At 31.0% G+C, this 57,671-nt stretch carries 35 protein-coding genes, 1 pseudogene and 1 riboswitch (2 of these 37 cut by a window edge); of the genes and pseudogenes, 18 read left to right on the top strand and 18 right to left on the bottom strand.

The window, feature by feature from the left end; translation table 11 throughout:
- The 4 genes from BQ5344_RS08105 to BQ5344_RS08090 all read right to left on the bottom strand — a co-directional run.
- Positions 1-393: the 5' portion of a methionine ABC transporter ATP-binding protein gene (locus BQ5344_RS08105; protein WP_071124906.1), read on the bottom strand. The gene continues 681 nt to the left of window position 1, outside the view; 393 of the gene's 1,074 nt are visible here — the first part of the coding sequence; its start codon is at positions 391-393; its stop codon lies off the left edge, out of view.
- A 517-nt stretch (positions 394-910) separates the two neighbouring features.
- Positions 911-8,089, bottom strand: coding sequence for an autotransporter-associated N-terminal domain-containing protein (locus tag BQ5344_RS08100; RefSeq protein WP_071124905.1), 7,179 nt, complete (start codon positions 8,087-8,089; stop codon positions 911-913).
- A 334-nt stretch (positions 8,090-8,423) separates the two neighbouring features.
- Complete coding sequence (locus BQ5344_RS08095; RefSeq protein ID WP_071124904.1) at positions 8,424-15,593, bottom strand: autotransporter-associated N-terminal domain-containing protein; 7,170 nt, start codon at positions 15,591-15,593, stop codon at positions 8,424-8,426.
- 263 nt (positions 15,594-15,856) lie between these two features.
- Entirely contained in the window at positions 15,857-23,347 is a 7,491-nt protein-coding gene (locus BQ5344_RS08090) for an autotransporter-associated N-terminal domain-containing protein (RefSeq protein ID WP_071124903.1), read from the bottom strand.
- A gap of 824 nt (positions 23,348-24,171) precedes the next feature.
- Here BQ5344_RS08090 and BQ5344_RS08085 point away from each other — a divergent pair.
- Entirely contained in the window at positions 24,172-25,104 is a 933-nt protein-coding gene (locus tag BQ5344_RS08085) for a tRNA 2-thiocytidine biosynthesis TtcA family protein (protein WP_205407998.1), read from the top strand.
- A 16-nt stretch (positions 25,105-25,120) separates the two neighbouring features.
- Positions 25,121-25,381 carry a DUF4911 domain-containing protein gene (locus BQ5344_RS08080; RefSeq protein WP_071124902.1) on the top strand — a complete coding sequence of 87 codons (261 nt, stop codon included), beginning with the start codon at positions 25,121-25,123 and terminating at the stop codon, positions 25,379-25,381.
- A 101-nt stretch (positions 25,382-25,482) separates the two neighbouring features.
- Here the strand turns inward: BQ5344_RS08080 and rsmA are convergent, their stop codons facing one another.
- The 9 genes and pseudogenes from rsmA to BQ5344_RS08035 form a co-directional block, all read right to left on the bottom strand.
- A complete protein-coding gene (gene rsmA, locus BQ5344_RS08075) occupies positions 25,483-26,331 on the bottom strand; it encodes a 16S rRNA (adenine(1518)-N(6)/adenine(1519)-N(6))-dimethyltransferase RsmA (RefSeq protein WP_071124901.1) in 849 nt (282 codons plus the stop codon).
- A gap of 39 nt (positions 26,332-26,370) precedes the next feature.
- Positions 26,371-26,925, bottom strand: a complete 555-nt coding sequence (gene hpt / locus BQ5344_RS08070; RefSeq protein WP_071124900.1) for a hypoxanthine phosphoribosyltransferase — start codon at positions 26,923-26,925, stop codon at positions 26,371-26,373.
- Between the two features lie 562 nt (positions 26,926-27,487).
- Positions 27,488-27,832, bottom strand: coding sequence for a 50S ribosomal protein L20 (gene rplT / locus BQ5344_RS08065; protein WP_015769536.1), 345 nt, complete (start codon positions 27,830-27,832; stop codon positions 27,488-27,490).
- Positions 27,833-28,038: 206 nt separating this feature from the next.
- A complete protein-coding gene (rpmI, locus tag BQ5344_RS08060; protein ID WP_026746377.1) occupies positions 28,039-28,245 on the bottom strand; it encodes a 50S ribosomal protein L35 in 207 nt (68 codons plus the stop codon).
- A gap of 44 nt (positions 28,246-28,289) precedes the next feature.
- Complete coding sequence (infC, locus tag BQ5344_RS08055; RefSeq protein WP_021744546.1) at positions 28,290-28,823, bottom strand: translation initiation factor IF-3; 534 nt, start codon at positions 28,821-28,823, stop codon at positions 28,290-28,292.
- Positions 28,824-29,318: 495 nt separating this feature from the next.
- Positions 29,319-30,257: an Abi family protein gene (locus tag BQ5344_RS08050; RefSeq protein WP_071124899.1), complete on the bottom strand. Its 939-nt coding sequence runs from the start codon at positions 30,255-30,257 to the stop codon at positions 29,319-29,321.
- Positions 30,258-30,541: 284 nt separating this feature from the next.
- The gene (locus BQ5344_RS08045; protein ID WP_071125515.1) at positions 30,542-32,857 is read right to left on the bottom strand and encodes an AAA family ATPase; all 2,316 of its coding nucleotides are present in this window, start codon (positions 32,855-32,857) and stop codon (positions 30,542-30,544) included.
- Positions 32,858-32,990: 133 nt separating this feature from the next.
- Complete coding sequence (locus tag BQ5344_RS08040; RefSeq protein ID WP_071124898.1) at positions 32,991-34,727, bottom strand: hypothetical protein; 1,737 nt, start codon at positions 34,725-34,727, stop codon at positions 32,991-32,993.
- A pseudogene (locus BQ5344_RS08035) lies at positions 34,720-35,567 on the bottom strand (helix-turn-helix transcriptional regulator). Before BQ5344_RS08035 ends, BQ5344_RS08040 begins: the two are co-directional and overlap by 8 nt.
- Before the next feature lie 327 nt (positions 35,568-35,894).
- Here BQ5344_RS08035 and BQ5344_RS08030 point away from each other — a divergent pair.
- From BQ5344_RS08030 to BQ5344_RS07955, 16 genes are all read left to right on the top strand, one after another.
- A complete protein-coding gene (locus BQ5344_RS08030) occupies positions 35,895-36,566 on the top strand; it encodes an ATP-binding cassette domain-containing protein (RefSeq protein WP_071124897.1) in 672 nt (223 codons plus the stop codon).
- The gene (locus BQ5344_RS08025) at positions 36,563-37,219 is read left to right on the top strand and encodes a methionine ABC transporter permease (RefSeq protein WP_071124896.1); all 657 of its coding nucleotides are present in this window, start codon (positions 36,563-36,565) and stop codon (positions 37,217-37,219) included. Before BQ5344_RS08030 ends, BQ5344_RS08025 begins: the two co-directional genes overlap by 4 nt.
- Positions 37,219-38,013 (top strand): MetQ/NlpA family ABC transporter substrate-binding protein, encoded by a 795-nt coding sequence (locus BQ5344_RS08020; RefSeq protein ID WP_071124895.1) that lies wholly within the window; start codon positions 37,219-37,221, stop codon positions 38,011-38,013. Before BQ5344_RS08025 ends, BQ5344_RS08020 begins: the two co-directional genes overlap by 1 nt.
- A 205-nt stretch (positions 38,014-38,218) precedes the next feature.
- Positions 38,219-40,936, top strand: a complete 2,718-nt coding sequence (locus BQ5344_RS08015) for a PEP/pyruvate-binding domain-containing protein (RefSeq protein WP_071124894.1) — start codon at positions 38,219-38,221, stop codon at positions 40,934-40,936.
- 55 nt (positions 40,937-40,991) lie between these two features.
- On the top strand, positions 40,992-42,161 hold the full coding sequence (locus BQ5344_RS08010) for a BtaA family protein (protein ID WP_071124893.1): 1,170 nt from the start codon (positions 40,992-40,994) through the stop codon (positions 42,159-42,161).
- On the top strand, positions 42,148-43,479 hold the full coding sequence (locus BQ5344_RS08005; protein WP_071124892.1) for a diacylglycerol/polyprenol kinase family protein: 1,332 nt from the start codon (positions 42,148-42,150) through the stop codon (positions 43,477-43,479). The genes BQ5344_RS08010 and BQ5344_RS08005 overlap by 14 nt, the downstream gene beginning before the upstream one ends.
- A 26-nt stretch (positions 43,480-43,505) precedes the next feature.
- Positions 43,506-44,534: a GNAT family N-acetyltransferase gene (locus BQ5344_RS08000; RefSeq protein WP_071124891.1), complete on the top strand. Its 1,029-nt coding sequence runs from the start codon at positions 43,506-43,508 to the stop codon at positions 44,532-44,534.
- Between the two features lie 17 nt (positions 44,535-44,551).
- Complete coding sequence (locus BQ5344_RS07995) at positions 44,552-46,105, top strand: AMP-binding protein (protein ID WP_071124890.1); 1,554 nt, start codon at positions 44,552-44,554, stop codon at positions 46,103-46,105.
- Positions 46,106-46,123: 18 nt separating this feature from the next.
- Positions 46,124-46,492: a hypothetical protein gene (locus tag BQ5344_RS07990; protein WP_071124889.1), complete on the top strand. Its 369-nt coding sequence runs from the start codon at positions 46,124-46,126 to the stop codon at positions 46,490-46,492.
- A gap of 29 nt (positions 46,493-46,521) precedes the next feature.
- On the top strand, positions 46,522-47,586 hold the full coding sequence (locus BQ5344_RS07985; RefSeq protein WP_071124888.1) for a UbiA family prenyltransferase: 1,065 nt from the start codon (positions 46,522-46,524) through the stop codon (positions 47,584-47,586).
- Between the two features lie 88 nt (positions 47,587-47,674).
- A complete protein-coding gene (locus tag BQ5344_RS07980; RefSeq protein ID WP_071124887.1) occupies positions 47,675-48,568 on the top strand; it encodes a helix-turn-helix transcriptional regulator in 894 nt (297 codons plus the stop codon).
- A 144-nt stretch (positions 48,569-48,712) separates the two neighbouring features.
- The gene (locus BQ5344_RS07975) at positions 48,713-49,114 is read left to right on the top strand and encodes a VOC family protein (RefSeq protein ID WP_071124886.1); all 402 of its coding nucleotides are present in this window, start codon (positions 48,713-48,715) and stop codon (positions 49,112-49,114) included.
- A gap of 21 nt (positions 49,115-49,135) precedes the next feature.
- Positions 49,136-49,609 (top strand): GyrI-like domain-containing protein, encoded by a 474-nt coding sequence (locus tag BQ5344_RS07970; protein ID WP_071124885.1) that lies wholly within the window; start codon positions 49,136-49,138, stop codon positions 49,607-49,609.
- A 19-nt stretch (positions 49,610-49,628) separates the two neighbouring features.
- Positions 49,629-50,261: a GyrI-like domain-containing protein gene (locus tag BQ5344_RS07965; RefSeq protein ID WP_071124884.1), complete on the top strand. Its 633-nt coding sequence runs from the start codon at positions 49,629-49,631 to the stop codon at positions 50,259-50,261.
- 10 nt (positions 50,262-50,271) lie between these two features.
- Positions 50,272-50,784 carry a ClbS/DfsB family four-helix bundle protein gene (locus tag BQ5344_RS07960; protein ID WP_071124883.1) on the top strand — a complete coding sequence of 171 codons (513 nt, stop codon included), beginning with the start codon at positions 50,272-50,274 and terminating at the stop codon, positions 50,782-50,784.
- 217 nt (positions 50,785-51,001) lie between these two features.
- A complete protein-coding gene (locus BQ5344_RS07955; protein ID WP_268872988.1) occupies positions 51,002-51,532 on the top strand; it encodes a DJ-1/PfpI family protein in 531 nt (176 codons plus the stop codon).
- 40 nt (positions 51,533-51,572) lie between these two features.
- Here BQ5344_RS07955 and metK read toward each other — a convergent pair whose 3' ends face one another.
- The 5 genes from metK to BQ5344_RS07930 form a co-directional block, all read right to left on the bottom strand.
- The gene (metK, locus tag BQ5344_RS07950; protein ID WP_036071340.1) at positions 51,573-52,727 is read right to left on the bottom strand and encodes a methionine adenosyltransferase; all 1,155 of its coding nucleotides are present in this window, start codon (positions 52,725-52,727) and stop codon (positions 51,573-51,575) included.
- A 140-nt stretch (positions 52,728-52,867) separates the two neighbouring features.
- A riboswitch (SAM riboswitch) is annotated at positions 52,868-52,965 on the bottom strand.
- Positions 52,966-53,078: 113 nt separating this feature from the next.
- On the bottom strand, positions 53,079-54,284 hold the full coding sequence (locus tag BQ5344_RS07945) for a tetratricopeptide repeat protein (protein ID WP_071124882.1): 1,206 nt from the start codon (positions 54,282-54,284) through the stop codon (positions 53,079-53,081).
- Between the two features lie 81 nt (positions 54,285-54,365).
- Positions 54,366-56,015: a phospholipase D family protein gene (locus tag BQ5344_RS07940; RefSeq protein WP_071124881.1), complete on the bottom strand. Its 1,650-nt coding sequence runs from the start codon at positions 56,013-56,015 to the stop codon at positions 54,366-54,368.
- Positions 56,016-56,123: 108 nt separating this feature from the next.
- On the bottom strand, positions 56,124-57,491 hold the full coding sequence (locus tag BQ5344_RS07935; protein WP_071124880.1) for an MATE family efflux transporter: 1,368 nt from the start codon (positions 57,489-57,491) through the stop codon (positions 56,124-56,126).
- 110 nt (positions 57,492-57,601) lie between these two features.
- Positions 57,602-57,671, bottom strand: the 3' portion of a protein-coding gene (locus tag BQ5344_RS07930) for an endonuclease/exonuclease/phosphatase family protein (RefSeq protein WP_021769656.1). Its footprint extends 812 nt past the window's final position; the window shows 70 of its 882 coding nt (coding positions 813-882); the start codon falls outside the window, past its right edge; the stop codon is at positions 57,602-57,604.

Genomic DNA, 57,671 nt, shown 5'->3' with positions numbered 1-57,671 from the left:
CCATCTTGCAATCTCTAACGGAAAAGCTACATTTCCAGCGACATTTCGTGAATTTAACAAATTAAAATGTTGAAAAATCATCCCTGTCTTTTTTCTATATTCCCGTAACATTCTCACATTAAAATTCAAAATATTTTTATCTTCATATCCAAGACTTTTCTTTCCTTTTTTATCAATAACTTCATGTTTTACAAAAATTTCTCCAGAAGTAGGCTCTTCCAGTCTATTAAGAAGACGTATAAGCGTAGATTTCCCAGCTCCACTAAGACCCATAATTCCATAGATATCTCCCTGTTCAATATCAAGATTCACGTTATTTACAGCCAGCAGTTCCTGTCCATTATTAAGCTTATACTTTTTTACCAAGTTTCTTATCTTAATTAAACTATCCATATTTCACCTCTTTTTCATTAATTTTGCTTTATCTTTAAATTTGTGGTCAAAAAGATTATATTATTTCTTACTTTAAAAGTCAACTATTTTTAAAATACTTTTTCATATTATATCATTTTTATATTGTATATACAAGTTTTATTTCTCTACAAAAAATTTTTTTAAATATACTAAGTACTATAAAACTATACAATACCAAAATTTAGATACAAATTTAAATTTATAATTTTTACAATATTTTATACTAAAACTTGTTTAAAAAACAAAAACTGTATTCAAATTATTTTAGAATATTAGGCTTTAATCATTTACTAAAAAAGTTTTTAGTAAATTTATTTTTAGAATAAAAAAATAGTAGAAAACTAGAATTTAAGTAAAATATTCGCAATTTTTGTGTTTCATATGAGCACTATATTTTTATTTTATAAAAAAGAACAGCAAAACTAAAGTCTTACTGTCCTTAATTTTTTTATCTAAGTTTTTCACTCAAATATGTATTACTTCTTTTATTATTATTCTAGTAAATAGCTCTGAATCCTATTCCTGCTCTTACGTTATTTCCTTTAGTGTCATATCCTCCATTTACTGTAACTCCGAATCTTGTGTTATCCACTCCAATATTTAAGTCAAACTTACCATTCCCTCGTCTGTCCTCTTTTTCTCCTCTGATTCCAAACCAGTCTGCTGTCGTATATCTTACTCTTCCCTTATTGTTCACATCTCCAACTTTTCCTAGTTCATTTTCATAAGATGCTGTCAATCCTACTGATAAATTTGTTCTTACCGCTAGCGGCTGTACATATCTAAATTCAACTCCAACTTCTGGTTTTACTGAGAAATAATCATTTCCTTTTACTTCTAGTCTTACTTCTCCATTATCTTCCTTAATATCGTTAAATCTTCCATATTCCATTTTTAACGCTCCATAAGGACGCAAATGAGTTCTTTCACTCATTCTTATATCATATCCTAAATCTGTCTTAACAGCTGCTCCATAAGAATGATAACTAGATTTTGCTTGGAATATTTCATCTACTACCAAATATCTACGTTGCATATTGTTTAAACCTGCAAATACATCCCCGCCAGTTGTCCATTGCAATGCTCCGTTATAGTCTTTCTTAGGTGACATTTTCTTGAACACTCCAGCTTTAATCATTGTCTGATTTTCACTTGATTTTCCAATATCCTTGAACTTGAATCTGTTAGTCACAGCCCCTGCATACCATCCTGAACTGTTGCCAAGCTTGATTGCTTCATCTTCATGAACATATGCGAATCCATAAGAATTGCTTGTATAGTTAATAATTCCTGCAGTATCTGTATTATATTCATCTCTCATGCCAAATACTTTAATCTTGTTATTCTGCTTAGACGGATTTCTCCACTCTTTTTTCAGATAGTTAAATTCCTTGTCTAGCATATTTCCTGTCGAATTGATTCTTTGCTGAGTGTTTCCATATTGATGTCCCATCATTTCATCTATTGCCTGGAAGAATAGAACCTGTTCATTATTTCCTATACCGCTTATTTTATCAAATAAAGTTTTTTCTCTTGTTCCAAGTCCTTCTACACCGTACCTTTGTTCAAGTCCATCTAAGAAGTTATATGTATCTGTAACTTCTACAGGATTAGGTTCTTTTCCAGCCCAGAAAGTATAAGGAATTTTAGCCATATACGCATTTTCTATTGTTCCATCTGTTTGATTTTGTGCAACTGTTGCCATCCAAGTCAATGATCCTGAATAGATATTCCAGTCTTTTATTTGAGGATTTTGTTTTATCATTTCATTGTATGGGTCTAGTATTTTCTTATCTAGTTGAATATATTTGCTTGTAGTATTTTCTGCTGCTTCGGCACCTATAATAAGATCCGCTTTAGTTAAGCCGCTTAATGTGCTTAATCCTTGAATAGGATTAGTAAATCTCTTACTCGAAGTGTCTATATACATTCCTATTGTAGAAGTCTGCATTGCCTTATATTCTTCAGCTGATGAAGTAGCAATCGTAGGCACTACAGGATTTCCGTTTACTGTTATTGTTCCTACACTTGAACCCTTAGGTACTTCTATTGATACTCCCATCAATCCTTTTCCAAGGCTGCTTTGATTTCCATCTGCTTTTTCATCTATAGAACCTTCACCTTGTATAATCATCGTTTTATAGTTTTTGATTATTCCAAGGTTATTTCCTGCAATATCTCCTTTAGCAAGTATTCCAACTGCAGATTTTGCATCTAAAATTATGTCTCCATGATTTTCAATTGTTGAACCATTCTTAACAACCACTCCAATCACTTTTTCAAGTCCAGTTCCATTTGATCTGATTGTTCCGTAGTTGTATCCGTATGCTCCGTTATCTAAGTACATTCCTGTAGTATTACTTGCATTTAGATTTATCGTTGCTCCTGCTGCATTAATTACTTTTGTTCCTTGACCTGTTCCATACATCCCTATACTAGATGGACCTGTCACATTAATAGTCCCATTATTTATAATATTTCCTGTATAAGCTCTTTTACCTGCAGCGATTTCACTTTGTGTTGGAGTAAATCCTGCAGCCATTCCAACTGCATATCTATTATTCAATGGATTATTATCATCTATAAACGAAGCGCCTACTGTAATATTCTTTCCTGCAGCATTTGTTGCTTCTCCTCCATGAGTACTGTATATTCCAACATTTCCAAATCCGCTTCCAAAGTTTATATCTGCATTGTTTGTTACTTTTCCAGCCGAATACAATCCATAGTTATATGAACCTGTAGAAGTTAAGTTTGTATTATTAATTACTTCTGCACCTGCTCTAGCATCTGCTGAATATATGTAAACTGTTTCATTGCCAAGATTACTTATACTTGAAATATCACTTATAATTTTATTTCCTGTTCCACTTGTTTTTGATTCGTTGATAAATCCAAACGAATTATCCCCTATTGATAAATTGCTTCCAGAATGTGCTCTTACAGTTTGACCGCTTCCGTTTGTATAGACTGCCGCAGCTTTTTCAGTACCTACATTTATGCTTCCAGAATTAAGATTTACATCTCCACCTGAACTATATATACCTGTACCACCTGCACCAGTATTTATTGTTCCGTTATTATCAACTGCATGTCCGTATATTCCAACTGAATTATCTCCCACTGTTATTGTTCCGTTATTTGTTATTTTATCAGTTGCTTTTGTATAAATTCCTACACTTGGTTTCTTAGTTGCTGCATCAACAGGGTTATTCAATGTAATTATACCTGCATTTACAAGTTCTGTTCCTTCTGTAATTAATCCATAACCCCTGTCTCCTGATACGTTTCCATTATTTGTCAGAAGTCCGCCATTTCCTTTTACATATAGTCCTACAACGCCTCCTGTTGTTCCAACTGTATCGACAAGATTTACATTTGTATTATTTGTCTTAACTCCTCCAGATGTATTGTCATAAAACAATCCTACTCCTGTTTCAGTATTTGATCCGCTATATTTCAGTTCAAGTGTTCCTGCACTCACGTTACTTCCATCTTTTATAAATATTCCTGTTCCTTTATCTTTAACTTCTATTCCGTAATTTGTCAGTAAGTTAACATCTGAATTTTCAGCATATACTCCAATTCCCTCTGTACCTTGAATTACTATGTCAGAACTTCCTGTTCCATTCAATGTGACAGTATTACCTAATCCGTTAGATACAATTCCAACAGCTTTATTTCCTGTCATAATAATTTTTCCTTCGTTACTGATAAGCCCGTTTACTCTAGTTATATTTGTACTTGCATGAGCGCCTGCTATCTTATCAGTTTTACCATAAATTCCTACTGAAGTATCTCCGTTTACAGTAAGCATTCCTTTATTTAATATTTCTAATGTTTTTGCTGTACCTAATGTACCGTTAGCAATATTTTTATCTGTTCCATAATCCTGTAAAGAAGTTCCTGAAGTAAATGCCGCCATTCCTACACCTTCGCCAGTTATATTTATATTGGCATTCTGATCATTTATCAGTTTACTTCCATTTATTCCATAGGCACCAATACCTTTGTCAACATTTATCAGATTTTTATTATGAATTGTTCCATAACTTACATTTAACGCAGTTGTTGACGCTACATTTCCGCCTTTTATATCAACAGTTCCTTCATTGTTATACAAGTTGCTTGTATTATCAGTTGCACTGGTGTTTGATCCCATAACAAGCCCTTTACCTGTAAGAGAGCTTACTGTCATTCCATTTGCTATATTAAATTTTTCATTTGATAAACCAAGACTCTTGTTAAATTCATTAGTTGCATCATCTAAATCTAGGTTAGTATTTAAATTGAATATTCCATTAATATAGAATATTTTATACTTCTTTCCATTAGGATTAAAATTAGCAGGATTTATCTTCATTTCAGTCATAACCTGTGATGATCCTGCAGATGATCCAGTCCAGTTTGTTGTATTTCCATCATATGCAGCTAAAACTACATTGTCTCCAGTAAGTTTAACACTAACATTTTGCATACCGTTATATTTAGTAGCTGTTCCTGCCGCTGCAGTATAATCAGAAGTTTCTCCAGCTTTTAAAATACCATCTGACATGTTTATTGTTGTAGCGCCTGTGAAGTTTACTTTTGAGTTAGCTCCTGCAAAAAATGGTGTTGATTGTGCATGATCCCCTGCATTATCACCTTGATTACCAGTTCCAACACTGTTAGTCGTTACATTCGTTTCATGATAGATATCTCCACCACCAAAATTAACTACTCCTCCATTAAGGGCTACCAGTGCTCCACCTTTACCTGTCTGTACTTTATTTGCATTTTTATTCAAGTTTACAACTGCTCCTGTTCCATCAGCAAAACCTGCCATACCGTTAATTTTCAGATTTTCTTCAAATGTAACAGTTGAACCTGCGCCTTTAGCATATCCTCCAATATTTTCATACAGATAAGGCTTTGTTTCTTCATCCTTCTTAGCCCATTCGCTTACTGATTCAGCTTCTTTCTTTAATGTAACTTTTCCTCCTGCTTCAGCGTAAGCTAATAATCCTCCAAAACCTTTTGCTGAAGTTTTTTCATGAGCAGTAATTTCTCCGCCATTTTTAGCTACATAAGCTACTGGAGTAGACTCTGTTCCATCAGCAAACTTTTTATATCTTCCAGTAAGAACAACATTACGTCCTATATTAATTTCACTAGGCTTTCCTTCAAACCTTTTAGCTTCATTCGAAATCATTCCGTGAACGCTATTTTGCCATTTTCCATCTGAATAAGCTATTATTGTTCCAGTTGCAGCCTCATTACTAGCATCATTATATGAAATTTTTCCATTAAGATTTGCTGTCCCGTAATCTTTAATATCTCCTGTCATTATAGGTACAGTTGTTGTATCGCTACCCTCATGTTTATTAGTACTCATAGCTGCATCTAAAACAGTTCCATTTTCTGAAACCATCATAATACCATTTTTAGCATATTTACCAAAACTGATATCAATATCATTAACTTGTAAAGAATGAACTTCATCTCTATTAAAGTCTGTTCCTCTTGCAGCATCTATAGCTCCTAAATCTTGTGAAGGCTTAATTTCAGCTACCTGCCCATTAATTGTTTCTTTTCCTCTTTGACCAGATCTTGCATATATCCCTATATTATTTTCAACATAGTTAGAATCACCTGTTTTTTCTGTTTCAGTAGCACCGTTTCTTATAGTAGTTGTATTTCCAGCTGCTGTCTGAGTTCCGGAATTTGCCATATTCAATTGATTACCAATAATAGCTTTTGCTCTTATTTCTCCTTGATATATTCCAACTCCAGATTTTTCCCAATTAGCTTTTCTAACAGGTCCATTTCCATCATTTGATATATATTGATTTGAACTGTTAGTAGGAGAATCATAGAATGCTTTTCCTGCTAGACTGATTCTATTATTGAATAACATTATAACATTTCCATCACCATAAGATTCTGGTGCTTTATCAAGCTTTATTGAAGGAGTTAAACCAGTACCATATAAATCTTCAATTATTCCATTAGGAGTAGCAGTTTTGCTAATTAAATTATTAAAGTTAGGAGAATATCCTAATCCGGAATAAACTATATTGTCTGCTCCTTCTAACTCATATTTTCCTGTACTGGTAATTTCAAACGATCCCTGAGCACCAAGTACAGAGTACACTATATTTTTATTTGATGCAATTTTTGCATCAACTTTTCCGATAAATCCTCCACGTTGCTTTGGAGCTCCTGCCCAGTAGTTATGAGAAGCTATCGTATCATAAGTAGCTGGGTAAATATAGAATAAAGTGTTCTCATTTGCTTTTATCCCTTTGCTATCATCTCTTTCAATATTTATCGATACATTATTAAATTGTAATCTACCTGAATGCCAAGTCTCTATTGAAAGGAAATTTGCTCTTCCATATAGATGCCCTTTAATATTTGAAAGTGTTCCATCCCAAACTGTATGTATTCCTATTGCACCATCATGATTACCATTGGTTTTCCCTGCATTATTTCCGGCATTATCTGATACATTCCCAGCAACATATACTTCAATATTTTTTGCTTCAAATCCTACTGGATCAGGTTTAGGCTTTTTCATATTTGCAGCTGATAATCCTAGAGCTGTATTAGCTCTTGCTCTTTCATCGTAAGACTTATTAAAGTATAATGCTGCTGCAGTTCTTGGAGCCCAGTTAGTTCTACTTCCACTTGAATAGGAAAAATTTCTTATATTTCCATTTGTTCCAGAATTTGGAGTTAATAAACCTGTAACTGGATTATATCCTGTCCAAAATTTATTATTTCCTCCATCCGTCCAGTTAGGCTTTTTATCAGGATCATTTCCATCAGAACTGTTATGCTGCGCATCGTTAAAAGCCTTAGCATTATCAACTTGGTGTACTCCATTTTGAGTTCCACATGTAAAACAGAAATCCGTAAATGGATTTGTATTTGGTGTTGGTAAGTTTAGACTTATTGTCGGTGTAGCAGGTGTTGGTATATTCAATGAAGGCGGCAATAAGTTTGGCACACCAATCGCACTTAACTGCGGTACAGGTACAGATACTCTTGGTGCATCCACAGGATCTCTAGACACATCTTTTGGTCTTATTGAAGCGTCTACATTTAATGTGGATAATGGCTCCTGTCTAGGTGAAGTACTTGAAATTCCATATCCTTTGTTTGATAATCCCAATCTTGCAGTTGAAGATGCAGAATATGGATTTGTTGAAGTTGGCAGCTCTTTATATTTTGAACTTAAAGGTGAAGTATATTTTTCAAACGCATCTTCACTTCTCTGGAATATGCCTTCATAAGGATATTTCTCTTTCTTATCTCCACGTCCTTTATATGTTCCATTCCAATTATTATTAAAGTAGTTCATCCCATACTGCCATGAACTCCATGGAGATTTTACTACATGGTCTCCTTGCTCCATTAATTGAATTAATTCTAAATTCGCATCTTTTAACAATTTATCATTTTCTCTTCTTGTCTCTTTAAATTTCTGATGTATATTTTTAATTGATGTAGATATTTCTTCTTTTTGAGTTTTAATCTCTTTATTTGATGTTGTCGAAAACAAGTTATTTCTTACCATAACAAGTCCTGTCAGCAAAAACATAAACAGTGCAGAATCTGTATATTTAAAATCTTTTGTTCTTTTTGCTAATGAACATAAATCCTGCTTAACTTTTTGTAAATTATTTGTCATTTTTTTATTCCTTTCTTTTTATATTTTAATGTACCTAGTGACTAAAAAATTAATTCAAAAAATTAATATTTAGATTAAATTTATTATTTTTTTTGTACTTCTTATATGTTACAGATATAAAATAATATGCTCTTTTTTTTTATTTTATCAAAAACAATAAGATAAATCAATACAATTTTAAAAATATTTTTATTTTTTATTTCATAATCAAACATATTTCTTATAATATATTTAAAATATAGAAATACTATTGCTTATTTAAATTACAGAAATAAATTAAAATTATTTTTATAAAATTATATTTAAACTTCTTGTTTAAATTTTTTTATCAAACTTAGTAAATAGCTCTAAATCCTATTCCACCTCTTACATTATTACCTTTAGTGTCATATCCTCCATTTACCGTAACTCCAAATCTTGTATTATCTACTCCAATATTCAAGTCAAATTTACCATTCCCTCGTCTGTCATCCTTTTCTCCTCTTATGTTAAACCAGTCTGCTGTAGTGTATCTTACTCTCCCTTTATTGTTTACATCTCCAACTTTTCCTAGTTCATTTTCATAAGATGCTGTCAAGCCTACAGATAAATTTGTTCTTACCGCTAGCGGCTGTACATATTTAAATTCAACACCAACTTCCGGTTTTACTGAGAAATAGTCATTGCCTTTTACTTCTAGTCTCATTTCCCCGTTATCTTCCTTGATATTGTTGAATCTTCCATATTCCATCTTTAATGCTCCGTAAGGACGCAAATGCGTTCTCTCGCTCATTCTTATGTCATATCCTAAATCTGTCTTAACTGCCGCTCCATAAGAATGATAGTCAGATTTCGCCTGGAATATTTCATCTACTACAAGATATCTACGTTTCATTTCATTAATACCGGCAAATACATCTCCACCGATTGTCCATTGCAATGCACCATTGTAATCTTTTTTCGGTGACATTGTCTTAAATGCTCCCGCTTTAAGCATAGTCTGATTCTCTTTTGATTTTCCAATATCTTTAAACTTAAATCTATTTGTTACAGCTCCTGCATACCATCCACTTGAATTACCCATCTTAATTCTTTCATCTTCGTGAACATACGCAAATCCGTAAGAATTACTTGTATAATCTATGATTCCCGCTGTATCTGATTTATATTCATCTCTCATACCAAATACTTTAATCTTATTATTTTGTTTAGACGGATTTCTCCAATCTTTTTTAAGATGTTTAAATTCTTTGTCAAGCATACTTCCAGTTGAATTAATTCTTTGCTGAGTATTTCCATATTGATGTCCCATCATTTCATCAAAAGCTTGTGTTAACAGCGATTGTTCATTTTTACCTATGCTATTCAGTTTGTTAAATAACAATTTTTCTCTTGTTCCAATACCTTCTACACCGTATCTTTGTTCAAGTCCATCAGTAAAGTTCCAAGCATTTTCTGTTTTAAGAACAAAATCAGTATATGGAATTTTTGCCATTATCGCTTCTTCAGGATAGCCGCTTGGTCCAGCTAGTGGTTTTACATTCCAAGTAAGGGATCCAGATATTGCATTTAATATTTGTGGTGTCGGTCCTGACATTTGCATATATGGTGTTATATAAGGTCCCAATACATTTCTACCTATTTTAATTGCTTTACTTGTTGACAATTCTGCTGCTTCTGCCCCTATTATCAAATCATTTTCTAAACTAGGATTAAAACCGTCTACCCAGTTAATTGGATTTGTTCTTCCCAATGTGTCTACGTAAATTCCTACATTTGAGAATCCATAATTTCCTGTTAATGGACTTATTTCTGAAGTTAAATCATGAACAGATACAATATTTCCATTAATAGTTACCACTCCAGTAGGCGATATTCTCGTACTTCCTGCTGATGTTCCAACATTATTGTTAATATTTGGATCTTCTCTGTGTGCAGTCGCTCCATTTCCTAAATTTACTGCATTCTGTATATCTGTGGGATTCAGAGGATTACCATTTTCATCAGTTGCATTCTTATATCTTAATCCTATTGAACCTGTTCCAGAAATATTAATAGTTCCATAATTTTTTATAATACCATTTCTTATATATATTCCATAAGAATTTCTTGCGTCTATATCGATTATTCCATGATTTTCAAGTGTTGCACCATTTAATACTGCTATTCCTATCAAGTCGCTCTTATCTGTATTTGAACCATATCTTCCAGATTTTATAACTCCAAAAGGTCCAACATACCCTGTTGCATGGTTATTTATATACATTCCATAAGCACCTCTAAATTCTCCAGCAGACTCTAAATTTATTGTTCCATAATTTTCGGCTCTTGACCCTGCACCATCGGCAAACATCCCTATACCATAAGTACCTGTCACATTTATCGTACTTCCTGCATTATTTACAATTTTACCGCCATTTTTTGATGCCATACCGATTGAGTAATAATTTTGTAGAATGTCTGAGCCACCTACTGTTATTGTTCCTTCATTGTAAACTGTACCAGAACTTTCAGAATAAGCTCCTACACTTCCAACTCCGTTCGCAAAATTCACTTGTCCTCTGTTAGTTATTGTCCCACCATTTACAGCATAAAATCCTGTGCTTCTTCCAGCTCCTGCTTTTAGATTTACAGATGTTTCACTTGTCAGTGTTCCAAGAGGTCCTGCTTTGTAAAGATATACACTTTCTGTCCCAAGATTTATTGCTGATCCTGGATTTCCTATATAATTATTGACTCCATTACCTAAAATTGCAAATCCAAATGAACTGTCTCCTATGTTCATATCTGAAGAATTATTTACAATAGTTGCATTGTTATCTCCAAATACTCCTACAGCTGAATTTCCTACTTCCATTTTACCATTCAATGTTGCAGTTCCAGATTTTTTATATACCCCTAATCCTTCATTTCCTACTAATATCGGAGCAGAAGATGTTGCTGTTCCGTTCTCTGAATATAATCCTAAAGATTTATTTCCAAGAGTTATTGTTCCACCCAAATGATTAATACTTCCTGCATTTGGAGCATAGATTGCAATACTTGGATTATTTTTATCAAGAGAGTTCCCTACAGTTATATCTCCACTATTAGTTATATTTACTGGTGAATTGCCATATACATGTATTCCTATCGACTTATCTCCTAATAATTTTATAGTTTTATTTGAAGTAACAGATTCATTTGTATATATTCCTTTTCCAGTTGCTCCATTTACAGTTTCTATAATTCCACCATTAGTTGCACTTATAACAGTTCCATCTGCATAGATACCTACTCCGTTAGTTCCTATTTTAATTGTTGAACCATTATCTGTGATTAACCCAGTTTTTGTTGAACGATTTTTGATTTGAGAATATACTCCAATTCCACCTGTTCCAGAAGATACATCTATTGAAGATCCGCTATCTAATAAAATCGAATTAGGACCAAATGCTCCAACAATATTTTGACTTTCATCATCCACAGCTAATATTCCTATAGCCGCTCCATTTCCTACTGATTTTATACTTCCTTTATTTACAATATCTATTCCTCTGTTTCCGTTTGTTGGAGGTGTCCCTCTAGGTATATCTGTAACTCCAAGATAATTTATTCCTGCTATTCCAACTCCACCATTTCCAATTTCTATAGTACCAGCAGCACCATTTTGTGCCAAAGCACCATTTGAACCTATTATTGCAGTTGAATCTTGTCCAGTTGTTTTTAAGATGCTATTGTTATATATTTCTGCAAATTGCCCTACAATTCCAGCCATTCCAGTTCCAGTCAGGTTAATAGTACCATCATTCGTAAGTTTGACTTTATTTCTTAAATCTTCTGAATTTGTCTGAGCAATGGCAACTTTTGATTTTTTAACTTTTTCAGCATTGACATCAGCAGTTGTTAATGCTCCTGAACCACTTATTGTTTTTCCAGCTCTTAAAGTAACACTTGAAGATACAAATTCAGAATTTAAGTATCTGTCATTTTTGTCATCCAAGTTTGCATCCATATCCATCTGAAGATTTACTTTAGTTGATTTTGTTGTTGTGTAATCTCCAGAAGTGCCTCTTATAACAATTCCTGGTTCAATTTCATAATCTCCAGTATTATTTGCGGATACAGGCGAAACATTTGTTAGTAATAAAGGCGTTACTCCATCTCCTTCAATAACGCTCAATGTTGCTCCATCTTCCAAAGTTAAGTATATTTTACCTGTACTTCCAGTTTTTACTAGACGGTCAAGTAAATTTTCATTTTTAAAGTAAAAGGCATACCCACCGTTTTTTATAGTTACAGTATTATTTCCTACAAGTTCCAATTGAGAATAATCCGTATTATGTTTTATACCATAAAATAATAGTGCATTTTCCTCTACTTCCATATTTGTCATATTATTCAGCTTTATGTCAGAACCACCATTAGCATATAATCCAACTGAACCTTTCCCTGAAACTTTCAATGTACCGTTATTTAATGTTGTCGTAGCAAGGTTTGAATAACCAGTTATATTGCCCAAATGATCATATGTCGGAACTCCCGCTGAATACACTCCCACATTTTTCTTTCCTGAAATATTAATTTCTCCACCTGTCATTGTATAAGTTCTGCCATTGTTATAAACAGCAATAGATCCATCTCCAGTTACTTTTATAGTGCTGCTTGTACTTTCCCCTTTACTTTCTTTTTTTACTCCGCTTCTTTCAGCTTCTCCTTCTATAACCAGTCCAATTGAATTTTTTGTATTTAAAGTAATATCTGCATCATTTTCAAATTCTCCACCTTTATATGCCATCATTCCAAGCATATTGTATCCAGTATTAGCTGTGCTTCCTATTGTTATTGCAGCAGTATTTTTTACTTTTACAGGCTTATTCGCATCAAGATTATCCTCAGCGGGTGCCCCTGCAACAACACTATTTATACTTCCATTTGCTAGCATTACAATATTGTATAAATCATTGTCATTGGCATCCTTATTTCTGTTTTCCATTGCTGTTACAGTAAAATTAGTTTTTGCTAAATCAATTCCATATTTATCTGTTCTGAATAGTGCTCCACCTTTAGCATCTTTTGTAAAATCTATTGAATTAATATGTGAATCCGTTATTACAAAATCATTTTTTGATCTTGCCAGTCCTGGCATAAATCCACCAATATCATATTTACTTCCTTGCATATAATCAGATTTTCTAAGCAATCCAACATTTTCAGTACCGTTTACAACTATATTAAGATTGTATATATTTCCAATAGGGTCTGTATTTGCTCTTGCTACTAAATAAGGCTTTGCACCATCGGCTGGCGTTAATCCTGGTATTCCTCCAGATTGATATTGACGCACTCTTTCAGAGCCTGTTATTAATTTTGAAATAGAAACTCCAACGTTATGGCTTCCATTTACAACAATACCTTTTGACGTCGGACTGTTCAAAGTACCGTCAATTACTGTTTCATCATAGTAAACTTGTGAATTGTCAGCTGTTTTGAAAATATTTGGCACTCTTAATCCATAACTTCCTTGTATTCCAGAATATACTGCATTTACGGAAGCATCTGGATCTTCACTGTTCAATTCAATATTTCCAACTCTTGCATAAATATTTAATGAACCTTTGTTGTTATAAGCAGGAATATTTCCTCTAGGATTTGGAATCGGTCCAGATATATTATCTGATTTATAGCTTGTTCCTGCGATATCTGCCCTAAAAGTATATTCAGCAAAATCCATACCGATACTGTCGATTGCATCTACTTTTATTGTACCTCTATTTTCAAGAGTAGATTCCCAAGGAGCCTGTCTTCTGTATTTCCATTTTGGACTTGTAACAGGAGTTGGAGATGCGTCAGAATCTCCGTCTTTTAGATACCATCCATTAGGTATTCCAGCATTTGCATTAGGATCATCTGGGCTTAATCTATGTCCGTAATCACCATAGTCTTCGACCATTGCAGTCATACCCACAACATTACTTGCAAGTCCACCAGTTTTTGCACTTATTTTTTCTAAAGTCATAGTCCCTTTATTTATGGCTCTTGCCGCTATTGATCCATAGGCCTGATGTTCTATACCAATTGTCATATGCGGAGAATGCCCTGAATTTTTAGGATTAGGAGTAAGCATCTTATCTAAATATCCATCTCTTCCTGAAATTTTCAAGTCTGCCTCAAGATTAAATTCAACTGTCCTGTTCACGCTTCCATACGCATGGTTTACACTTATTACCCTTAACGTGTTTGTTCTTTCTAGCCTATTTGAATTATTAGTCAAAGGCTCACTAGTATGATTTTCAAATGTTAAAGTTTTTCCTGCTCCTCCTAAATTATAACCATCAGTTAAGACATTTAAAAACACTTGTTGAGATGAAGCATTCCTTCTTTCATAATGAGGGTCTGTCACAGGTCTCCAGTTTGTATTTATAGGGAATTTTCTATCTGTTCTTGTGATTGAATCATCTAGAAATCCTAATCCAGGACTCGTTGCACTTTGTGAATATTCACTTGGAACTATCGCATTTGGTGTATGTAGATAACTATATGCTGATGATGTTGTACCATGGACTCCTCCGTCAGCAGGTCTGTTGGTTCTACTTCTATTATCACTATGTCCATCCCAGCTAAACTGACCTGTTCCAGAGTATCCTGTGTCTTGTATTTTTATATTAACATCATCTATTAAATTAACTGTACTATTAGAAACAATATAATTCTGATTCGTATTTAATCCTATTTCCTGACCTTGTGCAAATCCTGTAGATACTTCATTCAAAGCTGGTGGTTCAAATACATTAGGTTCAAGTTTATTTACTTTTATTTCATCAAAGCTAATTGTTTTTACTGACGGAATTGAAAAAGTTACATTTGGCTGTATTATTGTGGGATTTATATTTAAATTAGGCAATGTTGGAGTATTTATGTTTATAACAGGTTCAATTATAAATGGTACTCCTGCATCTGGTACAGGAACTGTTCCAACTAAACCGTATTCAAGTTCATTTCTTCTATTGCTAAGTGATGAACTAGGATCTGAATGAAGTCCACTATTAGCAAGTAATCTTTTATACGAATCCCCATAAGGCGAGACATTTCTTTCCCACCATTCACCTCTTTTGTATACACCTTCATAAGGATATTTTGCCTTCTTATCTCCACGGCCTTTATAAGATCCATCCCAATTATTGTAAAAATAATTTAAACCATATTGCCAACTACTCCAAGGACTCTTTATTACATAATCTCCTTGTTCCATTAACTGAATTATTTCTAAATTTGCATCTTTTATTAATTTATCATTTTGTTTTCTTATTTCACTAAAATTCTGATGTATATTTTTAATTGATGTAGACACTTCTTCTTTTTGAATCTCGATATCTTTATTTGTCGCTGACGAAAATAGATTATTTCTTGTCATAACAAATCCTGTTAATAAAAACATAAACAATGCAGAATCTGTATATTTAAAATCTTTTGCTCTTTTTGCAAATGAACATAGGTCTTGTTTAACTTTTTGTAAATTATTTGTCATATTCTTTATTCCTTTCATTTTTAAACCTTTTAGTATACTAAACGACTAAAAAATCAACCTCAAAATTATTATGTGATTTAAATTTATAACTTACCTTGTTATTATACTTTTACTTCTAAATTTTAAAATAATCTTGCTATAAATTAAAAATATACTTTTTTCTAAAATTTATTAGATATATCATAAAATTTTATTTGTATTTTCAGATAATGTTTATATACGTAAATTAAAGAGTGGAATAATTTCCACTCTTAGAAAAATTACAATACATTTATTAACTATTAGTAAATAGCTCTAAATCCTATTCCACCTCTTACATTGTTACCCTTAGTGTCATATCCTCCATTTACCGTAACTCCAAATCTTGTATTGTCTACTCCGATATTCAAGTCAAATTTACCATTCCCACGTCTGTCATCTTTTTCCCCTCTTATCTTAAACCAGTCTGCCGTCGTATATCTTACTCTTCCTTTATTGTTTACTTCTCCAACTTTTCCTAGTTCATTCTCATAAGACGCTGTCAAGCCTACAGATAAATTTGTTCTTACCGCTAACGGCTGTACATATCTAAATTCAACTCCAACTTCTGGTCTTACTGAAAAATAATCGTTTCCTTTTACTTCTAGTCTTACTTCTCCATTATCTTCCTTAATATCGTTAAATCTTCCATATTCCATTTTTAACGCTCCATAAGGACGCAAATGAGTTCTTTCACTCATTCTTATATCATATCCTAAATCTGTCTTAACAGCTGCTCCATAAGAATGATAACTAGATTTTGCTTGGAATATTTCATCTACTACCAAATATCTACGTTGCATATTGTTTAAACCTGCAAATACATCCCCGCCAATTGTCCATTGTAATGCTCCGTTATAATCTTTTTTCGGTGACATTGTCTTAAATACTCCCGCTTTAAGCATAGTCTGATTCTCTTTTGATTTTCCAATATCTTTAAACTTAAATCTATTTGTTACAGCTCCTGCATACCATCCACTTGAATTACCCATCTTAATTCTTTCATCTTCGTGAACATACGCAAATCCGTAAGAATTACTTGTATAATCTATGATTCCCGCTGTATCTGATTTATATTCATCCCTCATACCAAATACTTTAATCTTATTATTTTGTTTAGACGGATTTCTCCAATCTTTTTTAAGATGTTTAAATTCCTTGTCAAGCATACTTCCAGTTGAATTAATTCTTTGCTGAGTATTTCCATATTGATGTCCCATCATTTCATCATAAGCCTGTGTTAGTAATACTTGTTCATTTTGACCTATGCTATTTAACTTGTCAAATAATTTTTTCTCTCTTGTTCCTACTGCTTCTACACCATATCTTTGTTCCAATCCATCAGCAAAATTCCAAGCATTTTCTGTTTTAGGTACAAAGTCTGTATATGCAAGTTTTGTCATTGTAACTGCTGTAGGCTCATCTGTATATGGATCAAGCGTAGGTGTTGCTACCCATGTCAGTGCTGCAGAACGTATATTTAATGATGTTGGAATTTGGTATCCTGATCTTAAGAATGGTGTTATTATATCACTCCCCACTCTTATTGCTTTAGCAGTTGTTAATTCTGTTACTTCCGTTCCAATTATAAGATCATTGTCTACTAAAGGATTATATCCATCTACCCAATTAATAGGCGATGTTCTTCCTAATGTATCAACATAAATACCCACATTTGAGAATGCGTAATTTCCTACATCTGGTGTAAGAGCCGTTAAATCATGAATAGGTACTTCCACGCCATTTACATACGCTTTTCTTATAATATTTCCATTTTCATCTTCATTTGCTATTATCGCAGAGTTTCCTCTTGTTACAGAAGGATCACTAGCTGATTCTGTAATAAGGTCATACGAACCTTGAGCTGCATTTACTGCATTTCCTAAATTTGTTGAATTTACTGATGTTATATTTCCTGAAGCATCTTGATATTTTCCTGTTTTACTTCTTACCCCTACAGAACCTGCTCCTGATATATTAATTGTTCCATAGTTTTTAATAATAGCATTTCTTAAATAAATTCCTGTAGAGTTTGCAAGATTTATATCAACTGTTCCATTATTTGTAAATGTTCCATTATTTAATACTGCTATTCCAATTGCAGTATTTCCTGTACCAGATGTTTTTATTAAATTATTATTTATTCCTTCTGCACCATTTCCATCTATGTACATTCCATATCCATTTTTTGATGAACTTATATCAATTATTCCATCATTTATCGCTCTTGATCCTGCTCCTTGAGCAAACATTCCTATAGAATAATCTCCCGTAACATTAATTTTGTTTACGTTTCTTATAGTTCCACCTTTAGTTGCCATACCAATTGAATATGCTTCTTCTCCTTGCTTAATCACAGAATGTCCTATTGTAATTTCTCCAAAATTATTAATAGACGCTCCTGCTTCAGCGTAAGCTCCTACATTTCCTACTCCAGCTGAATAATCTATAACTCCATAATTATTAATAACAGCTCCCGTTCCTGTTGCATAAAGAGCAGCATTATTATTTCCTGCAGTTCTTACAGTAGTGTATGTACTTGCGTTTCCTGGACCAGCCTTATATAGATAAACACTATTTGAACCCATATTTAAGTTTGAACCAGGATTACTTATATAAGTATTTGTTCCGTTACCCAAAACAGCAAATCCAAACGAACTGTTTCCTATGTTTATATTTGAAGAATTATTTTCTATATGGCTTCCATTATTTGAAACTACTCCAATTGCACCATTTCCAACAGTTATGTTACTTCCTGAAGTAAGAGTCGTACTTCCTTGCTTTTTGTAAATTCCAATTGCACCATCTCCAAATGAAATTGTACCATTATTATTTACAGCGTAAGGAGTGTCAGAAAGTATTCCAATTACATTGTTTCCACCATTTATTGTTCCTTGATGATTTATATTTCCATATTTCGTATACATTCCGATACTTGGATTATTTATGCTTGCTGAATTTCCTAATGTAATAGTTCCTCCATTAGTTATATTTACATAATTACGTCCTTGGTTTGTTGGATAAAGAGTATTCACTCCATAGTTATGAATACCTATCGAGCCATCTCCAAGTAATGTCATATTTTTAAAACTTACTATATCTGAATCAGTAAATATTCCTTGAGCTCTTGCATTATTAGCAGCTATTATATTTCCTGCAGTTGCATTTATCTCTGTTCCCTTAGCAAGTAATCCCACTCCATCAGTTCCTATTGTTATATTAGCTCCATTATCTGATATTTTAGCTACACTTCCTCTATATAAAGCATCTGAGTAAACTCCGATAGAATCTGGAGCTGCCGACATATCAATTGAAGAACCGTTTTTTAATGTTATGCTTACAGGCGATGCAGCTGTTACTGCATTTCCAGCAGCACTTGTATCTACATCTTTAGCAAGTATTCCAATTGAAGAAACTCCAGTTCCTATAGAGTTAATACTTCCATTATGAACAATTTCTATGCTTCCATTTCCTGTAGTAGGTTGTCCTGCAGTATATGTAGCATCTCCTACTCCAAGATAGTTTATTCCTGCTATTCCTACTCCATTATTTCCTACTGTAATGCTTCCATTATTTGTTGCAATTCCACCATTTGAAGTAATAATACCTGTAGAATCATCTCCTATTGTATTTAATACGCTATTATTATAGATTTCTGAATATTCTCCAACAATTCCTGCCATTCCTATACCTGTAAGGCTTATTGTTCCATTATTTGTAAGTATTACATCATTTCTTGGTGCTCCTGTTGTACTGTTTTTCTGAGCTATAGCTACTTTAGATTTTTTAGCAAGCTTTATCGGAGATGTAATTGCTCCTGATCCTGTGATACTTTTTCCTGCGTTTACTGTAATACTTGATGAACTAAATTCAGATTTTAAATATGCATCAATAGGGTTATCAAGATTTACATTTTGATCTATAGTAAGAGGTAGTCTTGTAGCTTTATACGGAATATATGAACCTCCTGCTACCCCTGTATATACTGGTATTATGTGTGTACTTCCTGTTGATGTAAGATTTGAAAGCAATTCTCCTCCTGTATTTCCACCTTTTCCTTCTGCTACTATAAGTGTTGAATTTTCTTTCAAGTTTACTGTAATATTTCCTGTAGAAGATGAGTGAACTACATCATTTAGAGGACTTGAACCTGCTCCATTTATTTTCACATAAAAGGCTGTTGCTCCAGGATTTATTGTAGCAGTTGAATTTCCACGAAGTATAAGTTGGGACTTATCTTCTGTAGGCAATCCAGTTATTGGATCTAATACTAGATTTCCAAATGAGTCTGCTTTTTTTCCTTTAGTTTCACTATAAAATAATAAAGCTTTGTTTCCTGTTATTGATAAATCCATATCTGTAAGTCCAATATCTGCTCCATCTACGGCATAAAGAGTAACTGCACCTTCTCCTTCAACTTCCACTTTTCCTGGATTTAATAGATTGGCTGCATCTTTATTTAATGATACTTCTGCATTTTTTATTATTGCACCATCTTTTTTTCTTTCTGCTATAGCATATACTCCTATAGCACTTTTACCTTCAACCTTTATAGTTCCACCATTCATTGTATATTTTCCAGCGTTATTATATACCCCTATTGATTTTTCTCCGTAAATATCAATATTCCCCTTACTTGTCGCCTCAGAATAAGTCTTGCTACCTACATACTGGCTTGTAACATCATTACCACTAGCATCTAGCTCCCAGAAAGTTTGTGCCGTATTACCTGCATTATACTTAGCTGATTTACCACTAACTACTAACCCAAATGATGTTTTAGATTCACTATTTGAAGCTTTATCTCCTATTTTCAAATTTCCTTCAATTTCTGCTTTAGCTCCTTGATATGCCATAAGTCCTATTACATTTTGTTTTCCACCATTTACTGTAATATTTCCTGTATTTTTCACCTTAGGTAATATTGTATCATTTTCATTGATTTGGAAAATCGCTGGAGCATTAGCGTTTCTTGATTGAGTGGCAATATTCGACAGCATAACAATATTATATCTATTGGCAGCAGCACTTGCATTACCAGGATTAACTGTCAAATTTCTTATTAAATTTATTCCATATCTGTCAGTCCTAAATAATGTTCCACCATCTGCTGTGTTAGAAAAATCTATACTTTCAATATGTCCATCTGTAATTCTAAAATCTTTTTCAGCCAAACTTCTTGCAGTACTTGAATATTCTCCTGCCATATAATCTGAATTTCTAAGTAATCCAACATTTTCAATTCCATCTACTGTAATATTTAAATTATATATATTTCCGATAGGGTCTTCAGTAGTAGATGTTGCAGCATCATATCTTCCAGTATTGTCTATACTTGCCGCAGAAGCTGCATCTTTGGCTTCTAACCCATCACCATCATAACCAATACCTTTCTGATAGTTATACACACTTACATGCCCTGTACCGTATTTAATAGGAGATGTAAATCCTGAACTTGCTGGCAATGTTACAGTATTTTCCTGATATGGATTTGCTATCGCATACATTCCTGAACCAGTTATATTTTTGGATATTGATACTCCAACATTATGCTTTCCTCCTACATTAACCATTCCTTGTTTTCCATCAATTATTGTTTCATCATAATAAATACCATCTTCATCATAGTGTGATGTTCCCAAATGATTTGCTGGTACTAAATTTCCTGAACCATGTACAAAATCTGCAGGTGCTACAGTTCCTGCTTGTGATATACCCTTGGCAAATACATTTGGTATTCTTATACCATAACTACCTTCTACATTTGTAGGATCTGAATTTGTGTCAACACTGCTAATATCAATCTTTCCTGTCTTAACATACATATTCAAAGAACCTTTTTCATCATAAGATTTATGTTTATATACATTATACTTATTAGCATCCTCATTGTGATTTGCTGAACTTACTCTAAAATCTTGGCTGTCTGCATATTTATTAAATCCAAATTCAGCAAAATCTATTCCTATACTGTTAACACTTTTAACATTAATTTTCCCTTGGTTTCTCATTTCCGAAGCCCAAGGTCTATATGTTATAGGTGCAGGACCACCATATCCAGGTATCATATTATTAGTAGGTGCATATTCTGTATAACCTTCCACCATTGCAGTCATTCCTATAAGATAACTTGCATTTCCATCATTTTTTGCACTTTCTTTCTCAAGATTAAGTTCTCCTTTATTAATTAGGACTGCTGCTTGACCTGCTAATGTCTGAACTTCCATTCCTATTGTTAAATGTGGACGTCCAGCTTTACCATGAGATACACCATTTACTGATGAACCAATAACGTCTCTTATATTTCTTCCGTATAAATTCAATTTCCCATCAAATTCAACTATTACAGGACCAAATGCTGTACTTCCTCCTACTCCTGCTCCAGTAGGATTTAAACTGATAAATCTTACAGTATTAGCTGTTTTTCTAGCAGTCCCAGCTTGACCTGCCCAACCATTCGCTGCTCCTTCTGTTCTTCCAAAAGGAGTTTGTGTATTATTTCTTAATGTCCACGTTCCAGTTATAGTTGTCGGAAGCGGTTGCTGTGCTCTATTAAGTGCCGAACTATTTGTAGGATTTTTAAATTGATATTGTGTAATATTAAAGACTGTTTGTGGTGATACAGCCGTTATTCCAGCTCCAGATGTATCGTCTAATTTATATCCTGGTCTATTTCCATATCCATAACCATTATCATTTAGATATTGTAAATTATTGAATATATTTGTTCCATTTGGATATGCTCCACTTGCAACTCTTGAATCCTTATTTTCCCATCTTCCATTAACAGTTCCTCTAGATTCAAGCTTTTGAGTTGCATTAATAACTCCTCTTTCACCTTCATAAGTAAAAGCTCCATTTACAGTAAAACCTCTATCATCTATTGTTATATCTGTTCCTGAAGCATTTGCTACTGCATTACTTTGATTTACTATTGCATTTGGATCCCCATAAAACCCTGGTCCTACTGAATCCTGTGAAAATCCTACTGAAAGTTCAGTAAGCCTAGGTGGCTGGAATACATTTGGTCTTATTGCAGCTACTGAAATTGGATCAAACGTTACTGTTTCTATTTCAGGTATAGTAAAATTAGGATTAGGGTTAATAGCTCTAGGATTTATATTTAGGTTAGGAATATTTGGTATTGCTACATTTATTCTTGGCTGAATAATAATAGGTACTCCTGGATCAGGTATAGGTACCGTTCCCACAAGACCATACACTTCTCCTGCATTTTTTCTTGATTTTGTAGATGTTGAAAGAGGATCTTGAGAAATTGCTACTCTATCATACATTTTGCTACTTGGAGATACATTTCTTTCCCACCATTGACCTCTATTTAATTTTGAATTTAGTATATATTTTTCTTCTTTATCTCCTAATCCTTTATATGTACCCTTCCAATCATTATAGAAAAAATTTGCCCCATATTGCCATGAGCTCCAAGGGGATTTTACAACATGATCTCCTTGCTCCATTAATTGAATTAGTTCTAGATTAACATTTTTTATTAATTTATTATTTTCTTTTCTAGTTTCACTAACTTTGCTTTTTATTTCTTTTATTGACGTTGTGATTTTATTTTCTTGAGTCTTAATTGATGTATCTTTTGTTTTTGCAAATGAATTATTTTTGACTGTAATAAGCCCTGTCAATAAAAATGCAAATAATGCAGAATCTGTATATTTGAAATTTTTATACTTTTTAGCAAAAGAACATAAATCCTTTTTCACTTTTCTTAGATTATTAGTCATTTTTCTCTCCTTTTTGTTTTTTCTTAATATTATAATTTCAATATTCCCTTACCCTTCATTAATTTAACCTAAAGTCCCTATAAATTAGTTATATGCTAGAAATTATCTTATTAAACAGCCATATCTTATTTATATTGATTACAATTTTTATATTATAATACATTTTATCAAAAAAATATAAAAAAATCAACTTTTTTTGTTTTATTCTTTGTTTTTTTTTGATATTTCTTATAACATTAATTTTATTTAATAAAAAAATTAAAAATTGTTATATAAAATAACATTTATCATATTTCAATCAATTCATAATATAACATAATATATTTAAGTTTATTTAATACTTAACTAAGCTGTATCTGAAAACTCAAAATCGATGTTATTTTTAATGGTTTTTTGATTTTATAAATTATTTAAATTGCGATAAAAACAGTGTTTATTATTTTTGATTTTGAAAAAATTTGTTAAAAATTTATTATTTAAAGAGTTTTCAGATACGCCCTAATTCAAATTACGTGTTTTTATAATTTTAAATGTATACTTTAGATTAAATTTAACTATATCCCAAACAAATAATTATTATAATTTTCTTTTAAAAATGTATAATTATAATTAGGTAATTTGAATAATTGTTTATATTTAATACAAAAGTTTTCTCCTAAATCTTCTCTCCTTGATTGTGATATCACAACCAAAGTTTTAATTTCTATTTTCTATTTTATTTGTAAAGTTTGGGTCATCTAGCGTTGTGTATTTTGTTCTTGACAATCTACTAAAAACTTGATACAGTCTATAAAGAAACAAATTTTAAAAGGAGTTATAAATTAATGAATTTAGAAAACATCGAAAACGATTTCGATAATGAAAATACAATAAATAATGAAACAAATACTGACAACATTGCTTCTACTTCTCTCGGAAGTGCAGTTTGTGAAACAATTTTACCGTCTGTTCCGCTTCAGCCGCTGGAAACTATTGAAAAAAGTATTCAGAAGAAATACCGTTCAGCACTTTGGACACCTTTTGTCAGAGCTTTAAAAGAATTTGAAATGGTAAAAGATGGTGACAGGATTGCAGTTGCTATTTCTGGAGGTAAAGACAGCCTTTTGCTTTCAAAGCTGTTTCAGGAGCTGAAAAGAGCCAGCAGAACTAATTTTGAGTTAGTGTTTATTTCAATGAATCCTGGATTTAATCCTGCCAATCTGAATAATTTGAAAAAAAATCTAGAACATCTGAATATTCCGTGTGAGATTTATAATGATAATATTTTTGAAATTGCAGAAAAGATTGCAAAAGACTATCCTTGCTATATGTGTGCTAAAATGCGTCGTGGAAGCCTTTACACAAAAGCAACTTCGCTTGAGTGCAACAAACTAGCACTTGGACATCATTTTGACGATGTTATCGAAACCACTCTAATGAGCATGTTTTATATGGGAAAATTTGAAACAATGTTACCAAAACTAAAGTCCGATAATTTTGAGATAGAATTAATTCGTCCATTATTCTACGTTGAAGAAAAAGCAATTATAAAATGGGTACGAAATAACGGTATCTTGCCAATGAACTGTGGCTGTACTGTAGCTGCCGAAAAGACTTCAAGCAAACGTCGTGAAACCAAGGACTTAATTGCACAGCTTGTAAAAAATAATCCTGATATAAAAAAACGTATAGTTCAATCAACACAAAATGTAAATTTGGAAAAAATATTAGGCTGGAAAGACTCTGACGGAAAATATTCATACTTAGACAAGTTTTAAAAGAAAGGATAAAAATATGAACAAAAATGAAAAAGAGATGAAAAGCTGGGAATACATTATTCAAACAAAAAAAGAACATATCGACTTTATCAATAAAATCATAGAAGCATACGATGGATTAGGAAATGTAAGAACTCTTGACAATCAGAGCGGTTTAATAAAAATTCTCACAAATTCTTATCTTTTAAATGATATGGATAACGCAATCGAAACATTAAAGCAAAAAAATATCGAAATAGAAATTCTAGAAAAAAGAGAATGGCTTGGAGTGTTATAATTCCAAGCCTTTTCATTTACAAATTATCGTGAATTTACTTACTAATATTCTGCTCTTGTTTTAAACTAAAATTTTATAAAATCATAAATTGCAATATTAATTTATTTTTCCAAAATCCCAATAAAATCGATAAATTCCTGAACAGAAAACTCTTCAGTCCGTGCAAGCCTTGTCTTTCCGACTTTTTCTAGTGCAGCTCCAACTACATCCTTTGAAAATCCTAATTTTGTTAAATTGTTAGCTATACTCTTTCGCTTATTGGAAAAGGCTTCTTTTAAATATTTAAAATATTTTTCTTCTGAAATCTGGCTTTCGTATCTTTTATCTTTCAAAATTTTTATTCCTAAGAATGCTGAATCAACTTTTGGAACAGGATCAAATTTTTCCTTCGGCACAGTAAACAGATATTCTGCTTCAGCATAAAATTGAACTGCATGCGTAAGCAGACTCATATTTTTGCTATGAGGCTGGGAGGCAATTCGCTCTGCCACTTCCTTTTGCACCATCAAATAAATTTCATCAATATTCTCACGATATTCCAAAAGTTTGTTAATAATCGGCGAAGTTATATAATACGGAATATTTGCCACAACTTTAACATTTTTTCTATTTTCAAAAAATTTTTCCAAATCTGCTTCCATAAAATCCTGATGAATCAATTTAAAATTTTGCTTGTTTTCAAATTTTTTAGCCAAAAACGGTATCAAATCATCATCTATCTCAAAAGCAGTCAAAAATTTAGAATTTTCAATCAATTTTTCTGTCAAAAATCCCAATCCTGGTCCTATTTCCAAAACTTCTGTTTCCTCATCAATATTTGCTATGTCTAAAATTTCATCTGACAAATTGCTGTCATTCAAAAAATTCTGTCCATATTTTTTTTTAGCCTTATGATTTTCATTTTCAAAATATTTATTTTTATTTTGATATTTTTCTTTATTTCTTTTCAATCTTTCTCCTTATTTAATGTATCCTAGAACTATTATAAATTATTCAAAAACCGATGGTTCAGCTATTCCTACATACTCAAGGTTTCTGTAAATTTCATTAAAATCAAGTCCGTATCCCACAACAAATTCATTTGGGATTTCAAAACCTATATACTGCACGTCAATTTCAACTTCTCTTCTTTCAGGTTTATCCAGCAATGTACACAATGATACTTTCTTAGGATTTCTGCTTCCTAAAAGTTGTAATATTTTTTTCAGCGTAAATCCTGAATCAATAATATCTTCTACAACTAACACATTTTTTCCGCTAATTGTACTTCTTAAATCTTTCAGAATCTTAACTTCTCTAGAAGTCTGCGTTCCTTCTCCATAGCTAGAAGCCTCAATAAAGTCGATTTCAAGTGGTAATCTTATTTCTCTGATCAAATCAGCCATAAATACGATGGATCCTCTTAAAAGCCCAACAACTATAAGCGGTTCATTTTCGTCTTTAAAATCTTCTGTAATTTGTTCTCCTAATTCTTTTAATCTTTTCTGAATTTCTTCTTTAGTGATCAGTTGCTCTTTTATTCCAAATTCAACATCTTTTGTCATAATCTTCCTCCATTATTAATTTCTTTTCCAAAATAATTGTTAAAAAAATACACAAACACTAAACAGCTTCTCTTAAACTTTATTTTACCTCGATTTTCAATAATTTCAAACATAATTTAAATTTATTTAAATTCCTTCTCAAGAATTAAAAATATATATTTTCCAAAAAATTCAAAATTTTTTTAAAAATATTTAATTTATAGTATTGACTTTTTTAACTTTCATGTTATAATAGTAATGTCAAAAGAGAGTTAATTAATAATTAACAATCATTTGGCTATATAGGGAAATTTGTTTTTTTGAATAAAAGACCATTTTATGAGATAGCCCAAAAAAACATTATTTATTTAATTTCCCTATATAAAAAGGGCTATCTCATAATCCAAACTTTATTTTTTTACAAGGTTTACAAGTATAGCCTTTCTAATCAAATCTAATTTATTTAGATTTTTTTGTTACAATTTTTTAATATCTATTTTATTATAAGTTAAAAAAATTAATACTCAAATAGTTTATTTTAAATTAAAAAATTACCATTTGAGTATTGATTTGTTATTTATTTCTATTTAACTTTTTCTACTAATTTTGCAAATTCAGCAGGGTTATTTAATGCTAAGTCTGCTAAAACTTTTCTGTCAAGTTCAATTCCAGCTTTTTTAAGTCCGTTCATTAATCTTGAGTAAGAAATTCCATTTAATCTTGCAGCAGCGTTAATTCTGATAATCCATAATTCACGCATTTTTCTTTTTTTCAATTTTCTATGTTCAGTTGCGTAAGCCATAGCTTTTTTAACTGCTTCATTAGCCTTTTTATAATTTGTTTTTATGGCTCCTCTATAACCTTTTGCTTCTTTTAAAACTTTTTTATGTCTTTTTCTTCTAACTATTCCTGTTTTTACTCTTGGCATCTTCTTTCCTCCTTGATATTTTAGCCGTTTTTTGTTCTTTATATTTAATATTCAGAACTAACTTTTGTCAATTTTTAATTTTGATTTTTTAATAAAAAGCGGTTAATTCTTATTCTAAACTGCCTTTTTTAATTTCACTTTTAAATGAAAGTAATAAATTTTATTAAATTGCTTTTTTAAAAATAATTTTAAAGCAATTACTTAAACTATCTTCCTTCTTGTCCAGCCAATGCTTTTTTGATTTTTCTTTCAGCACCTTTTGGAGCGATTGCGTCTTGTCCTAGACGTTTTTTTCTTTTATGAGTCTTTTTAGTCAAGATATGGCTTTTTCCTGAGTGTCTTATAGAAATTTTCCCACTTCCTGTAACTTTAACTCTTTTTTTTGTTCCTTTATGTGTTTTCATTTTTGGCATTTTCTTTCCTCCTAAATCACTTTTCACTTTTTTAAATTTTGCCTTTATTTTTTAGGCGATAATAAAATAAATTTTTGAACCTGTTCTTTTCCGTATTTTTTCTCAACTGTTGCAGTTTCTTCAAAATGGCTTGCAAACTCGTCTAATACTTTAATAGCAGATTCTGCATGTAATCTTTCTCTACCTGTAAGTCTTAGGCTGACTTTTACCTTATGCTCCTTGGCTATAAATTTTTCAATTTGAGAAATTTTTGTTTCTTTATCATGCTCGTCAATATGAGGTTTAATTCTAATCTCTTTAATAACGACATTTTTTTGTTTTTTCTTATTTTCCTTGTCTTTCTTCGTTTTCTCATACTTGAATTTTCCATAGTCCATAATTTTGCATACAGGCGGTGTTGCATTTGGTGAAATTTCAACTAAGTCCAATTCTTTTTCTGCTGCAAGTGCTAACGCATCTCTAGCTGACATTACTCCAAACTGTTCTCCATCATCACCAACAACTCTAATTTCTCTTGCCCTAATTCGCTCATTCATTCTTGGCTCATCAGATCGGTTATTTCCTCTTATAAAAAACACCTCCTAATTTTTTTACAATAAAAAAACAAGATATAAGAAACCTTGCTCAATAGTTATTATATAAATAAATTTCACAACAAAATTATCATAACAAAAATACTTATTTCATTATAAAATATCAAATAACTAATACCCAACTCATCTTGAAAATAGAATAAAACATTCTACTTTTATTTGGAAAATCAATCCAAAACCTAAATATATTGATGGAAAGGTGAGAAACAATGTTTCTACTTCTAATTTAATTACTAAAATAGTTTATCATATTTTATTTTATTTTGCAAGGAAATTTTGAATTTTTTTTGACTTCTTGTCCTTGACATTTTATAAAAAAAACAGGCATATTTTTTGAATATACCTTCGGTAGTCCTTAACGAATAAGGCTCTTAATCTTTTATTACCATTCTTTCCTTAAATAAATAAGGCTTTAATGTAAATAAATTATAATATATGTTAAATATTTTGTCAACTACATTCTTTATTTTTTGACAAAAGTTAATTTTTATGCCAATCATTTGGAAAATCCATTCTTGATAAAATATCGTTTATATTTACAATATTTTCTAATTTATCTTCCAAAGTTTTGATAATCAATTTTAATTTTTCTGTTAATGCATCAAATTCTTCTTTAGAAAGAAATAATTTTAATCCTTCGTAAATCGTAAAGAGTTTTTGATTTCTGTTTGATGTCATATCGCTAACTTTTTTTATATTAACAGTTTCTCTCGAAGAAAATTCGTATAACCTTTCATTATGGGCAGCAACATTTCTAAAATGAGAGCTAGCAACTAAATAAGTTCTTACAAATGAATGAGTTATATTTGGAAGATTGCCATATTCTTCTTTATACAAATTTTTAAAATGATCGCAAATTTTATCATATACATTTTTATGTAAACAAGAATATAGTTTGCTAATATCTCCAAAAGTTAAATAGTGAATTATAATCCAAAAAGGAATATTATCTTTTGTAGTATTATAATGTCTTATTATCATTTTTTCATTATCTTTTTTTATCTTTTTCAACGTATTCACTACCATTGAAATTTTAAGAATATTTGAATTTTTCTTTCCAGTATTGTAATTCTCTAAAAGAAGATACGAATTTTTTTTCAAAATTCCGTTTGTTTCAGAAAAATAATAAGAAATAGCTGTTTTGAAAAAACTTTCAAGCAATGTCAAATTATCAAAAAATAAAATTCTCAATTCCCTATCAAAATCATGAAGACTTTTTAAATATTTAAATTTAAAATTTTCAATGTATTTATCTTTTCCTCTCAAATTTTTATTTTTTTCTAAAAAAGGAGCTTTATAAAAATTTATAATAGAATAGTAATTAAATCTTTTCAAAATAGAAATTGTATCTTTATCAATGCTCATTCTGCTTGATATAATCATTTCCTGCTCTTTGAACTTTTTAAATGGCTGATCCACAAAAAATCTCCTTTCCAAAATATCAGAAAAGCCCTCCAAACAGAGAGCCTTTATATTAATTTAAATTATAATTCAGCCTATATCGACTTCTATTTAAGAAATCATTGATATAGTACGATCCACATATTATTTATAACACTTTTGTTACTTTTTGTCAACCACATTTTTAAACTTTTTTTAATAAATCCCAAAACCTGCTCAATCCCCCATTTCCGTTATTTTCTTTCCCTTTTTAGTCAAAATCCCCCCTGTTTCAAAACCTAAAAAATGAAGAATCATAAAAATTAAATTGTTCTAACAATACGGAAGCTTGTAGGACAGAGTCGAACCCATTCGCTACCACTCCATATTTTACAAATTAATTTATCTCTACTACAATTAAATACACTACAATATTCTGTATCACTATAAAAAGACCCTCCTTTTAATCTATTACCTGATACACTTTCATCATACCTGTATGGTGTTTTTTCAGGTATATATCCATCACCAGATGTATCATAACACCACTCCCAAATATTTCCGCTACAATCATAAAGTCCCAATTGATTCGGTTTCTTCATTCCTACATCATGAGTACGCTTTTCTGAATTATTTCTATTCCAAGCAACTTCATATACATTATTACTGCCTGAATACTTATAATTAAATGTCCCATCTTGTATTGCAATTTCTCCACCTCTTGCAAACCATTCCCATTCAACTTCTGTTGGCAATCTAAATCCTTCAGTTTTTCTAAAATCTGCTACATTTGGGTACTCTATTTTGCCATTTGATTGATGTATTCTTAATATGCCTTTTTCTTTTCGGCTCAAGTCATACACTGGTTTTAATCCATGTTTTTCACTCAATTTATTACAAAACTCCAAAGCGCGCCACCAAGATATATTCTCAACTGGACGTCTTCCACCTTTAAATTTTGATGGATTTTTCTTCATTACTTCCATCCACATATCTTGTGTTGTTGGATATTTACAAACTTCTAAATTGCAAACTTCTCTTTCTTCATTAAAGAATGATGGTGTATATTTTCCTCCATTTACTATAACCATATCTTTGAATGTAGATTTTCCATCTATTCTTTTACCATTTTTTATTTTTTGAGAAGCTGATTTTATTTTGAATTTTTTGTAGCTCTTTTTTAAAACATCTATTTTATCTGATAAAATATTCGATAAAGAATCTATACTTTTAGTTGCTTCTAATAAATTATTTGTTGTGATTTTCTTATCTTCTTCATTTTCAGTTTCTAGTATAAATTTATTTTCAACTGCGTTTTTAACGATTTCTTCTATGTCGGCACCACAGTAGCCTTCTGTTTCTTCTGCCAGTTCTTTTAAATTTATATCATCTGACATTTTTCCTCTTTTTTCAAGGTGAATTTCAAATATTTTTTCTCTTTCTTTCTCATTTGGGAAGTCTATGAAAAATACTTCATCAAATCGTCCTTTTCTTAGAAATTCTGGCGGAAAGGCTGTTATATCGTTGGCTGTTGCTACTACAAATACCGTGTTTTCTTTTTCCTGTAACCAAGTCAAAAATTGTCCAAATAGACGTTTTGTTATGTCGCTTGCTCCACCATTTTGATCTATTCCTGCAAAGGCTTTTTCTATTTCATCTATCCATAAAATGCACGGACTTATTGATTCTGCTGTTTTTAGTGCCACTCTCATATTGTGTTCTGATTCTCCAACGTATTTTCCCAAAAGTCTTCCTATATCCAGCCTTAATAATGGAACATTAAACAATCTTGCACTTGCTTTTGCCGCCAAACTTTTACCACAGCCCGGCATTCCCACAAGCAATACTCCTTTTGGCGTATCCACTCCAAATTTCTTGGCTTCATCCAGTCTTCTAAATACTTGTGCCTTAGAACTTAACCATTCTTTCAGCCCTTCAAGTCCACCAATTTCTTCAATTTTTTCCTTAAAATCAATAATTTCCAAAATTGAAGATTTTTTAATTATTTGTCCTTTTTCACGAATGATTATATCTCTTCCAGAAATTGAAATATTATTCTTAGATTCAATTATCATATTCAGAACGTGATCTATTTCCAGTTTTGTCAATCCTTTTAACGAAATTGCAACTTCCCCAACATCATTTTTATCCACATTCACATTATTTTCTTTAGCAAAGTTCCAAATGTATTTTTCAATCTCGTCTTTTGTCATGTTTGGAAGATCAAGTATCGAAGTAAATTTTTCCAAATCCTTCGGCACTGTTTCCACTTCTGTTACTACAATCACTGTAAAATTATAATCTGAATTTGAATATCTAGTTTCTGCTATTTTCTTTATAAGTGCAATATTTTTAGCATCTTTCATTTCTTCTTCTGCATTCTTAATTATCAAAAACACATTAGTTTTAACACCTTCAGAAAACAGAATATTTAAAAAACTATACAAATCCACAATTTCATCACTTTTAACCTTCGTTTCAAAATTCACAACTCCAAAGGCCCTGTATTCAAAAATCGCCTTATTTTCATATTCTTTAGTCGCCTCCTTCACAATTGTGTCAACTTCCTTATAATCTCCACTGTGTACCCAAATTATAGGTCTTCTTGCCCTTAAATATTTTGATAAATTTGTTTCCATTTTTCCTCCTGATTTTTTATTTATTTCAATTTTTTTATACATATGCTCTAACTCATCTAAAATTAAATTAATCTAACACTGTAGAGTTTGATTAGAATTTTTTAACTTTAATTTTAAAATAATATTATTATTTTTACCAGCCAAATAATCCTCCAATAAAACTTCCTACTGCTCCAACTGCCGAACTTAAGGCACTTCCTACTGCTTTTACACCTGAAGCTACTGCTTTCACTCCTTCCCATGCTCCTTTTGCAACGTTTTTTACTGCCTCTGTCCCTTTTTTTACTATTTCAGTTGAACCATCAATTACAGGTTTTGCAATAGTTCCCACTCCTTTTGCTATCGCTCCGCCAACTTTACTTCCCACTATTCCACATACTGCTCCTGCCGCAAGTGCCACTGCTCCACCAACAACTGCTCCTGCAACTCCCAATGCTCCCAGCCCAATTGCTCCAGCCACTGCCATTCCACCTATAAAGCCAGCATTTGAAGCAACTATCGCTCCATAAGCAGAGCCTACTGACGTTCCTACCCTTTTTGTCGCCTCTCCTAGACTTATTTCACCCGAACCTAATTTAAACGCTGTTCCTATAATATCAATTGAAGATGCCGCAATTGCTCCAACAATATTATTATTTGCTAAGACTCCTGTAAGAACTTTTGGTAGAACATTTTTTTCAACTGCAACCCTTATTCCTCCAGCAACTGCTGTTGAAAGTCCCATTGAAGTTCCAGTCTTCACTCCAGCCTCGATTACTTCAGCAACTTCCACTTCTTCTCCAGAAACAAGTTTTGTTCCAACATCCAAAGCCATTCCAATACCAACTCCCATAGTTCCATTGATTACAGCCTGTTTTCCTATCTGTTTGCTTATTGCAAGAACGTCTACATCTTTTTCAAAACTGAATTTTACTGCTTCTTTGTCGCCAGACTGGTATTTTTCCTGAATATTTTTTATTTCTTCTTTACTTATATTTTTACTTTCCACTTCTCCAAATTTCAGCTTATCTACTGCATTTGGAATATCTCCAGTCTGATCTGACGGAACTAATTTTGACTGAAATTTATATTTGTAACCTTGCTGTCTGTCATAAAATGATTTTGCAGTTTCATTGGCATTTTTATAGGCTTTTGCCTGATATTTTCTTACAATCTTGCCAGAATCTTCTATTGTCATATCAATCGAATTTTTTCCATAAGTTTCGCCTATTTCTGGCTTTAATGCCTTTGCATAGTAGTTTTTTTCTTTAACTGCCGCATCTATATTAAATGTTCCAGCGTGACGTTCTTCAAATATAAATCCATCTAAATTAGGATTTTGGCTTATTTCTCCAGTTTTAGTTGTAAGTGCTGACAAAATTTCTTCATTTGACTTGCCTATAGTTAAATTTACATTGTCAACATAAACATTTGCTTTAGCTGCACTTAATGTATTTGCCACTACTTGTGGATCATTTATTGCAGCCGCTTCATATATCATTGCCTCATTGTAATTTGCTAAAATTTCACTGCTTTCCTTCATATCCCTTATAATTTGCTGTCTATCCACAACTTCCGCATTTATTACATCTTCCGAAATTTTATCCAGTATCACATCTCCCACATAATCACTGCTGCTTATACCAACTTTCTGATATTTTTCCACTTCCTTTTTCTTGTCAAAATAAATTTCAACTCCTTTCATAAGTTCATCAGCCATTTTTTCTATTTCCTCTGGCTTCTTTACCACTAGTTCATTTTGCAATTCAAAAATTAACCAGCTTCTCAAATCCTTTTTATTTTCACTTTTCTCATTTTGAGCATAACTTTTTAAAAATTTTTTGATAATTTCCTCCGTTTTTCTTCTTCTGCTCCCTCTTAATCTAAACATTTTTTTCCTCCTTATTTTCATATATTTCTATTGTCCTTTTAAGTTCATTTTTTAATTTTTCCTGTAATTCAATTGGTTCTAAGATTTTTACATTTGAAAAAAATTGTGCAAAATATACCAATGCAAGTTTGTTATCACATTCAAAGGTGTAAATTCTATCTTTCTTATTTAAAAGTCTAGGTCTGTTTGTCAAAACTTTTTCATATAATTCCACTCCTTTTTCTGTAAATTCAACTTTAACTGTGTTCTTATACGATAGAAATGGATCAAAATTTTTATACACATCATCAATATATTTTTATCTTTTATTTCAATATTTTCATTTGTAAACCATACTTCTTCTATTTCTGAAATTCTGTAATTCCTATAATCATTATTCTTTTCACAGTAGCAGAACAGGTAAGATCTGTTTTCATCATCTGCCACTTTTACAAAATACGGATTTACTAACCTTATATATTTGTGATATTTTATTTTTATCTTTCTCTTACCCTGTATTCCTTCCTTAATTTTCCTAAAAATCTTTTCAAATAATATTTCTTCACGTCTATATCGTAAATTATTAATATACGTAAAAATTATATTTCTCCAATATTCAGCCTCAGTTTCAACTCTGCTTCTAACAAAAGTATCCATAAAAATTTCATCATTATTTTTATTTAAGTTAAACTGAAGCACTTCTCCTGAAAAGTTTCCCAATTCCACTTTATTCAAATTTTTGTCCATATAATATTTAAAAATTATGTTCCCTATTCTTCCCACAGGTATTTTAAAATACTCCGAATCACTTTTTATAATTTCATTCATAAAATCCGAAATTGTAACTCTAACCTTCTTCATAGCCAATCTCCTACAACAATACTTTTTTAAACTTCTAAACCTAATTTTAAGTTATTTCTTTTAAATTTAATTCTAAACTATTTTTTCTAAACAAATTATATCTAATCTCAAATATAAATTCAAGGAAATATTTGTTTTTAATTTTTGTTCCCCTAAAAAATAGAAAACGCTGAAAATATCAAAAAAAATCAATTAATTTTAATTATTTCTGTTCCCCAAAATAGAATTCACTTTTTTTCCAAACAATATTCCCTAATTTTAAAAAGTGTGATATAATTTTGAAGTTATTTCATTTTAAGATTAAATACAAAAATAATTGGAGGTGAGATGGTAAAACTTAAAGATATTGAAAAAAATTATGCTAATTTTGATTTAAAAATAAATTTGAAGATTAACAAAGGGGAAATCTTTGGATTAATTGGGCAGTCAGGAAGTGGAAAATCAACGATTTTGAGAATTATTCAAGGAATTTTGAAGGCTGATAAAGGAGAAATTAATATTGCAAATAATACTGAAGTTGCTTATATTTTTCAGGAATTTAATCTTTTGTATAACAAAAATGTCTTTGATAATATTGCTCTTCCGTTAATTTTAAAGAGAAAGTTTTCAGCTGAAAAAGTTGAAGAAATTTTAAAATTTGTTGGGCTGTCTGATAAGAAAAAATCGTTTATTGCTTCTCTTAGCGGCGGTGAAAGGCAGAGAGTGGCGATTGCCCGTGCATTAGTGACAAATCCGCAATTACTGCTTTGCGATGAAGTTACAGCTTCTTTGGATAAATCTGTAAAAGATGAAATACTTGACTTATTTGAGGAAATAAATAAAAAATATGGAACGACCATTTTAGTTGTTACTCACGAACTGGAAGTTGTAAAAAGACTATGCAGCAGGGTGGCTGTTATTGAAAAGGGAAAAATTACAGATATTTTCAATGTTAATCAGAGAGATTATGAAAAATCAAACAAAAGTTATGCCGATTATGTGAGGGAGGTTCTGAAATGATAGATACTGAATTATTAATTGCAATAAAGGACACTTTTATAATGGTTCTCATTCCTACAATATGTGCAGTATTTTTGGGAATCCCTTTAGGAGCCGTGGTATTTTTGACTGATAAAGGTGGCATTAGGGAAAATAAGTTTATAAATATTCCATGCAACATTTATATAAATGTAGTCAGAAGTTTCCCATTTTTAATATTTGTAGTCATATTAATACCTCTCACACGATTAATTTTTGGTACTGCTTTTGGACTGTTTCCTGCAAGTTTTCCAATTTGCTTTGTAGCTGTGGCACTGTATGCGAGATTTACAGAACAGTCCTTTTATGATGTGAATAGCGGGATAATTGATGCAGCTTTGTCAATGAAGGCAAGTGTATTTCAGATTGTGTGGTATTTTTTGCTTGTTGAAGCGAGAAGCAGCCTTGTACTTGGTTTAACTTCGGCAATTATCAGCTTTATCTCATACTCTACTGTAATGGGAGTTGTTGGTGGAGGCGGAATTGGCGACTATGCAATGCGATATGGATACAACGAATACAACTATGCCCTTGTATATAGGGTTGTGACAATAATGATAGTCATTGTATTTTCAATACAGATTATTGGAAACAGAATATCAAAAAATTTAGATAAGAAAAGGAGAATTTACTAATGTCAAAAAAATTATTAATTTCATTAGCTGTAATATGTGTGCTAGTTTTAGCATTTGTTGGAATAAATTTAAAAAAGGATAATGTAATCAGAATTGCTGCGGCTGGATATCCGATGGATGAAATTGTGAAAATAGCGGCTGAAGACTTGAAAAAGGAAGGTTATGATGTAAAAGTTACTGTATTAACAGATTATGTTACTGCAAATGTTGGTTTAAATGCTAAAGACTTTGATGCAAACTTTCATCAGCACGAGCCGTTTATGCAAGTTTTTAATAAGAAAAATAACGGAAAACTTGTAAAAGTTAAAGGAATTTATGATGTTTATGTAGGCTTTTATTCAAAAAAATACAAAAATAAGGCAGAAATTCCAAATGGGGCAAAAGTTGCCATTCCAAATGATGTGACAAATCAGGATAGAGCCTTGAGAATACTTGCAAATGAAGGTTTAATTGAATTGAAGCCAAAAGATGGACTTTATAATTTGAATGATGTTATTAATACAAAGAAAAATTTCAAATTTATGGCAGTTCCTATTCCATCACTAGTGCAAGCATACCAAGAAGCTGACTTAGCATTTAACTGGCCATCACATATGCTAAAAATTGGAGTTCACGTAAAAGATGCCTTATTCATTGAAAAAAATACAAATGGTAAATACGCTGTAAGTCTTGTAGCACGGGAAGATAATAAAGACAGTAAAAAAATACAAGATTTGACAAAAGCTATGACTTCTGAAAAAGTTAAAAAATTTATTGAAGAAAAATATGCTGGACAAGGATTCCCTGTGTTTTAAAAAATACAAATATCTTATAACCATTTCGAATCAATATTCTTCTCAAAACTTAAATTTATTAAGTTTTTATGAGTTTAAATTTACAAATTTTTCAATATAGGTTGCTCTACTAAGGGCAACTTTTTTCATGAAAAAAGTTTTAAAATTAATCATAATGAGGTATAATATAAAACAAACACATTCTTTAGTAAAGGAAAATAAATTTATGAAATATATTTATAATATTGATAAATTAAAAAATCATAATGAAAATACAGTATTTGAGGAAAAAATTGGTAAAAAGGCTCAAAATTTGCTTGAACTTGCTGCCAATGGATTTAATGTCCCGCATTTTTCAGTCATTACTAACAGATATTTTAAGGAAATTATACTAAAAGAAATTGAAAAACATAACCAAGAAGCAGGAAATAATGATGAAATTAAGGATTGGAATGCTGTATTTAGCGGAAATACCGAAAGAAAAATTGAAAATATAATTAGAATTATAAAAAATCATAAAATTAGGGAAGAATTTGAAAAAGAAATTGAAAATGTACTAAATGAAGAAAGTTACTATGCTGTAAGATCTTCATCAATAGAAGAAGACAGCAGCAATTTTTCATTTGCAGGTCAGTTTGAAACATATCTATATATAAAAAAAGAAAATATAATGGAAAAAGTGAAGGAAGTATGGATTTCTTCCTTTTCCTCGCATGTTATGAAATATAGAAAAGAAGGAAAAATAAACAATGAAATAAATGTTCCGGCAGTAATAATTCAGGAAATGGTAAATTCTGAAAAGGCCGGAGTCGGATTCAGCGTAAATCCCGTAAATGGACATTATGATGAAATAGTAATTTCAGGAACTTATGGGCTGGGAACAAGTATAGTTGATGGAGATGAAAATGGAGATCTGTTTATATATAATAAAAAAACGAAGGAAATTAAAAAGGAAATAAGAACAAAAAAAATAAGGCAGGTTTTAGATTTTGAAAATAAGAAAGTAAAGATAGAAGAAATAAATATTGAAGATGAAGTGTTAAACGACAGTGAAGTACAGGAGCTTGGAGAAAATATTATAAATATTGAAAAATATTATGGAAAACCTCAGGATATGGAATGGGCATTTGAAAAGGGGAAACTTTATATATTGCAGTCAAGACCTGTAACTACATTAGAAAAATCAAATGAAAAAACATCAAATACAATAATATGGGACAACAGTAATATTGTAGAAAGCTATCCTGAAATTACACTTCCGCTTACCTTCAGCTTTATAAGAAAAGCCTACTCTGATGTATATAAAAGATTCTCGGAAATTACGGGAGTACCTCCGAAGGTTGTTGAAAGCTATCAGGTTGTATATGACAATATGCTTGGATTACTGAAGGGAAGAGTTTACTATAATCTGATAAACTGGTACAAACTTCTCATGCTGTTTCCTAATTCACGTAATAATAGCAAATTTATGGAGCAGATGATGGGAGTGAAAAAGGAACTGTCTGAAGAAGATATAAAGGAAAATCTTCTGGAAGCGGAAGAAAAAATGTCTTCGTGGGAAAAATTCAGAAACAGGATTGAAAAGCTGAAGGCAGGAGGGACATTGTTTTTAAATATGTTTTTGATTGAGAACAAGGCTAAAAAGTTTTATAAGCTCATAGATGAAAATCTTAATGGAAAAAATAGCAGTCTGGAGGAAAAAAGCGTAAAGGACTTAAAAAAATATTACAAGTTTCTTGAAAATAAATTTTTAAAAAACTGGGAAATACCTATTATAAATGATTTTCTTGTAATGGTTTGGTTCGGTCTTTCAAAAAAAGTAGCAGAAAAATATATAAAGGAAAATTTTGAAGAAGTACATAATATTCTTATTGCTCAGGAAGGAAATGACATGATAAGTGTCGAGCCTTCAAAATATATTATGAAAATGAGCAGTATAATAAAAAAGGATAAGAATTTACAGAATGAAATAAAAGGGATAACTGCAGAAGCTGCAACAGATATTAATATTGAAAATTTAACTAGGAATAAAGAATTTAACTCATTACTGGAAGAATATATGCAAAAATTTGGAGACAGGACGGTACATGAGCTGAAGCTTGAAGCATTGACATTGAGGGAAGATCCGTTATTTCTGATCAGGATGATATATTCGATTTCGATGACAAAGGAATCAGGTGAACACAGTAAAAGGAACATTTCGGAGGAACAGAAAAAGATATATGAAAACTTCAGAATCAGTCCGTTGAAAAAATTTATACTGAAAAAAACAGTATCCTATGCAAAAAAGTTTATTCGATTAAGGGAAAACCTGCGATATGAAAGGACAAAGGTTTTTGGCATGGTCAGAAAAATTATGAAAAAAATGGGAATTTATCTGAAGGAAGAAAATATAATAGTTCATGAAAGGGATGTATTTTATCTGACAATAGATGAAATTTTTGGACTGATAGACGGTGCACTAATTGATACAGACTTAAAAAAGCTGATAGACTTAAGAAAAGAAAAGTATAAGGGATATGAAGAAGGAGCTGTCCTTCCTGACAGATTTTTAACGAGAGGATTTTTAGGGGAAAACTTCCATTATGAAGATTTGACAGGAAATGAACAGGGAGATAAAAATATTCTTAAGGGAACAGGATGCAGCAAGGGAGTAGTCAAGGGAAAGGTAAAAATTGTACTAAATCCTATGAATACTGAAGTTGAAGATGGAGATATTGTCGTTACAAAATCTACGGATCCGAGCTGGGTTATGGTTTTTCCTTTATTAAAGGGGCTTATAGTGGAAAAGGGAAGCCTTTTATCTCACAGTGCAATTATTTCACGTGAAATGAATATACCTGCCATAGTTGGAGTACAGGGAGCAACAACTGCTTTAAAAACGGGAGATTTTGTACAGTTTGATGGAAGTACGGGAATAATAAAAAAATTGGAGGAAATATAAAATCAGAAAAAAACTGGTTAAAAATTTTATACAGATAAATTTGGAGGAAGTATAGGTGAAAAGTGAAGTAAAAGAAAACAGGGTTGATTTTTCTTTGATAAGGTATTCCCAATGCTGGGAAGATACAGAGGTTTTGCTCGAAAGTCTTAATATACAGGAAAATGATATATGCTTTGGGATACTGTCTGCGGGAGATAATGTGTTTTCCATGCTTGCAGAAAATCCAAAGAAAGTGGTGGCACTTGATATAAGTTTTCCTCAGATAGCACTTGCAAAACTGAAAAAGGAAGTTTTTAACAGCCTGTCCTATGAAGAAATGCTTGAGTTCATGGGAGTAATGAAATCTGATAAAAGAATTGAAATATATGACAGGATAAAAGAAAATCTTGATAAAGAAGTGAAGGAATACTGGGATTTTAATAAGGAGGCAATAGAAAAAGGAATAATACATACCGGAAAATTTGAAAAGTTTTTTAAGATTTTCAGGGAAAAAATACTTCCTTTTGTGCATAGTAAAAAACGTGTAGAAAAGCTTCTTGAAAAGAAATCCAGACAGGAAAGAACGGAATATTATGATAAGCACTGGTATAATTTTAGGTGGAAACTGATGTTTAAGCTGTTCTTTTCAAAATATATAGTTGGGAAACTGGGAAGGGATAAGGAATTTTTCAGATATGCAGAAAAAAATATCTCTGAAGAAATGAAGGAAAGAAGCAGATATGCCCTCTGTGAACTGAATCCATATGAAAATCCTTATATTAAATATATTCTGACGGGAAATTACCGTAAGGACTGTCTTCCTTATTTTCTGAGAAAGGAAAATTTTGATAAAATCAGAAAAAATCTTCATAAGGTGGAAATTTTCCAAAGTTCTGTTGAAGAATATCTGGATCAGATTGATTTTAAAATAAATAAATTTAATTTAAGTGACATATTTGAGTATATGTCAGCTGAAAATTACAGTAAATTAATGAGAAAAATTTATGACAATGCTGAAAACAATGCCTTACTGGCATACTGGAACCTAATAGTTGAAAGAAATTCAGAAAAACTAGATTATAAAAAGACGGATAGCGAAATAGCAGTTACTGGAAAAGAAACAAATGTAAATGGGAAAAAATATGAAAGAATGAAGGAGCTGGATAGGAAGCTTCATGAAAAGGATATGACATTTTTCTATACAGATTTTGTAGTGGAAAAGGTGATAAAAAATGGAAATTATTAAAATGATATTTGTTCTGGCGACTTTTATACTCTTTTTCCTTCTGCTTAACAAGCTTGAAAAAAATGAAAAACTTAATTCGGAATTTATAAGGAAGATTCTGCATATAGGCTCAGGAATTGGTGGGCTGACACTTCCTTTTATCTTTGAAAGAAAAAGCTCGGTTGTAATACTTGGGATAGTATTTCTTATACTACTTGTTTCTATACGAATTGTAAAAAATAAAGTGACAGGATTTAAAAAAGTACTGGAAACAAAAAACAGGAAGACTTTAGGGGATATATACTTTATTATGAGTATTTTGGGATTATGGCTTGTTTCAAGTGATAATAAGGTAATGTATGCCCTTCCGCTTATAATTCTTATGCTTTCTGATGCCTTTGCGGCTCTTATAGGGGAATTTTACAGCAAGTATAAATTTAATACGGGATTTGGAACAAAGTCGATAGAAGGCTCGGTAACATTCTTTCTGACAACATACTTCATATGTATAAACTTCTTTTTGTTTTTCAGTGATATCGGGAGTATAAACATTGTACTTGTTTCTCTTCTATTAAGTATCCTTACAATGATTCTTGAAGTTATTTCATGGAATGGTCTGGATAATCTTTTTGTGCCGCTTTTTGTGTATCTATTTCTAAGATTAAATTTATATTTGACAGCACAGGAGCTGATGTATAAATTTTGGGTAATAATGATACTTCTTATAATTATAATATTGAATAGAAAAAAGACTACGCTTACAAGGGTTGCACAAACTGCAAGTTTATTTTTTCTTTACATCGTAATGATAATTGGAGGAATAAAATGGCTTATTCCGCCACTAATAATGTATCTTGGCTATTATCATTTCACTCCAAAGGTAAAAGGGCAAGTAAAAGATTCTCTTAAAGGACTTTTGGCAATAGCATTTACTACAGCAATGTGGCTTGCTATGAGCATCATACTTGATAAAAATAAAATGTATCTTATTTATATATTTACCTTTTCGCTGCATTTTGGAATTATAAATTTAATAAGAGATAACGCTGGAAATGTAAAACGGGAAACATTTAGAATGAATTTTCTGATGGGAAGCATTGGAAAGGCATTTGCTTTCTTTATAATAAATTATCTTGCCTTGTCAAGAATTTTGGATTTTAAAATGCTAATTGGAATAATAATTTTTATATTTGGCGGCATATTTACTTATGAAACAAGCATGAAGATTTTTTATATTATTGAAAAGGAAAAGGAGCTTAGCGGAGAAACAAAAGTATTTATAGCTTCTGGAACAGTTTTTATCTGTTCTATACTGCTATTAGGAATTGGAATGCTATAAAATTGTCAAAAGGAGAAAATTTGCAAATGAAAATCAAACGATACATAATAACAGAAAATAACCAAATAAATAAAAACTATTTAGAAAAATATATTATGGAAAATAACATTTCACAAAATGAAATTCCAAAAATACAAATAGAACGTCCATCTGAAATTATTGTTTTTTATAATGAGAATGAAGAAACAGCTGGAAGTCTTAATTTATGGCACAATCGTCCCAATTACAATGAAAAGGCAACATCATATATTGGCAATGTAAATATTTTGGAAAAATATCGAAAAAATGAAACAGAAATATTTAATCAAATTTTTGAAAATCTTAAAAAAGATGGTATAGAAACAATAATAGGCCCTTTAAATGGAACTACTTGGAATACATATCGGTATGTTACGGACAGGGGAAATCATGCTCCGTTTTTGTTGGAGCCTTTTAATGAAGACTATTATGTGAAACTCTTTGAAAAAATTGGTTTTAAGCCACTTACCTACTATATTTCAACAATAATGGAAAATATGAATCCTGTTCAAAGGGCGCATTTATCTAAAAAAATTGAAAAGTTGAAAAAATTTGACTACTATAAAGATATAACAGTAAAATCTGCGAAAAATGAAGATTTAATGCCTGTGCTGAATAAAGTTTACGACTTGACAATTGAGGCATTTAAAAATAATTTTCTGTATTCTGAATTGGATAGAGAAATATTTTTGAAAATGTATATGAACTATGAAGATAAAATTGTAAAAAAATTCTTTAAAATGCTTTATTTAAAAGACGAATTAATCGGCTACGTATTTGGAATACCTGATTATGCCGAACTTCAATACAAGGAGAAAATAGAAACTATGATTCTTAAAACGATTGCAATTTCTCCTAGATATAATGGAAAAGGCATGGGGTATATTCTGATAGATGAACTTGTGAAGGAAGCGGAACGTTCAGGCTATAAAAATGTGATTTATGCCTTGATGCATGAAAAAAATATATCAAAAAATATCGGCTCACTTTTAGGAGATGAGTTAAGAAGATATGCCCTGTTTATAAAGGAACTTTAAATAAAAGGCGGTGTAGAATGACAATAATTGACAAAATTAAAGATTTGAGAAAACAATATCCAGACAATACAGCATTATTTGATTTAAAAACAGGAAATAAGATTACTTTTACCCAAATTGATACAAAATCAGATGAAATTTGCAGTTACTTGACACAAAAAGGATTTAAAAAAGGAAATAAAATCGTTGTTTTTGTCCCCATTGGCATAGAATTTTATCTTATTCTGACTGCAATATTTAAAATGGGACTGCAGGCTGTGTTTATTGATCCGTATGCTGGTATTGAGCATATAAATAAATGCTGTGAAATGATTTCTCCTGACGGAATAATTGGAAGCGGAAAAACACTTTTAAAAGGATTCTTTTTGATGGGAATCAGAAAAATTGGCAAAAAAATTAATTATATTAAAATGATGGAACATTCTGAAAAACTTTCGATATATGAAAAAAATAAAAATCAGAAAAAAATTCAAAACGAAAAAATTGACGGAAATACACCTGCTCTTATCAGTTTTACAAGCGGGAGTACAGGATTTCCAAAAATTATTATGAGAACGCATGAATTTTTACTTGGACAGCACAATATACTTGAAAAAAATCTAAAATTTGAAAAAGAAACAGCTGTTTATTCTTCATTCCCGATATTTCTTCTTTCACATATGGCAACAGGAACAACTACCTTTATTCCTGACTTGAACTGGCGAAAACCTGTCGAGTCAGATTTTGGGAACATTGTTAAGCAAATAACAGAAAATAATATACAAAACATCATCTTGCCTCCTGCAATATTTGAAAACATCGTGAAATTTTGCAAAGATGAAAAAATAATGCTTGAAAATGTCCAAAAAGTATATACTGGTGGAGCACCTGTCTTTTACAGCCTTATGAAAAATATTAAAGAAGTTTTCGCAAATGCTAAAATTATAGCCTTGTATGGAGCATCAGAGGCTGAACCCATATCAGTATTAAATTTTGAAGACATAACAGAAGAAAATATTGAAAATATGAAAAATGGCGATGGGCTTCTCGCTGGAAAAATTGTTAATGAAATAGAACTTAAAATAGAAGAATTAGAAAAAACGCCTGAAAAAAATAAAATCCTAAAAAATAACAACATTGAAGATTTTTCAGCATTAAAAGGTGAAATACTTGTAAAAGGTGAAAATGTAGTAAACGGATATTTAAATGTTGAGAAAAAACCAAATGAAAAATGGCATAGAACAGGAGATATGGGATATATTAACAAAAAAGGCCAACTTATACTGCTAGGAAGAGTTAAAGGGCGAATACAGCTTGGGGAAAAAATTTATTATCCTTTTACTGTAGAAACTGCCTTTTCATTTTGTAAAAACTTAAAAAAATCAGTCCTTACTTCCAAGAATAATAAATTATATCTCTTTGCCGAAAGAAACCCTGAATTTAAAGGAAATTTATCTGAGGATAGTGAAATTAAAGAACTAAAAGAAAAATTTGAAATATTTAAAATAATTGAAACTGAAATTCCTATGGACAAAAGACATAACAGCAAGACAGACTATAAAAAACTTGAAGAGATCGTTGAAAAAATTTAAATTCAGAAAGGAAATTTTATGAAAACAGAAGCAAAAGAATTAATTCAAGAAGGATTAAAATTATTTTCATCATACAATAGAGATACTTTAAAAATGTTTTATCGTTCAGCAAAAGAAAACGAAGCGGATTTATCACATCTGGATAAGAAATATCAAACTTATACACGTGCTAAGGCAAAAGGAATGTTTTTTGACCTCGCATTAGGATTTCTTGATGCTTTCGCAAGTGCAGGAAGTCCTGTAATGGTAATAGATAACACAAAATCTGAACGATATAATGAAAAAAAATTAATATTAAGATACAAAATTAAAGATTTTCTTGAAGAAACAAATGTAGATGATAATACTGGATATTTACTTTCAATGATTGAGTTTTATTGCCAGTAAAATAAATATTGTAAGAGGAGAAAATAAAAATGAACGAAAGTAATATAAATTCAAAAAAATCAATAATCCAAAATATAAAAAACTTCAAAATATATCTAAATGAGCGATTCCCATTAGGAAAAAACTCTTTTTTCACATTAATTTTTACTTTGTCAGGATATATTTACACAGGATTACTATATAATTCAAAAATTATAACACCAATTTTGTCAAAAGAAGTCAATAGAGTGCCACTGCTCTGGGATAAAGAAATTGATAAAGTACCAATGATCTGGTATAAATTACTTCCCTTATTTATCATAATATTCATGTTTTTCTTTCAGCTGAGAATTACAGATGAATTTAAGGATTATGAAGAAGATTTAAAATATAGGTCTTACAGACCTGTTCAAAGAGGAATAATTTCCTTAAAAGCATTGGGAAAAATTGGACTTGCAACTATTATAATACAAATAATTCTCGCACACGTTATAAATCCTAAACTAATTTATTTCATGCTATTGGTGTGGATTTATATGTTTTTAATGGCAAAAGAATTTTTTATAAAAAAATGGCTTACAAAAAGAATTTTGATTTATGCTCTCTCCCACGTTGTAATAATGGTATTCATTACTCTTTTTATTGTAGAAGCTACACAATACATTGTACCAAAAAATATTTTTGACGTTTTTATATTACAACGGTATAGACATAATATTGATTTTGCATTAATTCCTCTTTTTGCATTAAATTATTTAAATGGAATCGTACTGGAAATAGGAAGAAAAACGAGAAGAGCTGATGAAGAGGAACATGGAGTGCAAACATATAGCAAACTTTGGGGAAGAAAAAAGGCTGTGGTTGTTTTAAGCCTACTTTTTGTTATTGAATATTTTCTTGTTATTCTTGGGCTTGCCCATACTTATGAAAAATATTTTTTCTTTGGTGGATTAACATTGCTTATAATATTGATAGTTTCGATACATTTTATGGTAAAATTTTTGAAAAAGGATTTATCAGGAAAAATTGTAGAAACTGTGTCGGGATTATGGATTATTTTTTCAAGTATGTGCATGGGGCTTCTTCCTCATCTTTTCTTTAGTTTGATAAAATAATTCAAACATCAAAAATATTTTTTACTAAAATAAAAAATTTGTGTTTAATTTATAAAAGCTAAACGATATAAAGAGGAGCAAAAATAATATGAAAATCAGCAGATTATTTGAAATTGTTTATTTATTACTTGAAAAAAAAACTATTACTGCAAAACAACTTGGCGAACATTTTGAAGTATCAGTGAGAACAATCTATAGAGATATTGACATTCTCTCTTCTGCTGGTATTCCAGTATATTTTCAAAGGGGAAAATCTGGCGGAATAAAGCTGATGGATAACTACATCATAAATAAATCGCTATTTTCACAAGACGAGCAAAATGAAATACTTTATGCACTTCAAAGCTTAAATGCCACTAATTATCCTAACAACAATAAAACTCTTTCAAAATTAAGCACTATTTTTAACAAAAAGTCAGACAACTGGATAAAAATAGACTTTTCAAGATATAATTGCGATGATGGTGCTTTATTTGAAAAAATTAAAGAGGCAATATTAACTAAACAAACCGTAAAATTTAACTATTTTAACACAAAAGGCGAACATTATGAAAGAACAGCAGACCCTTTAAATTTATGGTTTAAAGAAAAAGCATGGTACTTGTTTGCCTATTGCCACAAAAAAAATGATATCCGTCAATTTAAAATAACAAGAATTAAAAATCTGACTTTAACAAACGAATATTTTGAAAAAACAATCAAAGACTTTGAAATAAATAACAAGAAAAATACGGTAGAAAATACAAAAATCATAGTCAAAATAGATAAATCACAAGCATACCGTGTCTATGATGAATTTTCTGAAGAGAATATAAACAAAATGGAAAATGGCGATTTTGAAATTATAATGGAATATCCTGAAAATGAATGGATTTACGGCTATCTTCTATCTTTTGGAGAACATTTGAAGATAGAAGAGCCAGAGAGAATAAAGAAAATTTTGTTTGAAAAAATTGTAAAAATGAAGAAAAATTATTTTTAAAAGATTTGATTATTTTGATTTTCATTTTTTATAGGATTAAAAATAATGATAAAAAATAAATAATATTATTATAAATATGACACACTGGTGTCATATTTTTTGTATTATAATATCTATAGAAAATTTTAAAGAGGAGGAATTTTTATGTTAAATAGTTTTTATCCTGTAATTTTAAGTAATAACATAGAGGTGACAGGAAATTTTATAAAAAAGTATTTTAATTTTAAAGAAACATTTGTCAGCGATTGGTATATAAGTTTGAAACATGAGAATAACTTTGAGATAGCAATTATAGATAAAAATCATGAAACAATTCCAGAAGTGTTCAGGCAACAATCCAAAGGAATTATATTAAATTTTGAAGTTGAAGATGTTGATAAAATATATGAAAGGATTTCAGAAGATAAAAATATGAACATATTGCTAGAAATACAAAATGAGGAATGGGGACAGAGGCATTTTATTTTTGAAGGTCCTGATAATCTTCTGATAGATGTTATACAGATTATAGAACCAACTGAAGAATTTTTAAAGCAATACAAATAAATTGATAAAGGTGGTATAATTATGAAATATGAAGTAGTAGAAATTAAAGAAAAAACTCTTGTTGGATTTAAAACACGAGTGAAAGATGATGAAACAATGTCTGAAAAAATTTCAAATTTATGGGAAAAACTGTATTCTGAAAAAGGTGCCAAAAATATAAAGAACAGAACAAATAACAATGCTATTGGAGTCTATTATAATTACAGTAATGAAAATGGCTTTGAGTACGACTGTCTTACAGGCTGTGAAGTGAAAAATAAAATTGATGAAATTCCTGAAGATATGACAAGTCTAGAAATTCCAGAAGGAAAATATGCAAGATTTGTGATTTTTGGTGATCCTGTAAAGGCTGTTGGAGAATTTTGGTATAAATTTTGGGAAGAATTTGGGAAAGAAAAAGCTGATATAAGAAACTATACCTATGATTTTGAAGAATATATAGCAGGTAATGATTATGAAAATATGGAAATTCACATTTATATCAGCATAAAATAATAACTAGGAGATTATAGTTATGGCATTTGATTTTAAGAAGGAATTTAAAAAATTTTATAGACCGTCAGAAAAACCTGAAATTATAGAAATCCCTAAAATGAATTTTATAGCAGTGCGAGGAAAAGGAAATCCCAACGAAAAAGATGGCGAGTATCAGAAAGCAGTTGAAATGCTATATGGAGTTGCCTACACTCTTAAGATGAGCTATAAAACAGAATACAAAATTGAAGGATTTTTTGAATATGTTGTTCCGCCACTAGAAGGACTTTGGTGGCAGGAAAATGTAAAGCATGAAAATTATCTGCTAAACAAGGAATTATTTAACTGGATTTCTTTAATTAGAATACCTGATTTTATTAAAAAGGAAGATGTGGAATGGGCTATAAAGTATGCTACTGAAAAAAAGAAAAAGGATTTTTCAAAAGTTGAATTTTTCAGCTATAACGAAGGACTTTGTGTACAATGTATGCATACAGGAAGCTACAATGATGAACCTGAAACTATCCAAAGAATGAATGAATTTGCACAAAATAATGGATATAATATAGAATTAACAGAAAAAAGATATCATCATGAAATTTATTTAAGTGATCCAAGAAAGGCAGATATAAATAAATTGAAGACTGTAATAAGACAGCCTGTTAAAGAATAGGGAGAAAATTATGCAAGGATATTTAAGTAAAAAAGAATTGATAGATGAAATAAATAAAAGAGCTGTATTATTTATTAATGAATTTTCAGAAATTACTGATGAAAATAAAGATACTTTTGTAGATGAAGTTGACAAAAGTCCTGTTCAAATGATTGCTTACCAGCTGGGATGGATGAATTTAATACTTTTATGGGAAGAGAAAAATAAAAATGACGAAACAGTTATTACTCCTTCAGAAAATTACAAATGGAATAATTTAGGTAGGCTTTATAAATCATTTTATAAAAAGTATGAAAATTATTCAATAAAAAAATTAATTGCAGAATTTAATATAACCGTAAAAAAAATAACTGATTTAATTGAAATTTACACAGAAAAGGAGTTATTTGAGCAAAATCAACGACAATGGGCTTCTTCCACACCAAGCAACTGGCCAATCTGGAAATGGATTCATATAAATACAGTCGCTCCTTTTAAAACTTTCAGAACAAAAATAAGAAAATGGAAAAAATTAAAAATTTGACTTTCTTTGTATTATAATTTATAATATTTTCAATTCTTTTAAAACTTTTTAAAATTAAACTATTAAAAACGAAATAATTTTATTTGGTTTTAAAATAGAAAATTGATTACAACTAAGAAAGGACAAAATGGTAATGAAAAAAATAGTTTTTTTAATTTTAGATGAATTTGCAGACTGGGAAACTTCATTTCTAGCTTCGGCATTAAATTAAGAAAATATAACTCAAAATTATTCAGTAAGTTATGCTTCAACTGATAAAGATGTTAAAGTATCAATGGGTAATTTAAAAATGCTGCCTGATATGACATTAGAAGAAATCACAGAAGACAATACTGACGGATTGATTTTAATTGGAGGAAAAACTTGGAGAAACCAGAACTTTGAAACAAACTACATAATTATTGAACTTGTTAAAAAATTTAAAAATAATCCAAATAAAGTTGTTGGGGCAATTTGTGATGCTGCTTATTTCCTTGCAACTAATGGACTCCTAAATGATTGCAAACATACTGTAAACAATCTTGCTGAAATAAAGGATAATGAAAATTATACAAATTCTGAAAATTTTGTGAAAGCAGAATCAGTAATTGATGGAAAGATGGTAACTGCAAGAGGTGACAGTCCTGTTCATTTTGCAAAAGATGTGATGAAAGCGTTAGGCAATATTCCTGAAAAAAATATAAATTTCTTTTTTGATATGTATACAATTGGATTTGAAAAGGCTTTTGAAAAATATTCCGATGAATAAAAAGTTAAAGGGAGTGACTTATTCACTCCCTATTTTTGAATTATTTTCCCAATTCTTCTTTCAATCCTTCAACTTTATCTAGCTTTTCCCAAGGTAAATCAATATCAGTTCTTCCAATATGTCCAAATGCCGCTAAATCTTGGTATCTAAATGATGGTTTTCTCAAGTTTAATGATTTTTGAATTCCATTTGGTGTTAAGTCAAATAATTTTGCAACAGCCTCTTCAATTCTTGTTTCTTCAACTGTTCCAGTTCCAAATGTCTCTACACGAATTGACACAGGTTCAACGACACCTATCGCATAAGATAACTGAACTTCACATTTTGTAGCAAAACCTGCCGCAACAATATTTTTGGCAATCCATCTTGCTGCATAAGCTGCCGATCTGTCAACTTTCGATGGGTCTTTTCCAGAAAATGCTCCTCCACCATGTCTAAAGTATCCACCATAAGTATCAATTATAATTTTTCTTCCAGTAAGTCCAGAATCTCCGTGAGGCCCTCCTATTACAAATCTTCCAGTTGGATTAATATGAAATTTTCTCACATTTTCAATATTCAAGTTATATTTTTCCAACACAGGTTTTATCACAAGCTCTTTCAAATCCTTTTCAATTTGTTCATTTGTAACATCTTCGTTATGCTGTACAGAAAGTACAACTGTGTCAACATTCAATAATTTTCCATTTTCATCATACGCCAATGTAACTTGAGATTTTGCGTCTGGTCTTGCCCAGGCTAGTGTTCCATTTCTTGTAATTTCAGTTAATTTTTGTATAATACCACGTGATAACACAAGTGCCAAAGGCATTAATTCTTCAGTTTCATTAACTGCTCCTCCAAACATAATCCCCTGATCTCCAGCTCCACCTGTATCGACTCCCATCGAAATGTCAGGCGACTGAGAATGAATAGTATTTAACACACCGCAATCAGAATCAAATCCCATTCCTGGACGGTATCCAATTTCATAGATTTTATCTCTAACAATCTTCTGCACATCCACATAAGTCTTAGTTGTAATCTCTCCTCCAACAACTACAAGTCCAGTAGTTGCAAAAGTTTCACATGCCACTCTTGAACTTTCATCATCTGCAAGACAAGCATCTAATATTGAATCTGAAATTTGATCACAAATTTTATCTGGATGTCCTGGTGATACAAATTCCGATGTAAAATAAATTTTTTTTGCCATTTTCTTTCCTCCTAATTTTTACTTCTCCAAACATAACTTAACCTACAATAACTAATTTTAAAACTTATAATTTCAAATTTTAATGCATAAAATATTTTTGACTTTTAAAAAAAACTCTCCCTAGAAAGGAAGAGAAAAAAATCTTATCTTCGCATTCATATGCCGGACTTAGCACCTTGTAATTACAGGTTGCTGGATACTCAAACGGGCCGTTCCCTAGTATCTCTCTTGATAAGTTTATTAAATTGTATTATAACTTTAAGTTTGATTTTCAAATAACTTTATTGTAAAACAAGTATATACTATTTTTTTACAAATGTCAATATTTAAAAATTTTTATTTTCTATATTTTTATTTATTGTATTCTGCTGCTTTTTTCTTCATAATTTCATCAATATTTACATCTGAAGATTTTTCATCAGATTTTACCGTTTGTGCAGGTTGTTGCTGTTTAGTTGTACTTGGTTTTTCAGCTTTAATTTCAACTTTTGAAGCTTCTTCTGCTTTACTTTTACTTTTTACGTCATTAAGAGTGCTTTCTGTCAAGCTTTGAGACGAGTTCCCGTTTCCTAGGAATGTTTTTGGCTGTTTATCATTTTTCTTTTCTTCAACTACTCCGCCCTTTTCGATTCTTTCAATAGTAGCCGCAGCATTTTTATCTCCATTTTTAGCAGCTATTTTATACCATTTCAAAGCTTCTGTCATATTATTTTGTTGATGATACGACATTGCAATTGGCATAGCAAGCCCTTTATTTCCAGCATTATATGCTTTTAACAGGTATGGACGTGATTCAGTTTGTTTTCCACCATCATACAAAATTGCTCCAATTTCATAATTAGCTTCCTTTACACCACGATTTGCAGCCTTTTGGAACCATTTTACTGCTTCTGAATCATTTTTAAGTTCTTTATTTAAAAGTGCTACACGTATATCTGCCTCTTTTATTCCTGCATTATACGCTTTTTCAAACTCTGCCTTTGCCTCTTTATATCTTTTTGCTTTTATTAAGTCAACACCTCTATTATATGCTTCTGCACCAGGACGCATTTTTATTTGACGCATTTGATGTCCGCCAGCATTTGTTCTAGACCCTTTAGGAAGTCTCGCAATTAATTTGTTTGCTTCTGTAGTATTTCCTTCTTCTTTATAAAGTACAGCTAAATTATAAATTGCTTCAGGATAGTTTTTGTCCACACCATATTGTAAAATTTGTTTCACTTTATCTGTATCTTTTAAATTGTAATAAAGCTGCGCAAGTGACATAATTGATTCTTTATCTCCGTTTTGAGCTTTTGTCAATGCTTCTGAAACTTTTACTGGATCAATTTGATTGTCGATTAAATGTTGCTGCTCCTCAGGAGTTAAGTTTTTTATGTCAGGATTTCCTTGTGCCTGTCCTCCAAGATTAAATATATCTGTATTGATATCCTTGTTTTGTTGCTGCTGTTGTGTCTGCTGATTATCTTTCTTCTTATCCTTTTTCTTTTTAAAACAAGAAACCGACATCATCCCAATAGCTAAAATTACCATTGCCAACATTATTTTTCTCTTCATTTGCTGCTCATTCCTCTCTTTCAAATTCTTTTTATTTTATAATTTTTTAATTTAATAAAATTTTTTGACCAATTTTTATATCTAAAAGGATCCTAATTGTGTTGCATCCAATATCTTATACATAAAATCTGTGCTCGCCTTAGTAGTTGGCTCATCATCAAAGTTTATAGTAAATAAGCCATACTTATTTTCCCATAATCTATCAAAATATGTATAAATATCCTTTGTTAACTTGGAATTTTTATTTGTCAAAATTCTAAAATTAGCATCCATTATATAACCACGTATATTTTTTTTGATTAAATTAGCCGAACCTGTGTGTATTATAACATTGCCATCTGTTTTTTTGATTAGTGTTATCTTTGTGTGATATTGCTCATTATTCGTAAAATACCATTTCACTTCTATTTTATTTTTAGTTTTTTTCTTCAATTTCTTAGAAACAGGTTTGTTAGGTAGCCCATTTGTACTCATTCCAAAGGCATCCCTGCTCCTGTCAAAAATAATCCGAACTTTCACTCCACGGTTTGCAGCCTTTATAAGCCTGTCAACGACTCCCTTGTCAGCAAGAAAATACATTCCCATAAGTATTTCATCTCCAGCTCTCGCACCATCAATATCTTTGTCCAAATGTTCCCCAATTTTTGCCTCTGTCACAAACTGCAATTGATATTTATTATTTTCATCATCAAATCTGGTAATTGTATCTCCATTTTTCTGATTTTCATTTTCAGAATTTTGACTTTTTTCAGGAAGTTCTCTAGTTTGTTCAAATCTTCTTGTTTCCTCTTCCACAAATTCTTTTTTCTTATTTTCAATTTCTTTAACTTGCTTTTCAGTTTCACTTTCAGAAAAATTATTTGTCTCACTTATCTGACTATCTGTTAAATTTCCAATTTGTCTGTTATTTATTTTATTCTCCTGCTTCTCAGTTACATCGATTTTCCCATCTGAAAATTCAGCCACAAGCTGTAATCCGTGCAAAACATCCTTTGTAATTTCTCCATTAGCCGATATTGCTACGTTTTCATGAAAATAGCTAGGATCGTGAATATTAGCACTTGAAACTACAACATTTTCCTCATTTAAAAATATTTTTCTGTGATCCGCCTTTACATTCAATGCCCTCAACAAATTCCTCAAAGTCAATTTAGGCCACATAGGCCCGTAAAAGTTCCCAATCCATCCTTTCCCCTGCGGATTCCCATGAGGTGCAATCAATGTTCTCCATATTGGCGAGTACCAAGGAAACGTGTCTTTCAACTTAAAAATATCCACCATTATAACATCAATCCCAGCATTTTTCATATCCGTAATAAACGGATGCTCAAAAGCCCCATACAAATTATTATTCTCATCTGAAAGTACATATACCTTCAAATCAGGATTTTCCATCTTCTTTTTAATAAGCCTTCTCGTATATTCCTTAGCAAACTCTGGAAAATGCTCCTTATCCTTATTATAAATATCATTAAACAAAAACATCTCTACAATCAGATAATCCTTAGCCTCATCCACAACCTTATAAGTCGCCTCCCAAATCTTCCTGTCATACCTAATATTCCCATCCTTATCTAGATAAGTCAAATCATAATGAAACTCAACATTATCACTATCTCGCAATGGACCTTCATAATTTACTCCAAGTGGAGGAGTTTTTATTGTAGAACATGAAATTGTAAAGGCTGTTAAAATACCAATTAGTAAATACTTTTTTCTTCTTGAATTCATTAATTTATTCTCCCTCACTGTCTTAAATTTCTTTTTTATTCACAACTTAACCATATTCTTTTATTTTTAACTACTTTCCTTTTTAAATATTTCATTTTTATAAAATCTCTAATTTACTAGATTATTTATCCACTTCTTGCTCTTTAATCTCCATACACACGGAAATATTTTTATAACTTCATCACTGCATGAAAGTAAATACACAATTACAACTGGAAATCCTAAATGTAATCCAAAGAAATATGTTATTGGGATAGCAACAAACCAAAGCGGAATCAAGTCCACAAACATTGTCCAGAGCGTATCCCCTCCTGAACGTAAAATTCCAACTAACAGCTGTAAACTTATTGCTTTTACAAAAATTACAAATACCTCTGCCTTTACAACCTCTTTTGCTAACGGATAACTTTTTTCATTTACATGCTGCAGGATAAATGGACTGAAAATAAAGACAATTGCTCCAATAATAATTCCTAAAATAACAGCCACCTTTAATAAAATTATCGAATAGTCGTAAGCATTTTCTTCCCTTCCAGCACCAATCTCGTTACCAATTATAGCCGAAGTTGCGCTCGAAAGTCCAAACAACAATGTCAATACAAGACTGCTAATTGATTTTACAACCTGAACTGCAGCCGCAAAATTTGTTCCCATTCTTCCAAAAATCATTACATACATACTTGCACCAAGTACCCACAATATTTCGTGAATAAAAACAGGAAGCGATATTTTCATAACTTTTACAAAAAATTCCATCGACAAATCAAATAATTCGTTCATTTTCCCTGCAATTGGCAATTTTAACTTGTAAATTATATAAATTATATAAAAAGTACTTATAATTCTCGCAATAACTGTTGCAACTGCAGCACCACGTACTCCCATCGCAGGAAATCCAAAATGTCCAAAAATCAACATATAGTTTATGGCTACATTTATCAAAAGCCCTATTACACTTGAGTAAAATGAATATTTGGTTTTCCCTATTGCACGAAGCTGCATATTAAAGGCAAAACCAACTCCCACAAGTGGATAAGTCCACGCTACAATTTGTAAATACGAAGCCCCTATTTCTATAACTTTTTTATCATTTGTGAATACTGAAATTACAAGTTTTGGGGTAAACAATCCTGCGAAAAGAAATAGCAGCGAAAATAAAAATCCAACAATTATCGTTATCCCAAGACATTTTTTCAGATTTTTGTAATCCTTGTTCCCAAAATACTGAGCCGCCAAAATTCCACCGCCACTATTCATCCCAAAAAGTGAAGTCATAAAAATCATAAACATCTGATTTGCAAACCCCAATCCTGCAACAGCAACTGTCCCCAGCCCAAGCGCCACAATCTCTTTCCCCACCATAAACATATCAACAAAGTTCATAAGTGCGTAAATCATATTTTCAATTGCCACAGGTAATCCAATATTAATAACCTTTTTATAAACCAATTTTCTATTTAATGCTTTTTCTTTCATTTATTTCCTTTCTTTTTCATTGATATTTTTTTAGATTTTCTCAACAGTTTCAGTTTACTTAATAATATTTCTTCCTTAACAAAATAAATTTTTAACTTTAATAAATCTATTTAATCTAAATCCTCCAATGTTGAATATTCTGAAAATATCAACAAATGATCTGACACATATTTCTTTATT

The sequence above is a fragment of the Leptotrichia massiliensis genome, from assembly GCF_900104625.1.
Classification (GTDB): Bacteria; Fusobacteriota; Fusobacteriia; order Fusobacteriales; family Leptotrichiaceae; genus Leptotrichia; species Leptotrichia massiliensis.
Note: the sequence above shows the minus strand (reverse complement) of the source record. Positions and strands in the feature narration are given on the sequence as shown.

Excerpts from the sequence above, each read along its gene's own strand:
- BQ5344_RS08005 (WP_071124892.1), top strand. The coding sequence starts at position 42,148 with ATGGAAATTATTAAAATGATATTTGTTCTGGCGACTTTTATACTCTTT.
- BQ5344_RS07990 (WP_071124889.1), top strand. The coding sequence starts at position 46,124 with ATGAAAACAGAAGCAAAAGAATTAATTCAAGAAGGATTAAAATTATTT.
- hpt (WP_071124900.1), bottom strand. The coding sequence starts at position 26,925 with ATGACAAAAGATGTTGAATTTGGAATAAAAGAGCAACTGATCACTAAA.
- BQ5344_RS07960 (WP_071124883.1), top strand. The coding sequence starts at position 50,272 with ATGCAAGGATATTTAAGTAAAAAAGAATTGATAGATGAAATAAATAAA.
- BQ5344_RS07980 (WP_071124887.1), top strand. The coding sequence starts at position 47,675 with ATGAAAATCAGCAGATTATTTGAAATTGTTTATTTATTACTTGAAAAA.
- metK (WP_036071340.1), bottom strand. The coding sequence starts at position 52,727 with ATGGCAAAAAAAATTTATTTTACATCGGAATTTGTATCACCAGGACAT.
- BQ5344_RS08085 (WP_205407998.1), top strand. The coding sequence starts at position 24,172 with ATGAATTTAGAAAACATCGAAAACGATTTCGATAATGAAAATACAATA.
- BQ5344_RS08080 (WP_071124902.1), top strand. The coding sequence starts at position 25,121 with ATGAACAAAAATGAAAAAGAGATGAAAAGCTGGGAATACATTATTCAA.
- BQ5344_RS08030 (WP_071124897.1), top strand. The coding sequence starts at position 35,895 with ATGGTAAAACTTAAAGATATTGAAAAAAATTATGCTAATTTTGATTTA.
- BQ5344_RS07970 (WP_071124885.1), top strand. The coding sequence starts at position 49,136 with ATGAAATATGAAGTAGTAGAAATTAAAGAAAAAACTCTTGTTGGATTT.
- rplT (WP_015769536.1), bottom strand. The coding sequence starts at position 27,832 with ATGCCAAGAGTAAAAACAGGAATAGTTAGAAGAAAAAGACATAAAAAA.
- BQ5344_RS08020 (WP_071124895.1), top strand. The coding sequence starts at position 37,219 with ATGTCAAAAAAATTATTAATTTCATTAGCTGTAATATGTGTGCTAGTT.
- BQ5344_RS08040 (WP_071124898.1), bottom strand. The coding sequence starts at position 34,727 with ATGTTTAGATTAAGAGGGAGCAGAAGAAGAAAAACGGAGGAAATTATC.
- BQ5344_RS07995 (WP_071124890.1), top strand. The coding sequence starts at position 44,552 with ATGACAATAATTGACAAAATTAAAGATTTGAGAAAACAATATCCAGAC.
- BQ5344_RS07975 (WP_071124886.1), top strand. The coding sequence starts at position 48,713 with ATGTTAAATAGTTTTTATCCTGTAATTTTAAGTAATAACATAGAGGTG.
- rpmI (WP_026746377.1), bottom strand. The coding sequence starts at position 28,245 with ATGCCAAAAATGAAAACACATAAAGGAACAAAAAAAAGAGTTAAAGTT.
- BQ5344_RS08100 (WP_071124905.1), bottom strand. The coding sequence starts at position 8,089 with ATGACAAATAATTTACAAAAAGTTAAGCAGGATTTATGTTCATTAGCA.
- BQ5344_RS08095 (WP_071124904.1), bottom strand. The coding sequence starts at position 15,593 with ATGAAAGGAATAAAGAATATGACAAATAATTTACAAAAAGTTAAACAA.
- BQ5344_RS08090 (WP_071124903.1), bottom strand. The coding sequence starts at position 23,347 with ATGACTAATAATCTAAGAAAAGTGAAAAAGGATTTATGTTCTTTTGCT.
- BQ5344_RS07945 (WP_071124882.1), bottom strand. The coding sequence starts at position 54,284 with ATGAAGAGAAAAATAATGTTGGCAATGGTAATTTTAGCTATTGGGATG.
- BQ5344_RS07935 (WP_071124880.1), bottom strand. The coding sequence starts at position 57,491 with ATGAAAGAAAAAGCATTAAATAGAAAATTGGTTTATAAAAAGGTTATT.
- BQ5344_RS07985 (WP_071124888.1), top strand. The coding sequence starts at position 46,522 with ATGAACGAAAGTAATATAAATTCAAAAAAATCAATAATCCAAAATATA.
- BQ5344_RS08025 (WP_071124896.1), top strand. The coding sequence starts at position 36,563 with ATGATAGATACTGAATTATTAATTGCAATAAAGGACACTTTTATAATG.
- BQ5344_RS08000 (WP_071124891.1), top strand. The coding sequence starts at position 43,506 with ATGAAAATCAAACGATACATAATAACAGAAAATAACCAAATAAATAAA.
- BQ5344_RS07940 (WP_071124881.1), bottom strand. The coding sequence starts at position 56,015 with ATGAATTCAAGAAGAAAAAAGTATTTACTAATTGGTATTTTAACAGCC.
- BQ5344_RS08045 (WP_071125515.1), bottom strand. The coding sequence starts at position 32,857 with ATGGAAACAAATTTATCAAAATATTTAAGGGCAAGAAGACCTATAATT.
- BQ5344_RS08015 (WP_071124894.1), top strand. The coding sequence starts at position 38,219 with ATGAAATATATTTATAATATTGATAAATTAAAAAATCATAATGAAAAT.
- BQ5344_RS07965 (WP_071124884.1), top strand. The coding sequence starts at position 49,629 with ATGGCATTTGATTTTAAGAAGGAATTTAAAAAATTTTATAGACCGTCA.